Below are 57,671 nucleotides of genomic sequence, written 5' to 3'. Positions count from 1 at the left end.
TCGCATTATAAAAATCACGAATAGGTTCAAATGGCGTAATACGTATTTTTTTTCCTTTCAGGTCTGATGCGTTATCGATAGGGTCGCGGCTTAAAACTTGACGCAAGCCTGCCATCCCATAACCAATACCAACCACACCTAAAGATCCTGGCAGTTGATCAAGCATCTTTGTCGCAGTTTCTGACTGAAGTAGTGCTGCTGCTTGATCGATATTATCTACCAAATATGGCGCATACAGCGCTCCAAAGTCTGGGACTCGATTGGAGACTTCTGCAATGGACAAAAAAGCCATATCCAAAGCGCCAGTCTGTAATTGTTGGACCATTTGAGCTTCATTACCTAGCTGACTTGATGGAAAAACAGTCACACTATGCTCACCATTCGTCTCCTGTTTAAGAGCGTCGCCAAATGCTTGGGCAGATTGTGTCCATATATGGTTTGCAGGGGTAATTAGTCCTAACCGAAAATCTCGAGCCTCAGCCATCAATGGCTGAATTGACAAAGTTATTGCGCCTGCGGATATTAAAGCAGCGTGTATTATATTTTTCATGTATGACTCCTAGGTATCTATTTTCACCAAAGTTAAATCAATAGTATTGAGATGTGTAACGAGACCTTTCAATGTAAAAAACATCCACTAATTAGTGCTATTTTCATCATTTATTTAACCATTGCTTTATATATAACAGCCAATTAGATAAAGAAAATATCCAAATAGTAGAGAGCACCTATCCACAAAGTAGAAATAATGGATATAAATGATAGGAAGCAAGATGAAACTGGGAAATGAAAGCCATCAAAAAAGAGGGCTCCGCGAATTCAACTCCGATGACACCTTTATTTCAAGGGTTTTAAAGGCATAGCCAATGCTCCACAGACACAGCACTTCTTATTACTAGATTCTTTTTTATTCAATGATAAAAATCTAAAAATCAATTTTAAAATAAGCCAATCTTTATCCTTATGATAAACAAAACTAATTTTCCGGATAGCATTCATCAACAAACTGGATATTTCCAATATAAAACTAAGCCTATAACTAATAAACAATTAAATAACGTACTAGTGAGGCTTATTATGAGTACTACCACCTCTTCCCCACAGTGGCGAGATTATATTTCCCAGTGTTTGGATTTTCGCCCTGAAGAGTCTACATACCGTATTGCACGTGATATTTTTACAACACCAGAGTTATTCGATTTAGAAATGGAGCACATTTTTGAAAAAGTGTGGATCTATGCTTGCCATGAGAGTGAAATCCCAAATCCGCACGACTATGTAACGATGCAAGCTGGCCGTCAGCCGATGATCATAACACGCGACGGTAAAGGAAATTTGAATGCTCTAATCAACGCTTGCCAACATCGCGGCACAACGTTGACTCGGCTATCTAAGGGCAATCAATCTACTTTTACCTGCTCATTTCATGCTTGGTGCTATAAAAGTGATGGCCGTTTAGTAAAAGTTAAAGCACCTGGAGGATATCCAGAAGGATTTGACTTAGCGACTCGTAACTTGAAAAAAGCACGCATTGAATCCTATAAAGGCTTTGTATTTATCTCTTTAGATACTGAGTCCACTGATAGCCTAGAAGACTATCTCGGCGATACAAAAATATTCCTTGATATGATGGTGGCACAATCACCTACAGGCGAGTTAGAGGTTTTGCCAGGCAAATCTTCTTATAGCTATGAAGGTAATTGGAAGCTGCAAAACGAAAATGGTCTAGATGGATATCATGTCAGCACCGTTCATTATAACTATGTGGCTACTGTACAACATCGCAATCAACTAGACGCAGAAAAAGGCGCTGTTGAGACCTTAGATTACAGTAAATTAGGTGCCGGGGATGCCGAGACAGATGACGGCTGGTTCGCTTTCAAAAATGGTCACAGCCTATTATTTAGCGACATGATCAATCCAACGGTTCGTCCAGGTTACTCGGAAGTCATGCCTCGCTTAAAGGAAGAATATGGACAAGAAAGAGCCGAGTGGATGATGCATCGCTTGCGCAATTTAAACCTATACCCTTCTTTGTTTTTCATGGATCAAATTAGCTCTCAACTTCGCATTATCCGTCCTGTTGCCTGGAATAAAACCGAAATTATTAGCCAGTGCATTGGCGTTAAAGGTGAATCTGCTGAAGCCAGAGAAAGTCGCATCCGTCAATTTGAAGACTTTTTCAATGTGTCAGGTATGGGAACTCCAGATGATTTGGTGGAATTTCGCGAAGCACAACGAGGCTTTCAAGCTCGTCTCGAGCGTTGGAATGACATCAGTCGTGGTTGCCATGCTTGGCAATATGGACCAACTAAAAACTCTGAATCGTTAGGTATTCATCCAGCTATCACAGGCACAGAATTCACTCACGAAGGGCTATATGTCAATCAACATGGCAATTGGCAGAAGCTTATTCTTAAAGGCTTAGAAAAAACTGAACTAAGCCTAAAGGAGGTATAAAAATGACTACACTTCAACATGAGATTGAACAGTTCCTATATGAACAAGCGGCTCTATGTGACCGTCGTGATTGGGATGCTTACCTAGATACCTTCACGGAAAGCAGTGAGTTTTGGATACCCCAATGGGAATCTGAATACAAGTATGTGTCTGATCCTAAAATAGGTATGTCTTTGGTCTATTATGCCAACCGCTCAGGGTTAGAAGACCGCATCTATCGTCTTCGCACAGGTAAATCTGCAGCATCTAACCCCCTGCCTAGAACTCAACATCAAGTTAGTAATGTTCGTATTCAAGAGAAAACAGACAATACATTAGACGTTTTATTGGGATGGCAAACAAATTACACCCGCTTAGGGCAAACTGAAATGCTATACGGTGAAGCGACACTCACCTTAGTTAAGGTAGAAGATAGTTGGAAAATTCAGCGTAAATTCGTTGTTGTGTTCAATGACATCATTAATTCAGTCATGGATTTTTACCACGTTTAATTTTCTTGCACGACCAACGAAAACCACAAGCTTCACCGACTACCACAACCGCGGTCGGTGAAGCCGATGTTCTGGAGATCTCATTATGAATCATCGAGTCGCAGTCAGTTTTTCCGATGGACAGACTGTATTTTTTGAAGCAAAACATAACGAAATATTGCTAGATGCAGCATTTCGTAACGGATTAACACTACCTGTAGATTGCCGCGAAGGGGTATGTGGCACGTGTAAAGGCTTGTGCGAATCTGGTAAATACGAACAAGATTATGTTGATGAAGATGCATTAAGTGAATCAGACCTGAACGCTCGACATATCTTATCTTGTCAGACACACATACTTTCGCCTTCTTCATTCTACTACGACATTGATTCGACCCTTTGTTCGAAGAACCAACTCCGCCAATTCCAAGCCCAGATAACGGATATAGAACAAGTCGCTGACTCATCAGCCAACTTACATTTAGAAGTAATGAATCAGGATATCAATCTTGATTATTTAGCAGGTCAGTATGCTCGTATAAAAGTACCGAACGATGACGTTTGGCGCTCGTACTCTTTTGCAACATCAAGCAGTGGTGAAACAAACCATTTACAATTTCTTATTCGCCTACTACCTCAAGGTGCAATGAGCGACTATGTCCGTGATCGTTGCAAGATTGGGGACACATTGACGCTTGAAGCACCAATGGGCTCCTTTTATTTACGAGAAATACAACGCCGACAAATTTTTATTGCAGGTGGAACAGGCTTATCTGCATTTTTAGCAATGCTGGACGAAATAGTAGCGTTAAAAGCCAGTAGCCCTACTCTTGAAACAACGCCTATTGAACTGTATTACTGTGTCAATAACGAACGTGATCTGTGTGAAATAGAGCGAATTGATCACTATAAAACTCAACTTTCAAACTTCCATTATCAACTTGTAATTAGCAACCCTAGTGACAGTTATGAAGGTAAAAAAGGCTTAATCACTGAAGCATTAGACTCTGACAATCTTAAAGAAAATGCATTCGACATGTACATTTGTGGGCCACCTCCTATGATAGAGGCGATCAAGTCTTGGCTGCAAACTAACAACATTGAAAATGGTAAATTATATTTCGAAAAATTCGTTGCTAGCAACAATTCATAATTGCCCTAAAAACATCCCCATTGCTTTATCCTCCCTATTTTTGCACCAAAGCTGTTCGCTACATAGTTGCTAGATCTAGGGGGGACTATTGCAAGAACAACAGTCGACTCGAAAACATCCGTTAAGAAGTCATGTCAAGGTGTGAACACAAGGTATAGAGATCAAAAAAACACTTTGATTTTTCTTATTTCTATCGTCATCGCCCCTTATTTCTTGAAAACTCTACCTTTCGCTAATCTTCACTTTTTTAATGCTATATGCCGAAAATGGCATAGAATTTGTACGGTAGAAAGCATTATATAAAGAGACTAAGTTCACAGGTTTGAGCTTAGTCATCAAAAATAAAAATCACCGTCCAGAAGTAAGAGTTATCTTCGGGGAACGTTATGCTTAAAGAAACTAATAAACTTGAATCACACTGCTCTACAGCAAAAGATGCCAAATTATGGATGGACAGTATATGTGGTCCACATGACTTAGATGTATATGGACATTCAGACTTAAACTTTCATCACAAAGGTAATCGATTTCCAGAATTAGGAATTGTAACTGGTTTTCTTTCTTATGGATGTGATGTGGCTATTAATATCAATCCTGAAAACAATCTAAAAGGCTATAGCATTAGCCTTCCGGTAGCAGGACATCAAACACTTCGTCACGATGGTTTAGAATTATATTCTGATGAAAATCAGGGCCTTATTGTCTCCCCAGCTTCACAACAAGAGCTAAACATAAGTTCTAACTGCCAAAAGTTTCAGCTTTTAATTCCTTCTAAATCAGTGGCCTATGTCGCCGAAAAAATCATCGGTAAAACTATTCAACAGCCAATCCAGTTTGATGCGAAAATGGAACTCATACGCCCTGAAATGAAAGCCTGGTGGTGTATTGTTCAGCAAACAGCAAAACACTGGCAGACGATGCAGGCACTCTATACGCAACCACAGATGATGAAAGATCTCGAGTTCTCGCTCATAAAGGGACTATTACTTTCACAACCTAATAATATCAGCAAGCAATTTCGAGACAGCTTATCAGCACCCTCCAATGATTCTATTCCGGCTTACTTAATACATGCCTGTGAATGGATGAAAAAAAATGCCTCAGAGCGAATATATATTGAAGAAATTGCCAAACATACTGGCGTAAGCAAATTTATTCTTTTTGCAGGCTTTCGCGATTATTTTAACGACACACCATTGGGTTGGTTAAAAAAATATCGGATGAATAAAGTGAGACTCGCTTTATTTGATTCAAATAATCGAGAAAAAATATCTAATATCGCAATGGAGTGGGGATTTACTCATTTTGGCCGATTTTCACAGCAGTACCAAGAATATTTTAACGAGTTACCTTCTGAAACCATTAATAATGCACGGAAAAATAAATGAAATTTAAATTTCCAGTGAGCATCTTGATAAACTATCCTCAACCGTTTTTAGGATAACTCATCGTACTTTTTAAGGTGGCCTTATTGCAGAGAAAACGCATAAACACATTTGATCAGTTAATACAACATTTGCATTTAATACATGTTTTATCGATGATCAAAGAAGATATTCATCTGCTCATTTATCGATTAAAAAATAAGGCTGTAGAAGTGTTAGAGCCGATTAGCGAAAACTAAGAATAGTAAAAAAAGACTCCCGATCTTAATAAGACAGGGAGTCTTTACGTTTATTTAATGAAATACGATCCTAAGCAACTTCATCCCACTCAGGAAATGGATCAGGTAATGTTGCCCATGCCGCTTTACCGGCGAGAAGCTCTTGCTCACTTAATAAGCAACCATCTAATGCCTCAATGACAGCCTCTTTATTCAGATTCTGACCAATAAACACCAGCTCCTGACGCATGTCACCGAAAGGCTCGACCCATTGATTGGCTATCGATTCAAGGTATTCTGGATCTTGTGGCCATTTGTCTTTGGGAACCGCCTTCCAAAACATGCCTGCAAAACCATAATGTGCAATACCACCCGCCTGACTCCATTGCCCAGCAAACTCGGGGCGAGTTGCTAACCAAAAGAATCCTTTCGAACGCAACAGCTTTCCATAAGCTTCTGTTCCATGAAGAAAGTCAAAAAATCGCTGGGGATGAAAAGGTCGTCGAGCCAAATAGGAAAAACTGCCAATGCCATACTCTTCTGTTTCGGGTACATGCTCACCACGCATTTCTTTTAGCCAGCCAGCTGCTTGCTGTGCCTTTTCAAAGCTAAATTTACCTGTGCCTAGCAAGCGCTTAGGCTCTATTTTGCCTTGATGAATGGGGATAATTTCCGCTTCTGTATTGAAACTACGCAGGATGGATTCTAATTGCCGCAATTCTGCTTCGCTCACTAAGTCGGTTTTACTGATCAAAATAATGTCGGCAAACTCGACTTGATCAATCAACAAATCCGCCACGCTACGTTCATCTTCCTCACCAAGTGACTCACCCGTTTCCTGCAACGAGGTAGCCGCTTCATAATCCTTCATGAAATTTACCGCATCAACAACCGTAACCATGGTATCAAGACGCGAAATATCCGATAAACTCACGCCATCCTCATCCGCAAATGTAAAGGTTTCTGCAACAGGTAAAGGTTCAGAAATACCGGTTGATTCAATCACTAAGTAATCAAAGCTATTCGCCTCGGCAAGCTTTCGAACCTCTATTAATAAGTCTTCTCTTAGCGTGCAGCAGATGCAGCCGTTGCTCATTTCTACTAATTTTTCTTCACTGCGGTTTAACGATACTTCTTGTTTAATTGTCGCTGCATCGATATTGATTTCACTCATATCATTCACAATCACCGCGACTCTCAAACCATCGCGATTATTTAATATGTGACTTAATACCGTCGTCTTTCCTGCACCTAAAAAACCAGATAACACAGTCACCGGCAATTTGCTTTGTATAGCTGTCATGAATCTCTCCCACAAGAATCTATTAAAATGTTATGATATAACATCTCAATAGATTGAGATAGATGCCTTTTTAATGGAACATTCACAATAAAATAATGAACTAAGAAATAGACTTAAAACAGTCCTCTATTAGAGGGCTTACATAGAGGGTCAGAGCGATACACAGGAATAGATAATAAGCCGTTCAATCAGCGGTATTTGAAAGTAAATCAGGGTTGGTTATTAAATTTCTCACACCGTGTGCGTGATCTTCTTGGTAGATATTTTGACTATCGCACCAGTCTCCTACAGATTGAATATCAACCTTCGCGATTTTAGGACGAACATTCCATGTAACTTGAAAGGGTGAGGCTTTTGTATTGTAACTAGGTCCTGTCGTGGAACCTGCGTAAGTGACAGGGTCACCAGTGTGATTAGGAATTCCCGTTGCTTGATACAAACTATTTCGAACATCATGGGCTGTCAGAGCATTAAATTTCAGTGCCTGATCATCATTGACCAGAACATACACTTGAGCTTCTACTCGCAACTGAGGCATAGCTTCACCCTTGACGACACAAGCTGCTAAAGTCGGCCCTGGTTCAACCTCAGCACTGGAATACACATAGTGCACCTCAATAGTATCACCAGGGTAAAGCTCACTATGTTTGCCCTTGCAGATAGCACCATCCTTAACTGGCTTCAGCTCTTCCAGAGTAAGCTGACCAGAATAAACATAACCCGTTTGAAATCCTTGGCCGTCCCCATTCCCTGCATACTGAATAAAGTCTCCGCCCTTGTGTTCAGCATTTTTGTGAAAATGGATATTACATAGGTTCATCTTGTTCGATGCTGATGCTTGCGCGAAGGTTTGAGGGTTGCGTCCGAAGAGCTTATCTATATCCCTTGGAGATTGTGGCCCAACATCTCGTCCTATTGCGCTTTCTTGTAATGCTTGGCGCTGCTTCAAAATAACGTCATCTGACACAGCACCTTGATTCGCAGCAAATGCAGCGCCTGAAACTAAAGTTAAACCGACACCGCGAACAACATTAATCGCTTTCATAAATATCCTTAAATAGAAAACCCCTAATACATTTTTAACGCAGCGTTGGGACTACAAAGCCCAAAGAACATTCAATCCAAGCCTTTCATTGCTAATTTTTTGCACTTAACACCGCCTTAATTTACTTTCTCCTTAAATAATTCGAATTAATACGATATTTTTTCGCACCAAATAAAAAATGAGATTCCGCTATCTAGCATGGCGAAAGGATGAGATTGCAGATGACAAGAAAAAACACGACAATAAGAAATATATTTCTAAAAACTAAACAAAAAAGAGAACAAAATGCACTTAGATGATATAGATTTGCAACTGCTTGCCTTAATTCAAAGTGATGATAGTATTTCCACAGAGTCTATGGCTCAGCAAGTTGGCTTATCCAAAACCCCTTGCTGGCGACGCATTCAAAAACTAGAAAACGCAGGTTTTATCAAACGCCGTGTCGCGCTGTTAGACGCAGACAAACTTGGCCTTGGCGTATCCGTTTTTGTACAAGTGAAAACCAACCAACACGATGCAAGTTGGGCAGAAGAATTTGCCCGCGTCGTGGCAGAATTTCCTGAGGTGGTTGAGTTTTACCGCATGGCGGGAGAGTACGATTACTTATTACGAGTGCTGGTCAAAGACATTCCAGCGTATGACAAATTTTATAAACGATTAATTAGTGCCACCGCATTAACCGACGTCACCTCAAACTTTGCCATGGAGCAGATCAAGTGGACAACTCAGTTGCCCTTGCCTAACCCAAAAGAGTAAGCGGTGAACGAACAAGTGTATTGATGCGACCAGCCAAATGAGGAAAGAGTTATGTCCATTGCTGCCGCGGAAAAAAGCGCAATACCAAAGACTAAAGAACAAACTGATGCAGAGGCCCTACTTGCCCATATTCGCGACGGCATCATAGGTAAAGACACGCAAATAGACACGCCATTTGGCAAAAGAACACTCACTTACGCCGACTACACGGCATCGGGTCGCAGTCTCGATTTTATCGAAGACGCCATTCGCAATCATGTGTTGCCGCTTTACGCCAACACACATACCGAAGCCAACGCCACCGGCCAGCAGACCACCACTTTTCGTGAACAAGCTCGTCAGCAAATTCGAGAGGCAGTTAACGCATCGGTAGACGACTTGGTAATATTCTGCGGCAGCGGTGCCACCAGTGCGATTAACACCTTAATTAGCCAATTAGGCTTACGCCAACTTAATACCGAAGAAAAAGCCCAAACGACGGTCTTCATTGGGCCTTACGAACATCACTCCAACGAACTGCCTTGGCGCGAATTAGGTATTGAAGTGATTAGAATTCCTGAATCAAAAGACGGCGGCGTATGCTTAGTCACCCTAGAAAATCAGTTACAGGCGAATCAAGGTAAACGTCTGATTGGTAGCTTCAGTGCTGCTTCTAACGTCACTGGTATTTTATGCGATCAAGATGCCATCACAACCTTGTTGCATCGTTATAGCGCGCTGGCTTTTTGGGATTTTGCGGCCGCTGCGCCTTATGTCAAATTGGATATGAACCCAAATTCAGACCCAGCACGAGCCAAAGATGCGATATTTTTCTCTACTCATAAGTTCATCGGTGGCCCTAGCACACCAGGAATTCTAGTCGTCAAAAAAGCCATCATCGACAATCAAATACCAAGCCACGTGGGCGGTGGAACCGTGTCTTTTGTGACACCGGAAGACCATACATTTTTGCCCGTTGGCGAGCGCAGAGAAGAAGGCGGTACGCCAAGTATCATTGAATCGATTCGCGCTGGATTAGTTTTCCAACTCAAACAAGCGGTTGGCGAAAAAACCATCGAAGCACGTGAGCACGAACTAGTGCAACTGATAGATGAACATTGGCACCAGCATCCAAGTATAGAACGTCTTGGTCACGCTGAAGCAGAACGCTTATCGATCACTGCGTTTCGTATCAAAACCGAATTGGGTTATTTACATCATGGCTTTGTCACAGCCCTATTAAATGATGTATTTGGCATTCAAGTTCGCGGCGGTTGCTCCTGTGCTGGCCCATATGGCCACCAGCTTTTAGGCATAGACAAAACCGAATCTGAGCGCATTCAATTAGCATTGAAACAAGGTGAAAAACTCGTAAAACCGGGTTGGGTTCGCTTCAATTTGAATTATTTCTTAGACGATGCTGAAGCGACATTCATTCTAGACGCTATCGATTTTGTCGCCAAACACGGCACCACACTGTTGCCTTACTACGCTTATGATCAAACTACGGATTTATGGCGCTTCCAAGGACAATCCAACACGCCTAAGTCGCTTAACGAGCTATTGTTCTCGCAAACAAAAGTGCAACAACCAACAGCAGAACACAGCACAAGTTCAACTGAAGATAGAGATACTTATTTAACGAAAGCAAAAGAGATAGTCAAAGACTGCATGGCTGGAAAATACACCAAGCAACCACAGCCTTTTAACAAAGAGTTCAACGACATCAAACGCTTCGTGTTGGCTGAGGATTTTATTTAGTTAATACAAAATAAAAACGGCTACCATAAGGTTAGCCGCTTTTATAATTAAGTTTTCTTAGTCTACCTTATCTGATAGAACTTACACGCCACAAAGATGCACTTCTATACCAAGCTCTTTTGCAAGAGCCCCTTTCGCGCACATCGCACGCTCAGCATCCGCCTCGGAATGCGCATAAACAACTTGGATGTGGTTAGCTTTGTGTCGTGCCATCATTTGATCACGGCTCACACCTTTAAGTACGGCATTCATAATTGGCCATTCTGGGGTGGTAGATTGAGAGCGGCGAGCAACCTCTTCTTTGGGTAGATCAATCGCTTTACCACGACCAAGGTCCATATGAAGAGCACCTTGTTGGACATATATTCTTGACCAGATAATATTTCCTGCTTTCGCAATACCTCGTAAAGAACCGCCGCCAAATGGGAAATACATCAACGGTTGACGTAAACTCTCTGAACCTGCCCAACCACCTTCATGATGGGCTGGCGGTACAGCACCCGAAATTTCAAAAACCCAAACATAATCATCACTGCTACCAGTAGGATCAAATGATCCCCAGCGAATATCATGCAGAGTATTTTCAACAGGCTGCCCAAGCGCTCGATGCAAACGATTAATTAAAACACCATCTAACGCTGCGCACTCATCCACTTCATTAAAATGCACTATAGCTTGTCCTTGGCGAATAACACTTCCATCTGAACGCTTTACATCAGGGCGATCTTCATTATTTAGCATGCCTTCAGCTAAATCAGAAGCAGGCAGCAAATCCTTCAATCCTTGCTGATATTGAATACCTATGGCTTCACAGCCAAACTGATCAGCTAAACGAACAGATGCAATGTACATTTTGCATTGTCCAAGAACTTGCTCTTCCGTTAAATCTGTCTCAGGGTTTGGACCATAATGGAAAGTCATGCCTTTATCTAGCATCCATTGATACGCTTCGGCAGCTTCTTCATCAGGCACTTGCAATGTTGCATGATACAAAGTTGATTGTGACAACCTTTCTTTAAAAATGCCCATAGGCATGAGTAATTCATCAGGAATGATAGCGTTATACATTCCCATACAACCTTCATCAAAAACCCCTAAAATCACTTTATTGCAACGAATATCGGCAGCTATGTCTGCAACCAACTTATGATCTGCTTCATTTATAGTATTTTCGAATGCTCTGACGTGTGATGAATCATGAGTAATTTTTTTAGTACTCAACCATTCTTTGATGCCTTTTAAGAAAAAATCATCGTCAAAATTTTCCGACCAAATAGTAGAATAGTCCACCTTAGCTTTGGTCATAGAGGCATTAATATTCAGTAAGCCCACCAAACCTGGATACTGACCGGACCAATTAGCAACAGTCAAAATTGGTCCTCGATGAGTCGTTAAACCCGCTAATACATGATGCGAATACTGCCAAACCGCTTCTGCAACAATTAAGGGAGCATCAGGATCAATCGTTGCAAATATATCCATACCTTCACGCTGGCTTGCTATAAAGCCATGTCCAGCCGCTTTTTCTGGGTGCGCACGAACTAACTCATGCCCAAGATCTGCCAATACTTTGGTTAGCTTTGCTTCCATGGCCTTTTGTGTCGGCCAACATACAATATTGGCACCCTCTCTTAAATCACCACTAGCAACTAATATAATTTGGCTCATTGACTATTTCTCCTTTGTCATCATCATGGCGTTATACTCGGAATAATCGTCTTGCATCTTCCGAAACACCTTGTATTTATTATTGTGATAATTATTGATAGAACCTTGTCTTGGTTCGACCATATGACCTTGACCAGACATAACCTTCATTGCTTGCCTTAGATCAGTAAACTCACCCGCAGCAACAGCTCCCAACATGGCACAGCCTAATAACACTGGTTCTTGTTGATCTGGCACCAACACCTGACAACCTGTAGCATCAGCATGCTCACGAACATAAAGTACATTTCTAGCTAAACCACCACTCATAACAAGCGTATTTATAACCGCTCCCTGAGCGCGCATTTCTTCAATAATATGCCGTGTGCCATAAGCCAAAGCTTGTATCGTGGCTAAGTAGTCGAGTGCCAAATCATCAAGGTCTGCACTCATACCTAGCCCAACTACGGCACCTTTTCTCCAAGGGTCAGCCAAAGGAGAGCGGTTTCCATGAAAGTCAGGTTGCACATGACGAGTCGACGCTAAAAACGCCGTTTCCTCAGCCATACTAGCGAGTCTGTCTTCGATCAAATCGGAAATTCTTTTGCCTTGTTTTTTTAGCTTCAATAGCAAGTGGGACAGAGGCGCTATGACGAGCGACAACAGCGTCCATAAGTGCACCAGCTGCAGACTGACCGCCTTCTAAAGCCCACATATCAGGTAGGGTTACGCCGAAATATGGCCCCCAAACACCGGGAACAAAAATCGGCTTAGTATTAAAAGCAATATGACAAGTCGACGTACCTGCAATAACTGCAAGACGAGAGTCTATAGGCGATTCACCAATATCAAGCCCCAATGTCCCTAATGCACCAGCATAGGCATCAATTAAACTAGCGGATACCGCAATACCGGCAACCAAACCAAGTTCCGCTGCCGATTGTTCGCTCAGCACACCACAACGTTCACCCGGAACAGCGAGCGTTGAGCCAATAGAGGCATGTCCATCCGCAACTAAATCTTCCAGCCCTATGGAAGACAAAAAGTCATCGTCCCAACCTTCTCCAGCAAAGCCTTTGTGACCTAAATAGGTCCATTTACATACGGTTGAGCACAGCGAGCGCGTGAAACTATTGGTGGCCCGGTGAACTAACCAATCTGGCAAGTCCCAAAATTGAGCAGCACTTTTCCAGCTCTGTGGTAGTTCACGCTTCATCCAACGTAATTTTGGCAGCTCCATTTCAGGAGAAATACGACCACCAACATGCTTTAAAACCGAACCGCCAATTGCATTTATTTCATTGGCATCTTCTATGGCACGGTGATCCATCCATAACATCACGTTTTGGTGAGCCAAACCTGCTGGATCCACACTAACAGGCCCATCACTGGCATCAGTAACGACAAGAGAGCAAGTGGCATCAAACCCCACTCCCACTATTTCTGACGACGATATGTTGGCATCAGCTATCGCAGTTTTCGTCGCCGTACAAACTGCCTCCCATATGTCAGCACTACTTTGCTGTGCAAAGTCTTCTAGTGGACGATATGTTTCGATGGCTTGAGCTGACGTACTTTTTAAATTCCCCTCAGAGTCAAAAACTCCTGCCCTTGCACTGCCAGTACCGACATCAATACCAATAAAAAAGGTCATATTATTATTTTTCCTTATATATTTTTATATTCATCGAATGGGTTCCTGAAGCAAGCACAAAGTCCTTTTCTTCTTGAAAGCGCCACGGATCAGACAGTGTTATCGATGCGCTAACACTTGGCGGTAGCTCTACAACCCAACTCACTTCTTCTGGGTTGTCTTTATTCATTTCCCAATGACTTTTTATTAGGCCAGTGCATGCCTCATATTTCGCTTCGACGAACCCAATTCTTTTATCGAAGATAGGGCTCATTTTTACATTGGTATAACCAGGGGACGCCTCATCCCAGTCAATTCCAGCAAGTCGAGCCCAGACCCATTCACCAATAGCACCGTAGGCATAATGATTGAAAGAGTTCATAGCTTTACTTTGGAAGCCCTTCTCTGGCGTCCAGCCATCCCAGCGCTCCCATATCGTGGTTGCACCTTGCTTTATTGAGAATCCCCAAGACGGATATGTGTCTTTTAGCAGTAAATCGATCGCTTGAGTGGGAGAAAGGTAGTCGCTAATAACGGGGGCTAAATGACGTACACCAAGGAAACCCGTTTGCAAATGTCCATTGGAGCTCTTAAACAAACGAGCGAGATGCTCTGCAGCAGTAGGAACATGGCTTTGAGGTAATATTTTAAAATCTAAGGCTAATAAATACGCTGTTTGCGTATCACCAGATAATGAACCGTCCTCTAAAACAAACTGCTCTAGAAATACGTTTCTTAGCTTTTTCGACAGTGCAGACCAAGACGAGCTATCTTTATTTAAAGCTTTAGCCATGCTTGTCATGATATCTGCAAGATAGATCCAATAAGCGGTATTAATAAGCCCTCTATCTGTTTCATCGCCAACGGCTAACCAATCACCATAGTTGTTATGAACATCATTGACTCGAATACCATTAGGGTTTGTCGACTCAATGACTTTCATCCATTTAATAAATGGCTGCCAACATCGCTCTAACATATCTAGATCGGCGTAACGTAAATAATGATGCCAAGCTAAAATAATCGGTGCATCACCCCAAGCAGGCGCACCTGGCTGTGGCGTTAATCGATATGGGTTTAATGGTTTAGTAGGCGCAACATCGGGGAAAATGCCCTCTTCAGACTGACCATCAATAAGATCTTCCATCCATTTTTTAAGGAAAGCAGAGGTATCCATAAAATAGCCAGCGGTGCGCCAAAACACTTGAGCGTCAGCAGACCAACCATATCGTTCGTCGCGCTGAGGACAGTCTGTTGGCACGCTTAAAAAGTTCCCTCTCTGGCTCCAGAAAATATTGGATAAAAGCTGATTCAGCATAGTATTACCAGTGTTAATCTTCCCACTTACTGGTAAGTCGCTCTGAATAGCTATGGCTGTGACGCTGAGGTCTGAAACAGCTTCAGACAAACTAACGCCTGCATATTGAAAGCCATGAAAAGTAAAGTGAGGTTTAAAGTACTCAACACCACCGCCCTTACAAATATAAATATCTTCAGAAACGGCATACCGTAAATTTTCAGTGTATAAATCGCCTTTCTCGTCAAGTCTCTCAGCGTGTCTAATTCGTATTTCAGTTCCTCTTGGCGCTGACACTTTTAACTCAACATAACCCGCTAAGTTTTGACCAAAATTATAAATAAGTTCGCCTGAGGAAGCCTTTTCAACAGATGCTGCTTCAAGTCGGGCGACTTCTTTAACACCGTCCGCTCGACTCGCGTCTAATAATGGGGCATTTGGCTCAGGCAAATATACTTCAACAGGTTGCCAGTTATCCTCAGCATATTCCGATGTGAGCCAATCCACTAGCTCCAAACGTGCGTCATACATTTCCCCAGCCAAAAAGTCTGAGTAACAAATAGGGCCTTGCTTAGTGCTCCATTGATCATCACTAACGATTTTCTTAACGCTTCCATCGGCGTATTCAATGTGCAATTGGAACATTAGCCCTGGACGACCACCATAATGATTGCCTGCACGTCTTTGATTGTGCCCAACACGTCCAGAATACCAACCCTCTCCCAATACGGCGCCAATGACATTCCTTGAAGGTGCAATCAAGTCAGTAACATCGTAGCTTTGATACTCAACACGACGATGATAGTCGGTCCAGCCTGGCGCCATAACGTCATCACCAACTCGTATGCCATTTAGGTATAACTCATACAAGCCAAGAGCGCTGACATAAACAAACGCTCTAACTGGCACAGCGCTTAAGGTAAATTGTCGGCGCAAATAATCGGCTGGCCGAGCTTGGAAGCGGTTATCATAATGATTATCTTGTGGTATCTCTCGGCCTGCGGGCAAAACGAAATAGCGAGCTACCCATTGGGCTTGCCAGTCGTCTTCACCCAACCCAGTAAAGAAATGCGCTGGCTCAGAACGCCCTGCACTTTGCCCCTCTTCATCCCAGACTTGAACCGCCCACCAAATTCGCTGATCACGTAATAGTGGATTACCACCCCAAGTAACAAAACAGCAAACGTCTTTGATAACACCGCTATCCCAGACAGTTCCATTACCTTGGTAGACATTGTCTTTTGATTCACTAGCAATAATCTGCCAAGAACACATCCTCCCCTTACCTTTTAACCCCCAAGACAACACAGGGGACAATTGATTCAGGCCACGAGGTAATCTTAAACTCTCGCATTTTAAATTTTGAGCTTGAAGATAGATGCATTCCCTAGACATATTACAACTCCAAAGCTCGCTCTCTAGCATTACCAATATGATGATCCATTGCTTCCATTGCCGCATTTCGATCACGTGCTAACAGTGCATCGATAATTTTAATATGATCACCAAAGGCCGCAGGTAAAGTCAGAGAGTTCAATCGTATTCGATCTAACTTGATCAGGCGTATACGTATATTATTAATATCATAAGCGCCCATGAGTAACTCATTACGCGTTGATTGCATTAGCAATGAATGGAAGCCACTGTCTATTTCCTGCCCTCTGCGAAGTAACTCTTCTGATGAGCCCGCTTTTACGGCTTCAATAATTTCAAGGTGAAGTGCTTTTTGCTCTAGCAATACCTCTTCAGGCATTTTTTTCAAAGCATACAGAACAGCCTCTCTTTCTAACGCTGCACGCATTTGGAAAGCATCACGAATCATCTGTAAATCAATAGCAGGAATCATGATGCCTTTTTGAGGTAGCACCGTAATCAAATTTTCAGACTGTAACCTCGGCAAAAGCTCTCTTAATGCACCAATGGATAAATGCAGCATTTCAACTAATTCTCGCTGACTAACCATTTGTCCAGGTCGAAGTCGCCCGTCTAATAGAGCTTCTTGAAATTGTTCATAAGCCACCTGACGTATACGACCGTCATTGTATTTAATTGGAGCTGTCACTACTTTTGCATTCATTTTTTGCCTCGATCAATCAGTTTGATAACAGGTACTAAAGGTCTAATTCTAACTTCAGCGCGGTCCTAATATCATCAGAAAGAGGTAATAAAGGGGGTAAAGGCTTATAAAAAGAAGGTTGATTGTATTTATCTGATAGCAATGCTTTTAAGGAGATCAAACCACCATTACCGTCTATAGCTTCAATACGTTTTGCAGCGCGCGATTCAAAAGCATCATCAACACCACCTTTATACAAAGTCACGCTATCTTCTGGGAAAAGATTAGGTAAACCGCCTATCATGCCAGCACCACCAGCACTAACCATACGACTCAGAATTCGATCATCTCCGGTAAATATTGATAAATCAGGGAAACTAGCAATCAACTCCAATCCATCTTTAAGATTGCCTGTAGAGTCTTTGATACCAACAATTCGCGCCCCCAACCTTGCAACAACATCTTTAACTAAAGAAGGCGTAAATGGCACACCACTAAAGAATGGAAAGTTATACAAAACGATATCGAGATCAGGAGTCCCAGCTGAAGCAACTACCGCTTCATAAAAATTCACAACACCCTCATTACCTGAAGGCTGATAATAATAAGGAGGCAATATCAGCGCTGCACGACAGCCTAGATCCGCTGCGGCTTTATAAAGTAACGCAGCATCATCAATGGATGAGGCAATGACCCCTGGGATATGGCGTGACATATCCACCCCAAGGGCCGATAACTCTTCTAACGCTTGTATTTTTTGTTGAGCAGAAAAGGAAGCGCCTTCACCTGTTGTTCCAAATACGGATACAAATCCACACCCTTTAGACAACATATGATCACAATGGCCTTTAAGTGCTAACACATCAATCCTTTGATGCGAATCAATAGGCGTTAATGAAGCTCCAATTACTCCCTTTAAGTCCGTATATTCATGCATTGAGATAGTCTCCAATAACTTATTGTTGTTTTGATTAAACCTATAATCATACAACTGATACAATAAGTCTATACTTTGATAAAATTTCCCTGTAAAGTTTTATCAAGCTAAGGGAAGCTGGTAGATTAGAAACCAGCGCCTAAGCCGCAATCTCTACAAAAATAAAAATTGATGAAAATGGAGAAAAGCATGAAATTAAAAACAATAATTGCCGCGATTAGTTGCTGCACAACTCTTGCCATTCCAGCGTTTGCGAATGAAACTATTGAGCTTAAGTTCACCACTGCGTCTGTTCCTTCAGACCTACACACTAAAGCAATGTCGGTGTTTAAAGACTCTTTGAATACCTCCGTTCCAAATCGATTTGATATACAGTTATACGATTCAGGTGCTCTATTTAAAGCTGGCGCGGATTTAGATGCTATGCAGCGTGGCAATGTAGAAATGACCTACCTATCCTATCAATTAATTGCTGACGCTATTCCAAAGTATGGCGCACTTACATCTGGCTATTTATTTAAAAGCCCTGCGCACTATCGTGCGTTTCTAAATTCAAAAGTGGGTCAAACCTTTAAGAAAGATGTATCAGAAGAGATGGACGTTCAAATTCTAGATGCCTGTTATTTAGGTACTCGTGAGCTGAACCTTAGAACCACTCGCGACATCAAAACGCCAAAAGATTTAAAGGGTGTTAAATTAAGAATGCCTGGTTCTGACGCTTGGCTCTTCCTTGGTGATGCGTTAGGTGCATCGGCAACCCCTATGCCTTTTGGTGAAGTGTATTTAGGGCTACAAACAGGCGCCATCGATGCACAAGACAATCCGCTTCCTACTATTGAAGCCGCAAAATTCTATGAAGTGACCAAACAAATTGTCATGACCGATCATTTAGTTGATGCCATCAATATCGTTGTTAACAATGAGACGTGGGATAAGCTGAACAGTGGTGAGAAAAAAGCCATGCAAAAAGCAGCCGTTACGGCTTGTGATTGGAATAATGAAAAGCGTCAATCTGAAGAAGCACGACTAATCTCTGTCTTTAAAGATGCAGGTCTAACCATTACCACTCCTAACGTTGAAGCCTTTCGCAAACACGTTCAAAGCTATTACTTAAACTCTGATCGTTCAAAAGACTGGCCTAAAGGTTTAATAGAAGAAATAAACAAACTAGCTCAGGAGTAATACTCTATGACAACTCCTATTCGTAGGAGAGGTCTGACAAGAATCGGCAAGCTACTTTCCAAACTTGCCGATTCCATCGGAGCACTCTTCTTTCTAGCAGCGTTCAGCGGATTTATCATACAAGTATTCTATCGATACGTGCTCAACGATCCCATTCGATGGAGCGAAGAACTCATTATGATAGCCTTTATTTGGGTTGTCTTTTGGGCGGCCGCCTTTATGGTACCAATTAAAAGGCACGTAACGTTGGAAGTGGTTTATGACATCGTTCCAGCTAAAACAAAACGTATCTTTGCCATCGTCTCTATGCTTGTCATTATCGTATCTTTCGTTATTTTAATGCCTGCGACTCTAGACTATTTAGACTTTCTTACTCGCAAAAAAAGCCCCGTTTTAAGAGTACCAATGCACTTAATTTACAGCTGCTACATGCTCTTTTTAGTTGGCTTTACCGTTAAATCTGGTATTCGCTTATGTAAGTTATTTGGCTCTGACTGGCGTAGCCACATTTAATAGGAATCATGATCATGGATTTTTTCTCTGAATACGCACTCTTAATCATGTTCGTTATTTTAATTGCCATTACCATAACAGGCGTGCCACTTGGCATTGCCATGATTGTTTCGAGTATTTTCTACCTACTTATGTCTGGAAATGATGTCGGATTAGCCGCAGAAAATGTATTGAATGGTGCTTTTGGAAACTTTGTTGCCCTTGCAGTTCCTTTATTCATTTTTGCAGCGAACATTATGAATGCAGGTAAAGTAACCGACCGTTTATTAACTTTCTCTCTCGCCCTAGTCGGACGAATTCCGGGCGGTCTAGCTCAAGTAAACATAATTACCTCTCTTATTTTTTCAGGTATGTCTGGTTCCGCTATCTCCGATGCGGCTGGAGTTGGTAAAATAATCACAGATATGATGACGAAAGGCGGCCGTTATCCAAGAGGTTTTGCTGGCGCCCTAACCGCAACATCGGCAGTTGTCGGACCAATATTTCCACCGTCAATTCCTATGGTGTTTTATGCTCTTATTTCTTCAACATCAGTGGGTGCACTATTTTTAGCCGGTGTTGTGCCTGCTCTGATGGTGTGTTTGGTTTTAGGAATTGCAGTGTTCATTATGGCTAAAGTAAGAGGCTTTCCTGTCGAAGACGCCATTCCATGGAGAGCTTTACCAATTGCTTTTATCAGAGCTTTCCCCGCTCTTTTGATGCCTGTTATTTTACTGGGCGGCATCTACTCTGGTGTATTTACCCCCACTGAAGCGGCTGCTGTTTCCGCTTTTTATGCTTTATTGTTAGCCGTCTTTGCTTATCGAGTAATGGGGTTAAAAGACTTCTGGAATGTTGTCATTGATACGGTAAAAACAACGGCTGTTGTTACATTAGTACTGTGTGGCGCCTTTATTTTTAATTACGTCATTACTGTTGAACAGCTACCTCAGAATGTCTTTGAGCTTTTTAGTTCTTGGAACTTAAGCCAGACCGAATTTTTAATTTTGCTCAACATTCTCTATTTGGTAATGGGATGTTTCTTAGATGTATCAACCATTATGCTGGTAGTAACGCCATTATTTATACCTACAGCGATGCTGCTTGGCATAGACTTAAACCATCTTGGAATAGTGCTAGTTTTCAACATGATGATAGGTTTATTAACACCGCCTTACGGTATATTGCTGTATATAATTAAAGCGCTGAATGGCATTCCTGTTGGAGAAATGATTCGGGAAATATGGGTATTTTTAGGAATACTTATAACTTTACTCGTCATATTCACCTTTTCGCCAGATTTAGTACTTTGGTTACCAAGGCTAGCAGGAATGCTATAAATCAAAATATAAAAGTGACAACAAAAAGTTCAGGTGGTCTTAAAAATTTAAAATTGGCCGCCTGAACGAAGCTAACAACGTAACTATGACTACTTATTAATCAAATTAAACTGCATGCCCGTTCTTAATATGCCAGTACTTAAAACATTAGCTCTTAAACCACCACGATGTAGCCAAGCTCTAACCACTTGCGGTGATGATATAGAATCGTTGGCAAGAGACTTTCCTAACGAGCCACAAGGTTCACACAGTTCGACACCATAAAAGCGAACATCGCCAATAGAGAATTCTTGCCCAACTAACTGGTTCAGTCGCACACCTTGGGTCACTATGTTTCTTCTGGTCGCTGAAAGGCCAATATTTTGTGCGAAGTTAGCATTAAAGGCGGCTATCTCTTCACTTTCGACAAAAGTAATATTTGGACCATCTGTGCCTTTCTTACCGTAGTATCGGTCACCTACTATGCCTTTACCGGCATCCACTTTGACGGCATCAATCCCTATCTGTGATTGTTTGGACTTTTTCGATACGAAAATTGCTTGAATCACCCATTGTCTCCTAAGACATGTCTGTCACTGGTCGATTATGACATACACAATGATTAAAAACCTTCCCCAAAAGATCGGTTATTAAGAAGGTTACTCTTCTTGAATGAGGCTATGTGCTATAGATTTAATTGAGCCACTCCAATCCATCATAAGGTTTGACTTTTAATGAATCCAGACGCGAAGCAAGAGAACCAGAATGCAATTCTAATTTATGGCCGTCTGGGTCTTCAATATACAAGGAATCCCCTTCGCTACTGTTTGATTGCCACTGTCTCGCAGCCTTAAAAGCCGTTTTTTGTTGAATCTGAGTCATAGCGTCTAAATCATAAGTAAACGCGAAATGCGTGTAATCCTGACTGGGTTTTGCTTTACCTAAAGATAAACAAAGCCAGCAGTTTCCGTATGACAAATAGGCGCCAGTATTCCACCGCACTTCGCCTTTAAAGCCCAGCAGGCCACCATAGAATTCAAGTGATGCGTCAAGATTAGACACACTCAAGGTCAGATGGTTAAAGCCATTATGCTGTGCTGCTGTCGAATTCGAGTAAGCTGAAGTATCGTCTAATGAAGCCACCATAGCGTAAATCTTGGTGGCTTTTTCAAAGTGATTCAATTGCTGTTCTTCGATCCACCAGCGTGCAACGGTCATCAAGGTAACGGGATCATCGTTTTTATTCGCAAAAAACGCATAAAAAGACACCTGAACACCATCGCCTTTTTGTTTGATTTTCTCAGCACAAACCAAAAGAATCTTTTGTTTAATCTTAGTATTCACGTCTCTTAATCCCTTTTAGAAAGAAATCTTGCAAGTATCACGCATCAACATATATCGATTGAAAAATACACTATGCGACTAAAGTCTGACTTCTTATCTATCGACTGCCTGCTAAATTAACAGTGCGTATAAAAATAATTATAAGGAGATCTACCATGTCAGATCATAATATTAATGCAGAAAAATACTGGCAAGCAAACCTAAGGCTGATACTAGGCAGCTTGGTGGTTTGGGCGCTAGCCTCTTATGGCTGCGCTATCCTACTTCGTCCCATGCTCTCAGGCATTATGATCGGAGGTGCTGATTTAGGCTTCTGGTTCGCTCAGCAAGGTTCCATTCTTGTATTCATCGCTTTGACCTTCCACTACGCGTGGAAAATGAACAAGCTTGATGAAGAATTTGGCCTTCAGGAGTAAGTCGCATGGATCAGTTTACTATCAATTTACTTTTCGTCGGTGGTTCCTTTGCGCTTTACTTCGGTATTGCCTTCTGGGCTCGCGCTGGTTCAACAAAAGAATTCTACGTAGCCGGTGGTGGTGTTCATCCTGTACTAAACGGTATGGCAACAGCAGCAGACTGGATGTCAGCAGCGTCCTTCATTTCTATGGCGGGCTTGATCGCGGCTGGTGGTTACGCTAACTCAACCTATTTAATGGGTTGGACTGGTGGTTACGTATTGCTTGCTATGCTTCTAGCACCTTACTTACGTAAGTTCGGTAAATTTACCGTGCCAGATTTCATTGGTGATCGTTTCTACAGCAGCACCGCTCGTTTGGTTGCCGTGGCTTGTTTGATCATTGCTTCTGTTACTTACGTTATCGGTCAAATGACTGGTGCGGGTGTCGCTTTCTCTCGCTTCTTAGAAGTCGATAACAACACTGGCCTTATCATCGCTGCGATTGTTGTATTCTTCTATGCGGTATTAGGTGGTATGAAAGGTATCACTTACACTCAAGTTGCACAGTATGTTGTATTGATCATAGCCTACACAATCCCAGCTGTTTTCATCTCCTTGCAGCTGACTGATACGTTTATTCCTGCTATCGGCCTTTTCTCTAACCATACAGAATCTGGTATACCATTGTTGCAAAAACTGGATGAAGTAGTGCGAGAACTGGGCTTCCAAGATTACACTGCGGACGTAGATAACAAACTAAACATGGTTCTGTTCACACTGTCATTGATGATAGGTACCGCAGGTCTACCACACGTTATCATTCGTTTCTTCACCGTTCCTAAAGTAGCTGACGCTCGTTGGTCTGCTGGTTGGGCACTAGTATTCATTGCTTTGTTATACCTAACAGCACCAGCTGTTGCGTCTATGGCTCGCTTGAATCTATTGACCACTATCTATCCTTCTGGCCCAACAGAAGCCCCTATCGAGTACGCAGAGCGTCCTGATTGGGTACAAACTTGGGAAACAACAGGTTTAATTAAGTTTGAAGATAAAAACGGTGACGGTCGAGTTCAATTCTACAACGATGTGCCTGCATTCCAAGAAGAAGCGACAGCACGTGGTTGGGAAGGCAATGAGCTTGTGGTTAACCGAGACATTCTTGTATTGGCAAACCCAGAAATTGCGAACCTTCCAGGTTGGGTAATTGGTTTGATCGCTGCAGGTGGTCTAGCAGCAGCCCTTTCAACGGCAGCTGGTTTGCTCTTAGCTATTTCGTCCGCGGTGAGTCATGACTTAATAAAAGGCTCCATAAATCCAGACATAAGCGATAAGGGGGAACTACTGGTTGCTAGGATATCGATGTTTGTCGCCATCATAGTCGCCACCTATCTCGGTATGAATCCACCCGGATTCGCCGCGCAGGTAGTAGCATTGGCATTCGGTATTGCCGCAGCCTCTATCTTCCCTGCTTTGATGATGGGTATATTCTCTAAACGAGTAAACAGCACTGGTGCGGTTGCAGGTATGCTAGCTGGCTTGATTGCTACCTTGGTTTATATCTTCCTATTCCTTGGCTGGTTCTTCATTCCAGGTACGGCGTCTTTTGCCAACACGCCAGATAATTGGTTGTTCGGTATTTCACCATTGTCATTTGGTGCTATTGGTGCGGTCATTAACTTTGTGGTTGCATTCACTGTGTCTTCAATGACACCTCCGCCACCAAAAGAAATTCAAGACCTTGTTGAAAGCGTTCGTTACCCTCAAGGTGCTGGCGGTGCAGTTGACCACTAAGGTTTAACAAAAGCACTCCCTATCAAGTGGGCCTCACTTCTTTGTGAGGCCCACTTTCCCTATAATAAGAATCCATACAAAATCAAAAAAGAGAGCACTTATGTTTTGGGAACTCATAGCTACTGTTTTTGCCGGTATTGGCGGCGCAGGTATTGCCCTTTTGTTAAGGAAGATAACCAAACAAACCGCTCCGAAATGGTTGGTTCCTGTGTTTGCAGGTGTTGCCATGCTTGGTTTTCAAATCCAAGGCGAATACGACTGGTACGATCACCAAACTAGCCTGTTACCAGAGGGTGTTGTCGTTGTAAAAACCGTTCAAGAAGAAGCCCCATGGCGTCCTTGGAGCTACGTATTTCCACAAACTCTTCGTTTTATTGCTGCTGACGTAGAGAACTCTGCAAAAAATAAAATTGATCCGAATCTTGTTCTCGTCGACCTATACTTTTTTGAACGTCGCCACATGGCGAAACGCGTTCCACAAATAGTCGATTGTGTTCAAGGTGCCAGAACCGACTTTACTCAATCATTTAGTGCGTCATCAAGCTCAAAAAGCCAATCCACTTCAACGTGGTATCCACTTGAAAGCGATGATTTATTACTAAAAGCGGTTTGCAGTGATCAAGCCTAAAAAAGTCTCTTTAACCTAAGTTTTCCTCATTAGCATAAAACACGATAACGTCTCATAATATCGATTTACCCAATAGCGAAAGTCGATATTATGAACATCACTCCAGCAGAACGCGACGCGGTTTACAAAACCATTTTTTCCCGCCGAGATGTGCGACGAGAATTCAAACCCGATCCTATTCCAAATGATGTTTTAGAACGCGTTTTACTGGCTGCGCACCATGCACCGAGTGTCGGTTTTATGCAGCCTTGGGACTTCATTCTTGTCTCTAAGCCAGAATCCAAAACACAAATTAAAAAGGGGTTTCTAAAAGCACACGCAGAAGCCGCCGAGCTATTTGAAGGCGAACGCAAAGAGCAATACAAGAGTTTCAAACTAGAAGGCATTGAAGAAGCACCATTGGGTATTTGCGTGACTTGTGATCGCAGCAGAACAGGGTCTGTCGTACTAGGACGCACAGCCAAGCCAGAAATGGATTTATTCAGCTCTGTGTGCGCGGTACAAAACCTATGGCTAGCCGCGAGAGCAGAAAACCTAGGTGTTGGCTGGGTCAGTATTGTTCATGACAAGGCGATACGCGACACGCTCAACATTCCTGAATCCATCGATATCATTGCCTATTTATGCGTGGGCTATGTCGAAGAATTTCATGATACACCCGATCTTGAAAGAGCAGGCTGGCTGCCAAGGCGAGACGTCAGCTCGGCCGTTCATTACGACTCTTGGCCAGATCCAAAGAGCGAATAAGACAAATTAAAAAATAGAGACAAGACAGATGGTTCGTCTGCCTTGTCGCTACAAAAATACGACTAAAAGAGCGCCCTATCTAAAGCCTCAATCAACTGATCCATTTCTTCGTCATTGGTATAATGCACAAATGACAAACGAACCACGCCCGTATTTGCATCCACTCCCATAGCCTCCAACAAACGCACTGCGTAAAAGTGCCCTGCGCCACAAATTATGCCCTGATCCACCAACTTCTGCGCCAGCTCTTGAGGCGTTTGTCCTTTAGGAATAATAGATACTGTTGCCGCTTTATTGGCAGGATCGGCCGTTCCAAGTAAGGTCAATTTGGGATGTTGGTCAACAAAATTAAGCAACCTAGCCAATAAGACTTGCTCGGCATCATGCAACAAATTTCGCACACGTTGGGCTTTTTCGGTAACAGAATCCGTCGCATCAAAGTGATGATCGTGCAAGGCATCAAAATAATCCAATACTCCACGGCTCGCTGCCACTTGAGCATGATCAGGCCCAGCTGGCACAAACCATTTTTGACGATAAGCTTTGTTAAAATAATGCGCTTGATTGCCCAATTCATCCGCCATAGCATCGCGAATAACCATGACACCAAGATGTGTTCCGTAGGCTTTATAAAGCGAGAACAAGTAAATGTCAGCGCCAAGAGAACCCACATCTGGCAAGCCATGGCCCGCAAAGGACACACCATCCACCACAGTTGCCACACCCGCTGCTTTCGCTCGTGCGCAAATATCCGCTACTGGATTAATTTCTGCCACAATATTTGAGCAATGAGTAAAGGCTAAAAGCTTGGTTCGCTCAGTTAAGAGTGCTTCTAAATCCTTTATATCTAACGACCCTGTCTTTGCATTCACTTGCCATTCTTTAATCACGACCCCACGCGATTCCAGCGCACGCCAAACACCAATATTTGCTTCATGGTCTTGATTAGTGACTATGATCTCATCGCCAGCTTCTAAGATCTTGCCGAAGGCTTGTGCCAAAACATAAGTATTCTGAGACGTCGAAGGACCAAGGTGCACTTCACTAGTATCTACATTCAAATAAGAAGCTAAGCGTTCATACGTTAGGTCCATCTGAGCTCCCGCTTTTTGTGCCGCAGGATGAAGATGATAAGGTTGTAGTTTCGTCTCTCGATAATATTGATCTAAATGATCAATCACCGCCTGACAAGCATAAGACCCACCAGCATTATCAAAAAAGGCCTGACCCGCTAAAGAAGGTTCGTTAAAAGCTGGGAATTGGGAGCGAGCAAACGCTAAATCTAATCTAGGTGCCATCACTTTATCTCCATATTAAAAGCTATTCACTGTCTTTATTAATCACACATTATCTTAGTCAAAGGTATAGCTAACCAACATAGCAGCCCTAACTTCCTCTGTGAATAGGCTGACAGAAAGCACAACACTCATTGATTAGTTTTTTTCACCTATGGCTGTATTTTTTATCGTTTGTCTTATTTACACAGAGTTTCTACTATATAAGCATCAAAACGAAGTTTGTTTTGGCCCTAATTTAAACAACGAACTGATAAGGATTACATCATGAAAAACACTCAAACTATTGCAGACCTTCTACAAAACGTTAACACTTCTTATTTAACTGACGCTGAAAAATACGAAGCTATTGCTCGTGCTGAACGCGCTGAATACATCGTTGCTGGTTTTTCATCTGCAGTTCAAGCGGTTAAAAAAGCAGTACTAAAATTGAAAACGACATTCGTTTCATCTTCTGCTCAGCACGCTTAATAAAACAAAGAGTCGAACTATTTTGGAGAAGCATCCACTTTCATAAGTAGATACTTTGGCTTACTCCAACAGACTTTTTGAACAGGAAATGGCGCTAGAATAAAAACATTAAGCGCTTCCCCTGCTCACACCTCTCTTTATATCTCCTTTTCTTCTTGAATAAACACTTCCCTTTTGCTTCCACACACTAGTATGCCGAAATGCTATTTGATTAAGACAATTTGCTTCTCATTCGACTATCGCTTAAACATTATGCACTTTAGCGTTAGAATATTGCGATTTTCAACAGGGCAAGAAGCAGCATGAAACTATTTATCAAACTTATCCGTAATTTACTGGGCCTTATCATTGCAACACTGGATGTTTTAACACGAGGAAAAAAGCTCAAGCGATCACTAGAAGAACAGCAGCAAGTAAATGCTCAGGCTGCTAATTTAGCGCTTTATCAGTTTTTTGCTTGTCCATTCTGCATTAAAACACGTCGAGCTATCTACAAGCTGAACCTTCCTATTGAAAAACGCAATGCCCAAGAAGGATCACCGCATCGTGAAGCCTTATTGCAAGGTGGAGGAAAGGTAAAAGTTCCCTGCCTACGCATAGAAGAAGAAGGCAAAGTCGAATGGCTGTACGAATCAGCTGAGATCATTCGATACCTTGAAAAGCGCTTTGCTTAGTACATAAGCCAATTGAATTTTTCCATTAATAAAACATAGGAAACAATATGATCTGGCATTGCCAAGCGTTTAATGAGCTAACCACTCACACCTTATACGCTATTCTCAAGCTTCGTAGTGACGTCTTTGTTGTCGAACAAAATTGTGTTTTTCCGGATTTGGATGATGTCGATACCCTGCCAGATACCCGACATATTTACGCCCTAAAAGACAATCAAATCGTCGCATATGCTCGACTGCTAGCAAAAGACGTTTCTTACTCAGGCTACACCAGCATAGGACGAGTCGTTGTCGCACAAGAAAGCCGTAAAGATAAAATTGGCCACGTACTAATGACAAATGCGATTAAAGCCACTCTGAAACTTTGGCCAGACAGCCCGATTAAAATTGGGGCGCAGTCTCACCTTGAGCGCTTCTACCAATCCCACGGTTTTATTACTGTGTCCGATCCCTATATGGAAGATGGCATAGAACATTACCTCATGACGAGGATGACTGACGTAAACAGTTAACCCGCGATTTTAGCTCAGGCATAACTTCTGCTTCAAACCAAGGGTTTTGCTTGAGCCAGCGGTTATTCCTTGGGCTTGGGTGAGGTAATACTAATTTACCTTGCTCCATCCAATACTGCCACTGCCTCACCTGCTCCGTCACGTTTCCTGACTTACCTAAATGATACGTTTGCGCATAAGCTCCCAGCACAATAGTTAATTCAATATGCTTCAGCTGACTAAGTACAGCCTCTCGCCATTTAATAGCGCATTCAGGGAGTGGTGGTAAATCACCGGACTTTCTCCCAGCTGATGGCCCATTTTTATGAAAGCTATTCCCAGGAAAGCAAAAACCCATGGGAACAATAGCCACTTGCTGTTCATCGTAAAACTCATCTACTGACAATCCAAGCCAATCACGCAAGCGGTCTCCACTTAAATCATCAAAGGGACGACCAATATCATGGGTCTTTTGACCTGGCGCTTGCCCGGCAATTAATAGCTTAGCGTTTGGGTGAATTTGCAGAATAGGCTTCGGGGGATAAGGCAAAACATCGGCACAGTACTGACAGCCAAGAATGTCCTGCTTCAATTTGATAAAGGCATCTGCCATTGTTATTTATCCGTTATATAATTAATCTGAAATCAAATCCTCAGTTAAATTAATCCACTCTTCAAGCTTAGCATCGAGCTTTAATTTTTGTTTTTGGGTAAAAGTGCGGTTGAGCTCTGCCAACATGTGAGCATACAAACGTACGTTATGATCTAACTTTTCTTGATATGAAGTGGTTTTGAACTGGTCTGGGTTGCGAATAACTTGGGTAAGTTGCTGCTTAAACTCTAGACTATCTGGATTCGCAAAAATGTCTCTTACCACATCTTGTAAGCGAGTTTGATAGGCCATTTGCTCACTAGATATTGAGATAAATGTCGGTGCATACTGCTTGATAACATTATTCTGTTGCTGGCTTAGCTTACCTACATTATCTTCAACGAACTCAGTTAAACGCTTCTCTCGACGAGTTAACCGCTCCTTCTCTGTTCGCTTTTCAAATTCAGACTGGCGTTCTTGTATTTTCTTATGCCATGAAGTTAGTAAGCCTTCTACCTGCTCGGTAGATAATTTTTGCGCAATAGCTGCCAGCTCTGGCGCAATTTTCGTTCGAAAGCGATTCAGGTGTTGCTGTGCTTCATCGAATTCACTCAGCCATTGCTCCCCAGTGAGAATCCCAGAATTTAACTTAGCTCTCAGGCTTTTGAGCTGAATTTGATACCTTTCAAGTTCTGTAGAACGATGCCAGCTTTGCCATGAAGCAATACGCTCGTCCAACGCAGACTCTTGATCCGCCGATAAATCTATATAGTCGTCGACATACCAATAAAGCAGCCAATCAATATTGTTGTACACAAAAGATGATGAACAGGCGCTCAAAAGAAAACTAAACAATACTACTATAGGAAACTTAGCCTTCTTCATTTGCGATCCCACTCCTTAAGTCACGTAATATAAATTAATTTTATATTTATCCTGTACGAGCACATCAATCAAACGGATTACTTTAATAGGGGTAAGGAAGAATTTATATGATGATAAAGCCTTCCCTACCATTTCTAACACATAAAAAAACGGCTTCTGCTTGTCATTATAACAGTCAGAAGCCGCTTACTTTATATTCTGCTATTTCTAAGAAATAGGCTTAGTGCTGATGACCGCCTTCACCGTGGACATGTCCGTGCTCTAGCTCTTCTTCAGAAGCAGCACGTACATCGATGATCTCTACATCAAAGCTCAATGTTTTGCCTGCTAAAGGATGGTTACCATCTAGCATAACGCCATCTTCTTCAACTGCGATAACAGTTACTGGCTGTTGACCACCAGGAGTCTGAGCCATGAATTGCATACCAACTTGGATTTCATCAACGCCTTGGAAATTTTCAGTTGGTACTTTTTGGATCAACTCTTGATGAACTGCACCGTAACCACCTTCAGGTGCAACAGACACAGCAAGTTTATCACCAGCTGCTTTACCTTGAAGGGCTTTGTCTAGACCATCAATGATATTTTGCGCGCCACTTAGAAATACTAAAGGGTCTTGACCTACAGAAGAATCAAGCTCTTGGCCTTGTTCATCAGTTAGTGTGTAGTGCATGCTAACAACGGCGTTTTCTGTGATTTGCATTGTATTCTCCTAATGAGTAAATAATTAATAATGAGGGAACGAGAGCTTGATACAAGCAAACCTTACATTTCAACAATAAGCGTTACACCGCCACAACACGAACCCAAACAATAGTTGCTGACATTATGATAACGTCCCATAAACGCAATAACTACCGTATAAGCGTAGAAGTTTGGTACGTTCGACGATTTTTAAAGGGATGTTTACCCAATAATTAGAAAAAAAATCAAAAAAAAATCATATTGATCAATTTTAAAACAATATTTGAGCTCTTTTTCAGGTATGCAAAGCTAGTTGAGTGATTATACAAAGTGCTCGATTTGAAAAACTGATTGCGTTTTTGCGCTAGAGAAACCTAATGCAGAATAAAAAGTTTTTGCACCTTCACGGATATCATTAGTGCGAACTCGTAAACAAACCTGCTCATCTGTCGCCCACTCTTTCGCCATTTCTACCAAAGAGCGCCCTACACCTTTTCGCCGTGCTTGATCAGATACAGACAAACCAAGAATTTCAATAAAATCTGTCGAAGCCACTCGAAAAGCGTGCTGGGCATGGAGCCAGCCAATTAACTGGCCATTCAACTCCGCCACCCAAACTTGGTCATTACAGGAGTTTATCAATCGATTAAGACGTTTTACGGCTAAGGTTTCTGAACTGCTACTTTGATAACCCAAAGCCGAAGCGATATCGGCTATCGCCTTAGCATCTTGTAACTGAGCCTTTCGAATTTTCATACTTTCCAGCCCCTACCCACTCATTAACTATTTTAAAAACACTACTGTCTAGAGGAAGTAAATTGAGAGATATCAAGCTCATAAGCGTTTCCTAGCCAGCTAATACCCTGCGTATGATCCACATACTCATCCCCAGTAATAGGGTGCACAAAAACATCCAGTGATTGGCGATTAAGCATTAACCATGGAATTATCTTACCAAAAGTCTCAGCTGTGAATGAAAGCTGACAACTCCATACAGGATGTGGGCCGACCGGTTTCAGATGAAAACGTCCAATACGAATTTCAAATAATTCGTCTGCTTGCTCTGCTACCTGTTTAGCGATTTCAACGCCCGCTTCATCATTGTAATAAAGGTGAGCATGAAACGCCTTGATGTTCTTATATGAAGGAAGTGTGCTCATTTTTACTCCAAACCTTGTAGGTATATATCGTTAATTTCTTGATATTGATTCTAGCATTAGTCAGCATTTCAAAAGAGCTTGTTGTAGTAAAAGCAGTATTTCTAGATCGGAAACAATGCTCCCATACATTACGCTACCTTAGTCGTAGAGGATTCTTTAAGAAGCTGTGTTACATTTAATTCATACAACAATAATCTCTCAGCCTATATTCAGGTATCGAATTAAATGACTGTTTTCTGGGTTCTGTTAGCTATCCTTTATGTTTTAGGTCTGTTCTGGATCGCTATTTGGGGCGATAAAGAAAGTCCAACGGCCAAAAAGCTGACTCGCCACCCCTTGGTCTACAGCCTTTCTCTAGCTATTTATTGTACGGCATGGACATTCTATGGATCGATTGGTGAGGCCTCTCGCTCTGGCTGGAGTTACCTGCCCATTTTGCTAGGACCAATTCTCTTATATTTGCTTGCTTTCCCGATGCTGCGAAAAATGATCACTGTAAGCCGCAAGCAAAACATTACTTCAATCGCAGATTTTATCTCTTCTCGATATGGCAAACGCCCAATGACGGCCCCTTTAGTCATATTAATCAGTATGCTTGCTGTAATTCCTTATATTGCCTTGCAACTAAAAGCCATCGGTTCAAATTTTGCTCTATTTGTTAACCAAGACGAATCCTCTACGGGATTTGTCGTTTTGTTCGCGACGATATTAATTGGTATCTTTGCGATGTTATTTGGTACACGTAAAGTTGAAGTGACGGAATATCGTTCAGGTATGATGCTCGCCATAGGAACAGAATCATTATTCAAGCTCATTGCCATTGTTGCGGTTGGTTTAGTCGCCATATTAATGACACAAGAACTTTCACTCGATGAAATGAGTCAGAATGTCGACTTTACTGTGTGGCACCCAGAGCAATTTTTGTCGTTTCCGTTTCTAATGCAAACCTTCATGTCTGCTGCTGCCGTTATCTGTTTACCGCGTCAATTCCATGTCACCGTGGTTGATCATCAAAATGATAAACAATCCAATACAGCACGCTGGCTCTTTCCTCTTTATCTATTAATTTTTGCCGCTATTATTCCCCCCATCGCCATTGCCGGACAAAGCCTTTTTTCTGCCGACATTAATCCAGACACTTACGTTATTCAGTTTGCACTAGTCTCAGACAACTTACCGCTGCAGATGTTGATTTTTCTGGGCGGAATGTCAGCCACCACCGCGATGATCATTATTGCCACCTTCGCTCTAAGTATAATGATCAGTAATGATGTAATTTTGCCTCTAATGCTGGCGCGTGCCAGCGCTCAGCAACAAGCGCTACCACTTTATCGGCGCCGTATATTAATGATCCGTCGCTTGGCGATGATAGGAATTTTAGCGCTATCTTTTTTGTATTATCAGAACATGGCCAATGCAGAGTCATTAGCGAGCACTGGTATACTGGCCTTTTCGCTAGTTTTACAACTTATGCCCGCGGTGCTTGGCGGTCTATATTGGAAACGCGCTCACGCCCATGGCGTTTATGCGGGCCTAACATTGGGGTTTCTATCCTGGATGTTACTAATGATGCTGCCACTAACAGGCAACATGGATTGGACTCTCTACAGTGCGCAATCACGCTCTGAACTTATCAGCTACGGAGCTTTTATCAGCCTACTCGCTAATATTTTTGGCTATATCACCGGTTCTTTATTATCCACAGAGCGCCTAATTGACCGCATTCAAGCAACAGCTTTTGTCAGCCCAACAACCGAACTAGAAAAAGGCTTCTTTAAACCTAAAAGCAAAGCGACTAACAGTGATTTTTTTGTTTTGTTAGAAACTTTTTTAGGAAAGCAAAAATGCCAACAAGTCCTATCCAGTTTTGAACAAGATTACAGCCAAACACTGCAAAATAATGCATCACCAAATCGACTTTTTGTTGATTACTGTGAACGTATTTTAGGTGGTGTCTTAGGAGGCTCTTCGGCACGCACCATTATCAATTCCATCCTAGTTGATAAACAAATCAAAGTAGAAGAAATGGTAACCTACCTGGATGAAACAACCCAAGCCATTCAGTTCAGCCAAAACCTCTTATTTGTTTCCATGGACAATTTAGACCAAGGCATCAGCGTCGTCGATAAAGAACTACGAATAGTCGCTTGGAACAAGACTTATCTATCGCTCTACCCATACCCAGAAGGCATGCTGACCGTCGGATTGCCTGTTGAAGAATTGATTCGCTTTAATGCCGAACGTGGAGAGTGTGGCGTTGGCGAAATAGAAGAGCTCGTTAATAAGCGATTAGAACATCTAAGGAAAGGCACAACGCACCGCTTTTTACGTCGTCGTGGCAGTGGTCGCGTTATCGAAATGGTGGGCAATCCACTCCCTGACGGTGGCTTTGTCACCAGTTTTACCGACGTCACCGAGCATATTGAAAGTCAGCAAGCGCTCAAAGAAGCCAACATAGATTTAGAAAAACGCGTTGAAGCTCGTACAGAAGAAGTTCAAGGCGTCAACAATGAGTTAATGCAAGAAATTGAGCGCCGTAATCAAGCTGAAAAAGCACTAATTAGTGCCAAAGCCGAAGCCGAAAAAGCCAACGCCTCAAAAACCGAGTTTCTTGCACTTGCTAGCCACGATATCCTACAGCCATTAAACGCGGCTAAGCTTTACATGGGGATTTTACAGTCCACCCAGCTACCAAATGATACCAACCAAGTCATTGGTAAATTATCCGACTCCTTAGAGTCCACAGAAGCCTTGATTTCAACTCTATTGGAAATCGCTCGACTGGACCAAGGCGCAATTCAACCCAAGTTAATCGACTGTTGTTTACAGGATATTTTAGCGCCTATCATAGCCGAATTCGGTGTAATTGCCGAAAGTAAAAACCTAAAACTAACCACACATTTGCGCCCATTCAGAGTTCATACAGACCCAATCTATTTACGTCGTATTATCCAAAACTTTGTCTCTAACGCCGTAAAATACACACAACACGGCCGAGTACTCTTAAGTGTTCGCCCCAAAGGCAGTGCAGTATATCTACAAGTCTGGGACACTGGCGTCGGCATTCCCGCTTCCGAGCAAAAGAAGATATTTGATGATTTCTACCGTTGGGAAAACACCCAAGAACCGGGTATGGGATTAGGGCTTGGACTGGTACGTCGTATGCAAAAGCAATTGGGCTTGGCGACGAAAATACATTCCACTCCGGGACGCGGAAGCTGCTTCAGCATTGGTATTCCTTTAGCTAAAAGTAATGATATTGTCGGCCTCGCAACACCACAAACTGCAAGTACGGAGCCAGAAAAGCTGGCACATTGTTATGTTTGGTGTATCGACGATGAAAAGAACAATCTAACGGCAATGAACACCCTCCTCACCCATTGGCAGTGTGATTGTAGGACCTTTAATCGTTTCCAAGATGCGCTAGAAGCTGAAGGTGAAGGTGAAGCAGAATTGCTGTTAGTAGATTATCACCTTGATGATAATAAAGATGGTTTGTCCCTAATCAAAGAACTCAGAAACCGAGCAGGAAAACCCATACCTGCGGTTTTGATTACCGCTCTGCGCGATCCGGAACTGGTTGAACAATGTAAACAACACAATATTACCTACATGGCAAAACCAGCAAAGCCCGCAAAATTACGGGCTTTGGTACAACACATTCATCAACTAAGAGAAGATGAGAAGTAATAGCGCTTAGCTTGCAGCCGGTAAAGTAAGACCACAACCAGCTAGAATAATACCGCTAACGGTATCACCAATGCGGTGTAGATCTTCATCTCCCAATGATTCTATGCCACTCAGCGCCAAAACCTGCGCCTCAAAGTCGGCATAATGCTGCGTCGTTGACCAAATCATGTAGATAACACTAGCAGGATCACATTGGCGCATCTTGCCCGCATCCATCCAACCTTGTAGCAGTTCAGCACGCGATTTAAACCAAGGTCTAAGCTCTTCTTTAAGATAGTCACCGATATGCAATGCACCACCAATAACTTCCATCGCAAATAGTCGCGACGTGCCAGGGTTATCAAAGCTTTGTTTTAGTTTTACTCGTATAAAACTGTCTAGTACCACAGCAGGATCATCGTCCAAAGTGGCACGATCAAATAGGTCGTTCCACCCCATCAATGTTTGATCAAGTACTTGCTTATACAAATTGGCTTTAGACTGAAAATAATAAATGATATTGGGTTTAGGCAAGCCTGCCCGCTCAGCAATGTGCTGCAAGCTAGCGCCGCTGTAACCTTTAAGCCCGAACTCCATTTCAGCGGCTTCTAAGATTTTGACAAAGACTTCTTCACGGTGATTTTGACGTTTGCTCATGGGGGAGTTGAGTCCTTATTTGTATTTTTTGCGAACAGCACTGAAGCAAGACATAAACTCTCCCAACCTCCCCCTTGGGAGGGAGAGAAGCAAGCTAATTTCCTTACCTCACCTTGTGTCTTTGAAGGGGAGGATTAGGGAGGGGTTATTTTTTTATATTAAGCCAGTAAATCCGTTAACTCTTGCGCTGTCGATAACTTACCTTCGTCTTCAATGTTTGGAAAAACGGCAACGGTAATATTGTCTAATGCAAGGCTTGGTAACCACTCACCCTTAAACGTCTCTAGGGAAACTGAAACAGGTTCACAGTCATCCCAATCTTCAATCGCCCACTGGCTGGCAAATTCCGCATCAGGCCAAACCATTACGCAATCACCATCGTCAGTTTCAACCATGACGAAGCCTTCTTCGTTGCTTAGGCTCCAAACCAATTCCGTCGCTTTTGCTTGTTCAATAAAATACGCCAAACGCTCGCTATCTGGGGCGATTAACAACTGAACGCGTTCTTCCATCGATAATTCTTTCATTCTTCAATCTCTTATTAAAAGTAAGCTACTTCTGCATCAGTCAATTGACGGAATTCACCTGCCTCTAGGTCGGCATCCAACGAAAGTGGGCCTATTTGATCGCGGTGAAGTTCTTCTACTTTATTGCCAACTGCCGCTAACATTCTTTTTACTTGGTGATATTTACCTTCTTGAATCGTTAAATAAATATCACACTCGCTAATTCGCTCAGCAGTAGCGGGTAAGGTTGGTTGTGCCTCGCCATTCAACATAACCCCTTCCTCCAACTGCTTCAAATCACTATCGTTAATAGGGTCTGCCAACATTATACGGTAGCGTTTATTACAAGCATTACGTGGTGACGTAATACGATGCAGCCATTGTCCATCAGTGGTTAATAGCAATAAACCTGTGGTGTCTTTATCCAAGCGGCCCACAATTTTTAGCTCTTGCCCTAAATGTGAAGGCAGTAAATCCAATACGGTAGGATGATCAGGGTCTTGAGTTGCGCAGACGTAGCCTGCAGGTTTATACATCAAATAATACCCTTCAGATGGCCACGCTAAAAGGGTGTCATCTAGGCAAACCTTATCCCCTTCTTGCACGGTGTAGTTGGCTTTCTTAACCACCTCTCCATTAACCGTAACACGGCCTTTAGATGCCGCTATTTTTGCTGCTTTACGTGCCAATTCAGTCACATGGGATATATAAAAATCAAGTCTCAAGGGAGTCGCCTATGGCTTTGTTTAAATTAAGAGAATACTTCGTGAGTGGTTTCAATTTCTTTGTAGAAAAATGTGGCATTGTGCAGCATACCGCTTGCACTGCGCGTGTAACCAGGAACTTCGCCAAACGGAATATAGCCCATATTGACATACATGTCGTGAGCAATATCATCGCTTCTCACTTCCAGTATCAACAGTTGCCTTTGCATCGCTGCGGCGACACGCTCTACCCCTTGCATAAGGGTACTTCCTAAACCGTGCTCTCGTGCTTGCGTATGAACCATCAGCTTTTCGACATCACAACGATGCAACGCGTTCGCTTTTGGAGACATAGCGATCTGCACACTTCCAACAACTTTGTCGTCTTCACGAACCAACAAAACTTGTCGAGCATTGGCCTGTAGATCATCGTTTACGATCTGCCAATACGCTTTTGCTTCGGATTCGCTCATTGGTGGTAAAAAACCAATTGGCGCACCTGAATCCACCGCATCACACAAGAGCTCAATTAGATCATCCAGATAGGGATTAAGGTTGTCTACTTTAAGTAATTCCAAACGCTTTTCCTCGCACTTTTGGTTGAGGTAATAATACCTGAGCGTAGCTCTGTTAGGAAACGCCTACCTACGAGTTCAACATCAAGACAGAAAAAAAGACGACCTAAGTCGCCTTTTTAATATTTTTTCTCGCGTGCGGTTAGCTATAACTACACATTACCCATGTAGCGGCCAGGCTTATGGTTTACTGCAATAATCATATTTAATGCAACAGCACCAACAACCGAGATAAGAATTAACGTGTAATCAACAACAAACACAGACAGTAGTACAATCATACAATCAACTGCCATCTGGAATTTCCCCATGGAGATTCCATATTTTTCAGCCAAATAGCGTGCCAGAATATTAAGTCCGCCCAGACTAGCGTTATGACGAAATAACATTAAAAAACCCACGCCCATCAAAAAACCACCAGCAATACTGGCATACAACGGATTAACTTCATTGAAGTTGACTAACATCGGAGTCACATCAGCAAAGACCGACAAGCAAAATACAGAAAGAAAAGTCTTAATAGTGAATTCCCAACCAAAATGTATAATCGCTAAAACATAAAATGGCAGGTTGATTAAGAAAAATGCCTGACCAAAAGTCAAAGGCGTCGCATACTTCATTAGAAAAGCCAACCCAGCAGACCCTCCGGTTAACAGGCCAGCATGAGTATAAAGGTTCACACCTAACGCAATAATTAAGGTACCAAGAATCACAGCTTGGACATCTTCAAGGCGTGTGTGTTTTTTCACTGTTGGTAGCTCGGCAGTTGACATGGTTTTCTCACTGAATAAATGATTAAGGTTGATATGCGTGGATTCTAGAGAAAAAAATGCTCTAGACCAACATCAGACTCGTAAACCGTTTTATCAGCTTTTAGGAAACCGTCTAGATTTCTGTACACCTTTTATGATGCACATATCTGACTGATAACTTTTCCAATGACGCGCCTAGGTGATACCCAACCAATGCGTTCGGATTGCAGGCTTTTGTTTGCTTCACCACCAAGCCAGAGCTGACCATCGGGTGCAATATGCAGGATTTTTTTAATAATCAAACCATAGAAAGCATGGTCCACAACCACAATATGACCAGCACTCAACTTGCGATACCATCGGCTGATGCAAACAAAATCGCCATCGTGTAAATGCGGGGCCATACTTTCCCCCTGCACTTTTATTAAGTGGAACATAATCACACCTATATAATGCTATTCGCTATTTAATTGTTCACAAGACGCTTTTGCGACTTTAAAAGATATCACTTTATCCAAGATCTTCATCAGATTATGCATCATGATGTTCGCCCTCCTCTTGCTGTCGTGTTTTTCGATGACGAATCCACTGCTTATAAACAAGGCTTCCAACAATAGCAAAAAGACCAGAACCAACCGCAAGAAGGTGAAGTAGCCCGTTAACTCCCCATGCAGAATCGACTTGACCTGAACTTGCCTGCAAATAGGAACTCAGCATCATGCTCGCTAATAATTGCAGTTTAATAGCTAATGGCATACGTAAGCATTTGGCGCTGTAATCGCGCTGGATAAAGCCTGCACCAACGTCTTGCTTTGCGCCGACACATCTTTTTGATAAGACTGCGTAAAAAGATCCCATTCAAAGCGAATATGAGTAGCAGTGCGCATGATCAAGCTGCGTTGCTCATTGTTCATATCTGGACGAGATATAACAGTTTGTAAAAAATGGACAGCGCGTTCAAATTGCGTATTTGCCGAAATAAAATCACCCAGCGCAGTGTATGACTCGGCAATATTAAGAAAGCTAACAGCCGCCGCAGCCACGGCAGACTCAGCATCCCGAAAAAAGTCTTCATCAAACGAACGCTCTGCTTCGCACAAAGCTTGCCGATTCAGATCGACAGCATCAGTAAAAGCATTGTTTGAATACGCTCGATTTGCCTGTCTAGTTAAACGCTCCCAATCCTGCATTGTCTTCTCCACGATTTGTTATGATACACATTAAAACCTAATGAGAATCATTATCGTAAAAGAAGTAAAATAAATCCAACTATATTGAGAATTAATCTCATTTATTTTTTAAAACTAATACCTGAGAATAAAATAAAGCACTGAAGGAAACGGAAGGAAGATGGAAAAAGAAAAAAGCAGCTCGCAATGCGAGCTACCATTCGATACCTATTTGAGCTTTAACACCATTCGCAAAAGCATGCCGCTCGTTGCCAATTTTACTGTGTGTATCAACGCTATCTAACAATACTCGTGGCGCAGTTCGGCCTGTCATCATCACATTTTGGTGAGCAGGACGAGCAGCCAAAGCAGCGATCAAATCGTCTTCGTTTAAATAGCCATACTTATACATATAAGTAATTTCATCTAGCAAAACAAAATGCACGCTAGAATCAGCCAACACACTTTTAGCCAGTTCCCATGCTTGCTCTGCGGCTTCTTTTTCCAACTCAGGGTTACGTGTTTCCCATGTAAAACCATGACCCATTACATGAAAATCAACCAAAGGATGGGAGCCAAAGAACAGCTGCTCACCCGTTGCTTTACGGCCTTTTATAAACTGAATAACCGCACTTTTTTGGCCATGCCCTAAAGCACGCGCCATGGTACCAAACGCACTAGAACTTTTGCCTTTACCATTACCCGTTAGCAAAATGGTCACACCACGCTCTTCCGTTGCCGCTGCGATGCGCTGATCGACCACTGCCTTTTTCTTCAATAAGCGAGCTTCATTCTTCTCGGCCAGTTCGTCTTTTTGTTCTAGGCTTTTTTTACCTAGGGAAAGATCCGTCATAATTTATCTCTTTTTTTATACTATTTTTTTCACGCTATTTTGTTCCGTACTACCTTTTTTTGTACAACAGCCAACTTGGGTAATACAAATCTTTATGTATCGCGAACACCCTTAGTATAAAGACTAAAGACACCGCGTAAATCGAGTTAAACTCATGGGTCGGCACGTTTTTTTCAAGTAGCACCAATAACAAAGCGCCCAAAAACGCAGGTGTCGCATAAAACTCTCGCCCCAACACTAAGGGAGGGCGATGACTTAATACATCACGAATAATGCCACCAGCTACACCCGTAATAATCCCCATAGTAATCGCGATGGTGGGCGAGAAACCTAAATCTAAAACTTTTTCTGTTGCCACAACAGTAAACAAGGCCAGACCAAAAGAATCAGCATAATGAAACACTGTCTGCCTATCTTCAATAAACCTAACCGTAAAAAAAGCCAATGCCGATGACAAAAATGCCACCCATAAATAAGATGTATCCTCGACCCAGTAAACCGTTTCAACAGATAAAACGGTATCTCTAATCGTGCCACCACCTAAGGAAGTCACCATACCAAGAAACACGACACTAAACAGATCCATGTCTTTTTTACCGGATGAAATAACCCCTGTTACTGCAAACGCAGCAATACCAAACATCCCCAAAAAATATAGCAACATTATTTATTTACTCGATTAGCCTAAACAGAAACCCAATCACCCGCACCCAACCGCTTCAACATGACAAAATCTCCCTGTACAGAGAGCTCTGTCACACTGCTAAAGCCGACATCAATTCGGTGGCATTGATCCAAAGGCCATTGGCAAAGCATGCTGACAAACACCTTGATAACACCAGAATGAGCAACCAACACACAATTTTCCATCGGCGCATCTTTCACAGAAAGCCACCATTGCCACACACGATCTGCGACAACCTGCAATGACTCACCACGATAAGGTGAGGCATGGACAATATCCTCAGCCCACAAGTCTATTTCTTGCTTTGGAATATCCTGCCAGCGGCGTCCTTCCCAATCACCAAAATCCAGCTCCTTCAAAGCAGAAGCAACATGAGAGCGCCCATCAGAAATATGCTCAGCCAATTGGGCAGCGCGAGTTAATGGGCTGTGAAAACATACGTTGGCTTCACCATCGAAATCAATTGATAAAGCATTTTTCAGCGCCTTTGCCCCCTTTTCCCATCCATCGGCAAGCGGCACATCCATATCACCATAGCAAAGGCCTTTCTCAACCTCAGGCCTTGGATGACGAATCAAATACAGCTTCACGAATAAGAAACCAGCAGACAAAAAATAACCAAAATCTCACCCAGTTGCTCGCTTGCTCCTAACGTATCACCATTAAAACCATCAATTTTTTTGCGTAAATAATGGCGAATCAAAAAGACCAAAATAACCGACAAAACAAGGGTAAAAACCAAATACAATAAGTTGAAAGCCAATACGCCAATCAATAAACAAGGTACCAACGCAATACACCATTCAATTGGGCCCAGCTTAGCAATCATATTAGAAGCCTTACTTTGCCCAAGGCTCACATACTTGAGCGTATGCATTAATAGCAAAGGGATAAAGCGTGCAATCACATGCACTACACACCAAGCACTTAGCGTATAAATAAAGCCTAAAAACGAATCGGGAATAGCTTGTAGAAGTTCATTCAGCAGTAGCCATTTTAGCGACATAGAAAACCAAATAGACAAGGCAGCATAACTACCAATACGCGAGTCCTTCATAATAGTTAGACGTTGCTCTTTATCCCAACCTCCCACTAAGCCATCACAACTGTCCATCAAACCATCTTCATGAAAACCACCCGTAATTAATACTGCAGTTAACAACATCAACAAGGCTTGCAAGGAAGACGACCAGTCAAACCATAAAGGCCAAGCACTCAACAAACCAACCACTAGACCAATCCATGGTAAAAAGCACACCGCTGGGGTGTGCTTTACGTCATCGCTCCAATCCACTTTTAATGGGATCCGAGTGTAGGTCACCAAGCTGCGTTTAAAGCCTTGCCAATAAGGAGCAATCACCACGCCTTTCATATTCATTATTACCTAATAAAGAGTTTAGAGAAGACTACTTAGAATCGCTTACACCAGCGCTTTCAAAACTCGCCATTTTTTTCAAAAATACACAGGCACTTTGAATCAAAGGGTAAGCCAATATCGCACCGGACCCCTCACCCAAACGCAGATCCAAAGACAAAATGGGCTCGGCATTCAAATGATCGAGTAATATTTTATGGGCCTTTTCATTCGACTGATGGGCAAAAATGGCATATTCACGCACATCAAGCGCGACTTTCTGGGCAAATAACAAAGCCACAGAACAGATAAAACCATCCACTACAAACGCCGTTTGCCGCTGAGCCGATTGCAGCATAGCGCCCGCCATGGCGAGAATTTCAAAACCGCCAATTTGCTCTGCAAGTGTTTGAGCACTCCAGTCAGAAATTATCTGGCCAGTTTCTTGTTCAGCACGCTTTAAAGATAGCTCAATAATTTTTGCTTTGTGGGATACACCAGCAACATCCAACCCCGTACCACGTCCAGCACTGTCGTTAGCATTCACACCCATTAACGCTGTCATCATGCAAGAGGACACACAAGTATTGCCAATACCCATTTCGCCAAACATCAACAGGTTCACGCCATCATCAATGGCAAGGTTAGCCTCATCGACACCCGCTTGAATCGCTTTATCTAACTGCTCAGCTGTCATTGCTGCTTGCTGGCTGAAGTCCTTAGAAGCAAACGCCACTTTACGATCACCTAATAGCGGATGCGCTTCTAACTTTGCGTTGACGCCCACATCCACAATTCGCAATGGCACCTTATGCTGATCACAGAAAACACTGACCGCTGCGCCGCCCATCAAGAAATTCATCACCATTTGTGGCGTCACTTCTTGTGGGAACAAACTAATACCTTGTGCCACCACACCATGGTCGGCGGCAAAGATAATCATTTTGGGTTTGGACACATCTGGCGACAACGACTGCTGAATTTTGCCAAGTTGAAAAGCAATATTTTCCAACTCACCTAACGCGCCTAACGGTTTCGTTTTCGTGTCGATTTTCTGTTGTAATTCGGCTGAGATTTCAGCCGATGGAGCCTGAATACTAAATTGCTTAAACAAGGCTTTTTTGCCCCTTTAACCTTTGGCCTTCACCGCGCGTTGACGCACCGCTTCGTAGAGACAAACACCTGTCGCTACAGACACATTCAAACTAGAAACCACACCAGCCATAGGCAGTTTCACTAGGTAATCACACTGTTCACGAGTCAAACGGCGCATGCCATCGCCTTCTGCCCCCATTACAATCGCCGTTGGAATAGATAAATCTTGCTCGTAAATGGTTTGCGTTGCTTCACCCGCTGTACCAAAAATCCACACACCTTGGTCTTGCAGCTTTTTCATGGTGCGAGCTAGGTTAGTCACCGCGTAAACAGGAATGCTTTCCGCTGCGCCGCACGCCACTTTGCTAACCGTTGCATTTAAGGGGGCTGAATTGTCTTTCGGCATAACAACAGCATGAGCACCAGCGGCATCGGCACTACGCAAGCACGCGCCTAAATTATGCGGATCAGTCACACCGTCTAAAATAATAATCAATGGAGTTTCATCTAAACCCGCTACCAAAGTATGCAAGTCAGCTTCACTGCCTGCTTTGTTCATTGTGGTATAAGCCACAACGCCTTGGTGAACTGCACGCTCTTTGTTCTTGGTAAAAAGCTGATCCAACTCTTTACGTGGTACCACGCTGTAGCGCACTTTGTTGGCTTTACAAAGCTGTACTAGTCGCTGGTTTTTCTTGTCGTCACGGCCTTCTTGAAAGCGCACTTCTTTGACGCGTTCTGGCTGTTGAGTCAATGCGTTTTCCACGGCATGAATGCCGTATATCCATTCTAAATCTGACATTATCTACTCTATTAATTTGGGGGCCTAGGCCCCCATTTTCATTCATCTAGAAAGTAATTTATCTAGAAAGTTATTCATCTAAAAAGCTCGAATCAGAGCTTCAGATCAATCTTTTGCTTTTGGCTTAGCATTGCTCTTTTTCGGCTTCTTAGGCTTTTTCGGTTTTTTAGCTGCAACCGTAGACTTACCATTTGCCGACACCGTACCCAACTTTTTCTGTCTGATACGTTTGCCTTTAGAGGCTGGCGAACGACGTTTTTTCTTCGCCTTACCATCCGACTCTTTGCCCTCTTTCGATGACTTAGCGTCTTTCGATTTATCGCCTTCTTCTTTTGCAGCAGACTTGGGGTTAGAGCGACCACCCAATTCAATCGGTGACAACTGAGCCAATTGCATTTCAAGCTCGGTTTTATCACTACGTTCGACTTTTTTGCGTGCTGGACGACTACTTCCCTCATCCAAGCTCAAATCAATCTTACGTTGCTCCAAGTTCACATTAGACACGCGAACTTTTAACGTATCACCAAGGCGGAACACTCGACCTGTGCGCTCGCCAACAATCGCTTGATGTTCCATATCATGAACAAAGTAATCCTGCCCAAGACCAGAAATGTGTACCAAGCCATCAACGAATAAACCTTGTAGCTCAACGAACAAACCAAACGAGGTCACAGCGGTCACAACACCGTCAAAGGGTTCGCCCAAATGCTGCTCAACGTATTGGCATTTCAACCAAGCTTCAACATCACGCGTAGCTTCGTCTGCACGACGTTCGGTCACGGAACAAGAATCCCCTAAACCATCCATATCGGCGTGGTTGTAACCGTAGATTTTGCGTTCTTTCAGCTCTGGGCTACCTGCCACACGATGCGCCTGACGCACAGTCGGACGACCTTCGCCACGAATCAAATAACGAATCGCACGATGAACTAACAAATCTGGGTAACGACGAATTGGCGACGTGAAGTGCGTATAAGCGTCATAATTCAAACCGAAATGGCCCATATTATCCGCTTGATATACCGCCTGAGACATAGAACGCAGCATCATAGTCTGAATACTACGAGCATCCGCTCGGTCTTTAATCGCTTCAGAAAGTGCCGCGTAATCCGTCGGCGTTGGTTTAGTGCCGCCCGTCAGTTCTAAACCTAACAAACCAAGATAGGTACGCAAGGTTAACAAACGGTCGTCTTTTGGCCCTTCGTGAACACGGAACAAAGCCGGCAAATCGGCTTTAATCAACAACTCTGCTGCAGCCACATTGGCACACAACATACATTCTTCGATTAGTTTATGGGCATCATTACGCTCAACAGGAACAATGTGCTCAATCTTAGAGTTTTCGTCGAACACCATACGAGTTTCGATGGTATCGAACTCCATCGCACCGCGCTCATCACGAGCACCTTTAAGGACGTGATACAAACCGTTTAAATCATCAATGTGTGACACGATAGACGCGTAACGCTCACGCAACTCAATACCTTGCTCTTCCGGCTCATCCGCGATCATTTTCGCGACTTTGCTGTAAGTTAAGCGCGCATGAGAGCGGATAATGCCTTCATAAAACTTAAAGCCACGCATCTTGCCTTTGGATGTCAAAGAGATCTCAGCAACCATCGCCAAACGGTCAACATCTGGGTTCAATGAACACAAGCCGTTCGACAGTACTTCTGGCAACATAGGAATAACGCGACCTGGGAAATAAACCGAGTTACCACGAACAATGGCTTCTTCATCTAACGCCGTGTCTTTTTTCACATAATGAGAAACATCGGCAATGGCAACAAACAGTTTCCAGCCACCCGGTGTTTTTTCACAATATACGGCGTCATCAAAATCACGCGCATCTTCGCCATCAATAGTGACAAACGGAGTATCACGCAAATCAACACGATGCGCTTTGTCTTCTTCTGCCACTTCTGTGCTGAAGTTTTTAACTTGTTTTTCAACCGCTGCAGGCCACTCGTTAGGAATTTCATAACGGTGCATCGCCACTTCAATTTCAACGCCCGGCGCCATAAAGTCGCCAAGAATTTTCTTCACTAAACCCTGAGCTGGTTTACCGCGCTCAGCGTAGCTAACAATTTCCGTCAACACATATTGACCATGAGCCGGCGTTAAACCAGATTCTGTAGTGATCAAGATATCTTGTGCGATACGCGGGTTTTCTGGTGTCACGAAAGCCGTGCGACTTTCTTCATAATATCGGCCTACAAGTTGCGTGTGCTTACGCTCTAGCACTTCAACCACAACGCCATCTAAGCGACCTTTAACACTTCGACCAGAAAGACGGGCTTTTACCTTGTCGCCATCCATCACGTTCTGCATTTGACGGGCAGATAGGAAAATATCGTCATCGCTTTGACGCAACAAGAAACCATGACCTTCTTTATTGCCTTGGACATAACCTTCAATCAGGTCACTCTCTAAAATCGGCGAGTATTCGTCATTTTGGTTGCTGGTCATTTGATTGTCTCGGCACATAGCGATGAGACGACGACGGAGGGCTTCAATTTCGTCTTCGCCAGTCAGCGAAAACTCTTTGCATAACTCTAGATGACCCATGCTTTTATTCTGGGTGGCAAGAAACTCTAAAATGAATTCACGGCTTGGTACGGGGTTATCGTATTTAGACGCTTCTCGCTGCTTGTGGGGATCGTTAACTTTTTTATTACTCAATGTATTTTTATCCTTGGTTTTTTTAATAAGATATCCCTTTTATAAGATAGAAATATGAACATCTCAGTATTCAGAGCGCTCGGAGCTCGTTTGTCACACAGTTTAAATCACGAATGCGCTAAATTAATCGTCATTATAGAGCATATTCACTAAATACTCTCCCAGTTAGCGACGCTCTTAACATTATCTTCACAGTCTATTGCAGTGTTTTTTGTAATAACACAACAAACAAACGAAAATGCAGGGTATTTCAGATCAATTATTCAACATTTGTAATGCCATTTTGGCCTAAGGGAAATATTTTTATGCTTTTTTTGTCTGTTTTTCGTGCAAAAACAGTGAACCCATCGAATTATTCGATCACTTAATGGGTCGTTTTTACTGTCGGTGACGCACCAAATTCATTTCCGCCATCACTTTGGTGGAAATTTCTTCCACCGACAGTTTTGTCGAATTCAAATACGGAATGCGTTCTTGGCGATATAAGGACTCGACTTCCTCCAATTCGTAGCGGCATTGGCGAGCAGAAGCATACTTACTTGCGGCCATTCTGCCAGTACGAATTTCGTGCAACCGCATGGCATCTATAGTTAATCCAAAGAGCTTTTTCTTGTGGTCTTTTAATACTTTAGGCAAGCCCGGAGAGGAAAAATCATCTTCGGTAATTGGGTAGTTTGCTGCCTTGATACCGTACTGCATGGCTAAATATAAACTGGTTGGCGTTTTACCGGAGCGAGACACACCCAACAAGATAATATCCGCCTCAGCAAAATTCTTCACCGATGCCCCGTCATCGTTCGCCAACGCATAGTTTATGGCGTCTATCCGTCCATCATAAACACCCTCTTTCATGCCGTGGGCTTTCTGTGCCGTTGGCTGCGCTTTCACGCCTAAAGCTTGCTCAATGGGTGACAATAAATCACCGAACAAGTTGTAACAATGGCAATCGCATGACTCAATAATGTCACGAATAGACGCATCAGAAATCGTATAAAAAACCAGCAAAGCAACACCGCTGTTCAGCTCCAAATTAATCTGCTGCTTCAACCCTTCTGCCTGATCTTTGGTAGTCAAAAAAGGCACACTTTTTGTCTCTACCGCCACATCAAAAAACGACAACATGGCCGATCCAAACACCTCAGCGGTAATCGCTGTTCCATCAGAGACAAAATACACTTTCATTCAATATTTACCTATTTTGTTGTTATCTAACGACATTCGTTTTTTCGATTGAAATAAAACTACATCGAATAATCGATTTTATTCAAAGCGACTCACCTACATACAATGAACCCAGATCAAGTGCTTTGACAAGTGCCTGACATACTAGGAAAAACTGGCTAAGAACTATTCCTACCATTAATTTATATAAAAACTGGAGTCTCTTGTGAGCAAGTTTATTAAGTGGTTTAAAGATCTTCATATGGAAGATGTCGGCGAAGTTGGCGGTAAAAACGCCTCTTTAGGTGAAATGATTTCTAACCTGACAGACCTTGGCATTCAAGTGCCAAACGGTTTCGCAACCACTTCCTATGCTTATCAAAGCTTCATTACTGAAAGCGGCCTAGACGAAAAAATCCATCAAGCACTAGACGCATTGGATGTAGACGATGTTCACGCCCTTGCTGAAACAGGCGTTAAAATTCGCCAATGGATTGAAGACGCTTCTTTCTCAGCAGAATTCGACCAAGAAATTAAAGACGCTTTCGCAACACTTTGCGACGACAACGCAGAGGAAACCTCTTTTGCCGTACGCTCTTCTGCCACGGCAGAAGATTTACCAGATGCCTCTTTCGCGGGCCAGCAAGAAACTTTCCTAAACGTGAAAGGCTTGGCAGACATCAAGGCGTCAATTAAACGCGTGTTTGCGTCTCTCTTTAACGACCGTGCGATTTCTTACCGCGTTCACCAAGGTTTTGAACACCAAGGCGTGTCTTTATCCGCAGGCATTCAAAAAATGGTACGCAGTGACATTGGCGCTTCTGGCGTCTTATTCACCCTAGACACGGAATCAGGCTTTGACGAAGTAGTTTTCATCACCGCCGCTTACGGGCTTGGTGAAATGGTCGTACAAGGTACAGTTAACCCAGACGAATACTATGTTCACAAGCCAACACTAGCTGCCAATCGCCCAGCGGTGGTTCGCAAGAGTCTAGGAAGCAAAGCCCAAAAAATGGAATACGCCGAAACAGGAAGCGATGACGAATTCGTCAAAATCGTCCCAGTGGCTTTGGATGACCAAAACCGTTTCGCACTGACAAACGACGAGGTTCAAGACCTTGCTCGCCAAGCCTGCATCATCGAAAAACACTACAAGCGACCAATGGACATTGAGTGGGCGAAAGACGGCATCGACGGCAAAATCTACATTGTTCAAGCGCGTCCAGAAACCGTTCGTAGCCAAGCCAATGCCCAAAGCATGGAACGTTACAACCTGAAGAAAACCTCTCAGGTGATGATCACTGGCCGCGCCATTGGTCACAAAATCGGCACAGGCGCTGTAAAAGTCTTGTCTTCTATTACCGAGATGGATCGCATCCAACCGGGCGACGTTCTAGTGACCGACATTACCGATCCGGATTGGGAACCTATCATGAAGCGTGCTTCTGCGATTGTCACCAACCGTGGCGGTCGTACTTGTCACGCGGCGATTATTGCTCGTGAGCTAGGCATTCCAGCGGTCGTGGGTTGTGGCGACGCAACAGACGTATTGCAAGATGGTCAAATCGTCACCGTATCTTGCGCACAAGGCGACATGGGCTTTGTTTACCAAGGCGAATTGCCATTCGACATCATCACCTCTGAAGTCGGCAACATGCCTGAACTGCCAGTAAAAATCATGATGAACGTGGGCAACCCAAACCGCGCTTTCGACTTTGCCATGCTACCAAACGCCGGCATTGGCTTGGCTCGCTTAGAATTCATCATCAACCGCATGATCGGCATCCACCCGAAAGCCTTGCTGAACTACGCAGACATGACGCCCGCGTTGCAAGAAGAGATCAACCACCGCATCGCCGGCTACTCAAGCCCAGTGGAATTCTACGTCGACAAACTGGTCGAAGGCGTCGCAACATTGGCGTGCTCTTTCTCTCAAAAACCAGTCATCGTGCGATTATCTGACTTCAAATCAAACGAATACCACAACCTTGTTGGTGGTCCATTGTTTGAACCAGATGAAGAAAACCCAATGCTTGGCTTCCGTGGCGCAGCGCGCTACATCGACGACTCGTTCCGCGATTGCTTCGCCCTAGAATGTGAAGCCATCCGCCGCGTTCGTAACGACATGGGCTTAACCAACGTACAAATTATGATCCCATTTGTTCGTACCTTGGAAGAAGCACAACAAGTCACCGAACTGCTAGCAGAACAAGGCTTGGCCCGTGGCGAAAACGGCCTGAAAGTCATCATGATGTGCGAACTTCCATCTAACGCCCTACTGGCTGACGAGTTCCTAGAATTCTTCGACGGCTTCTCAATCGGTTCAAACGACTTGACCCAGCTAACACTCGGGCTTGACCGCGACTCAGGATTGATCGCAGACAAATTCGACGAACGTAACCCAGCAGTCAAAAAACTGCTAAAAATGGCAATCACCGCTTGTCGCGAAAAAGGCAAATACGTCGGCATCTGTGGCCAAGGCCCATCCGACCACGCTGACTTCGCCGACTGGCTCGTCGCCCAAGGCATCGAAAGCATGTCTCTTAACCCAGACACCGTGATCGAAACTTGGCTACACCTTGATGAAGTATTGAAAAATACCGAATTGAACAACAAAGCCATTTAAAGAATCTTCCCGTTACCTCGCAGTAATACCAGACATGGCGTAACGGGAAAACAGTCTGCGTTTGGTGATGTATTTTTTAATGCAGCGCCAAATCAGAATGCTGTGTCAAAGCAGCGCGTGACCTTATCGTAGTCACTCCCTAGTTTTATAGCCCCGCTCAGCGGGGCTTTTTTTTGAGTTCCTTCCCCTTTCTTCAAGGGGAAGGTTAGGATGGGGTTGCTCTTTGGTTTCCATTCAAACACTTTGCATTCCCAACCTTTATTCCGCTCCTTAATTCAGGAAAAAGCTGAGCAGGTAACTTTTGCCAATCGATGCAACACTTTCATTTAATAGGAAAGCAAAAAGTCTTTTGTCGGGCTATCGCCCAAACGTCTCATTCACTTTGTTTATTATCAGTTTGGCAAGACGATTTTTATCGTAAGGCATAGATTGTTTTTGCAGGCTTGAGAAAGGGTATTTTTAATTGACCCTGAAACTCCATAAAGTCGCGCAACTTCGTCGCGTCGAACGGACTTCATCATAGAGGCTAGATTTTCGTAGGACATCATGAGCGCAGCGTAATGTGCCGATGAAAGCGAAGCTTTCATTGTTTCCACTAAAAGTCCCTACGTAGACACGTCATTCCCGCGAAGGGCGGGAATCAAGCTCTTATGGTCTAGGATCTCGGCTTCAGCCCGACATGGAATTCATGCTCCATTCAAACGCAAAAGGTTACGTTTACTCAGCACCAAGTCCCTTCCCCTTTTGTCTTCAAGGGGAAGAAACTAAGACCTAGCGCCGCAACGCCCTCTCCACACATATAGCAGAATGCGCGTCATTCGCCGCATAAAGAATCTGGTTTTCTTTAAGAGGATAAGCGCCCCAGTTGGATTTTTGGGCGCCTTTACCAAGGCGTTTTCCCAGTACCATGGCGACAGCGGCGCGGGCGCCGATGCTGTTTTTCTCTCCGGCGAGTTGCTTTAAGGTGACAGACAAGTCTTGCGTGTTGGTGATGTCGATGTTGAGTTTGTTACGCAGTTCTTTGTTGTCGTCTTTGATGCCGAAGCCGATTTTTTTGATCTTTGGATTGGTTAGTATTTCCTTGGCTGCAGCGACAGCCGAAGGAAATCGAGTTGGGAATAGGAACGCTTTTGACTCTATCGCCAGTTGGATGAGCGATGGCCCCGGACTGACTTGGCCTTTCTGGAAAATCGGTTTGCTCTCGGTGTCGAATCCTAAGCTGGTTTCGTTCTCTAGTGCTGTTATGGCTTGCGCGGCATCAAGTTCGTTTTCAACGATGACAATGTCACGAAGGCCAAGGCCAATATACAAGGGTAATTGGCTAATCTGTTCCTTGGTAGGACGTTCCATTCTGTTTCTCTTGTTTCTTTAAGCTTTTTTCAAATCAAACAATACGTCGTGAATTTCCGCTTTTAGCTCTTTGTCGATAATTTTATTGCTGTGGATTTTGGCTTGTTCTAGGTATTCAATAGCACCGTTTTTGTCGCCAAGTTCTAGTTTCAGTTGAGCGGCCGCGAAGCCGATGGAGGAAAGGTAATCTTTGGAATTTATAGCGGCGGCTTTTTCTAGCGCCTTGTCATAGATAACAATCGCCTGTTCTAAGTCGTCGGTAAAGTCGCCTAGGGTTTCCCACTGTACTGGGTGGTCTTTGTCTGTGCCGTCGTTGTCATCACAAATGGCTTTCAATTCCGAATAATAGGCATCAAAACCCGCTTGGTCTTTTTTGTTGGCGCAGGTCATGAGTTCTTTGGCTATATAAAGTACTTCTTTGTATATTTTGGTGTTCATATTTTACTCTGTTTGAGGCATTCGATTATGCAATAACGAGTATGGTAATTTTAATGGGCCATTTATGACAGCTTTTCGCTGGGTTCTTCACAAATAATAGGAGTTATCTAAATGCAAGTTCACGAATGTGTCTCTTTTATATTGCTAAAGGACAATCAGGTATTGTTAGAAAAACGCGCCAAGGACAAAGAATATGATCCAAGTCTGATTGCGATTCCTGGCGGTCACATAGAGCTAGGAGAAACACAAGAACAGGCTTTGTTACGAGAGCTAAAAGAAGAGCTAGATATCGTCCCGACGTCTTATGTCCACTTGTGCTCTCTTTATCATCCAACAGGTGAACTTCAACTCATTCACTATTACGTCGTCAATCGTTGGGAAGGTAAAATATTGTCTCTAGAGGCAGACGAAGTGACTTGGTATTTTCTTGATTCTAATCCTCTAGAAGTTGAGGCTGATAAAGTGGCATTGGCAGAATACCGTAGACTTAGCTCGTCATTAGATATGACATAAATCCGCTACAACAACTTAATAATAACCAAACATATGATATTTTTATGAAGCCAATTATACCTGTTCTCCTTATCGCTCTTTCAGGCTATGTCAGTGCTGCGAACTTACAACCATGCGCATTCACGCCAAAGCAAACAGAACAAAACCCCTACCCTGAAATTGAGTTATTTCATCACTGTGCCTCTTATCAAAACAAACACCTAGAAATATCGGATAAACACTGGAGCAAGTTAAACTTCAACGAAAACCAACTAACGACTCTATTTACTCAAGGCCAGTATTTTTATCTTAAACCCGATAGAAGCTACCTGTCTGTTATCACTTACGACAATGGAGCGGATTACTTTCAAGAGGGTCTAACTAGGTCTTTATTAAACGGCAAAATAGCCTTCTACAATCATGATTTTGAGTTAGTTTTGGCAACTGATTTTGATTGGGCTTGGCCATTCCAAGATGGAGTAGCCAGAGTGTGTCGCGGTTGTGTCGTTACTCAAGTTAATGAAGAGCATACTGGATTAACTTGCGGTGTCTGGGGCTATATTGATAAACAAGGGAATATGATAGAGCCGCTAAATTAAAAGCTAATTCAGATACACTTTATCGGTTTATGAATAGCGACTCTGTGTAGCTTGCTTGTTATGGCTTCGAATCAAGCTCACTTCAGCCAATACAACTATTCCCAATACTAACCACGATCCTATGATGACTCCTGTCCAGCCATCCGCTTGCCAGAATGGGTCAAGGTAAAACCCGCCTAGACTAGCACCAAGATAATAAAACACTAGGTATAAGGAAGAGGCACTGGCTTTAGCGTGCTTAGCATTTCGGCTGACAAAACCGCTGGCTGTTGAATGACATAAGAAAAAGCCAAAACTGTTTATTAATAATCCCACAATGATAGCCAATAAAGAGTCGCCGAGGGTGACTAACGAGCCAAACATAAAAATACAAGTGCCGAGCACCATAATATTGGGCTGGCTCCAACGTTTGGCAAGCTTACCAGAAATCGCCGAACCCAAGGTACCAGACAGATAAGTTAGGAAGAGTAAACCCACGTACTTAGCGGTGAGATTATATGGCTCAGCTTCTAACACGAAGGTCACGTAGCTGTATTGGTTAATAAAAATGAAGAAGCTAAAGCCACCAATGAAGTAACTGGTTAATAAACGACGGTTCTGCAAATGACTTTTCATGTTCTTCAGAATGTGGCCAACACGCAATGGTTTTGCTTCAAAATGCTGTGATTTTGGTAGTAAAAAGAAAAAAGCCAATAAACAAATCAGGCTAATCGCACTCATCACACCAAAGGTCGCTGATCGACCCAGCCACTCCCCCACAAATCCACCGATAAGACGGCCGCCGATGCCTCCTAGAGTATTGCCGCTAATGTATAAGCCAACCGCCACCATCAAGGCTTCAGGCGTGTATTCATCCCCCAAATACGCAACAGCAATCGCCGGCAACCCCGCCAAGAAAAACCCTTGTAGGCCGCGCAGCACTAACAAGGCTTCATAACTTTGTACTAATGATAAGCAAAAAGTGGTTAAGGTAATGCCGACCATGGTCATCACCATAATCCCTTTACGACCTAATGCGTCTGAAATTGGACCGTAAAAAAGTAAAGAGATGCCCAATGTCAAAGTTGTAATAGTAAAACTACCGCTGGCTTGCAGTGGCGTAATGGAAAATTCGTTGGCAATCATTGGCAGCAGCGGCTGAGTCACATAAACGTTGGCAAAAATCATAAAAGAGCCAATGATGAGTGCCACTGTGCCTCGCCAAAAAACAGAACTACCCACTTCTATCACAAACATTCTCCTACTATCGCAGCAGCATCAAACGGGAATGACGCCCGAATAAAACAATAAATTATCGTGACACTATACGCTTAGGAAAATAATCAATAAAATATATCCATCTTATTCAATCCATAAGGATTATTGATGGACATTAAACCGTTGCGCTACTTCATTGCCATTGCAAAAAACGAGAGTTTCACCAAAGCTGCGCAACAGCTTGGCGTTGCACAACCTGCGGTGAGCATGGCAATAAAAAAGCTAGAGACGGATTTGGGTTTGACCTTAATCCATCGAGCAGATCGCAATATCGGACTCACAGACGAAGGCAAAAAGCTGCTGACCCATGCTGAAAAAATTATCCAAGCCACCGATGATGCCCTATTGGAAATGAGTGAGCTAAAAGGATTGAGCCAAGGCGAAGTGCGTGTAGGTATTCCAAGCATGCTCGGCTCCTATTACTTCCCGCCTATTCTGATGGCATTTCGCCATAAGTACCCCAGCATTGCCTTAAAAGTCATTGAGGGAGGAACTTGGCAGTTGCAAAAGATGCTCGAAAATGGCGAATTAGATCTTAGTGTCATCGTCGCGGAAACGCTTCCAGATAGCTTAGAAACGCAAGCGCTGATTCGAGAAGAAATGCTGGTAACCATTGCGACGGATCATCCTTTTAGCCAATTAGAGCGCATCTCACCAGAAGCGTTTTTCGATGAAGAGTTAGTCATGTTCAAAGAAGGCTACTTTCACCGCCGTATTGTCGACAAGCTAGCGAAACAATGCAAAAAGACGCCTAAAATTGGTTTTGAAACCAACCTGATTCCACTAATCAAATCCATTACCCAGCAAGGCTTTGGTATATCCACCCTACTTGCCATGGTGATTGAAGAAGACGACGACTTAATTACTCGCTCTTTTGATCCGCCAATCTGGCTAGATCTCGGTATTGCGTGGCGCAAAGACAGTTACCTTTCAAAAGCCAATCGCGCTTTTTTAGAGTTTGTCAGTGAGCACGGGCAATATAAACGCTGAGCAAATAAAAATGCCTGCCCCACTCGAAGGCAGAGGCAGGCATTTACAATATTCAAAGCGGTTTAGTGAAATAAACGTGCTTCAAGCAAAGATGAGCTCTTAAAGCGATGCAAGCTTTTCGCACCAGCCAGAACGGCAAGATCAAGTACTGGTTCTAACAATACAACGCTCATATACGCCATACCAAACGTCGCCACAGAGGCTAAGTTTTCAGCGCCGAAGCCTTGCCCATAAAACGCCCAAAAAGCCACCCAAGCGACAATGCCACCTTGGTAAGTTAAGGACAGTTTCAGCGCTTGCTTGTAGCTAATATCAACGTAAGCCGTATTCTCAGTAATCGTACGACGAGCCACTGCCGACATAGCAAACAGAGGCAATAATAAAGTCGTTACATTCATGCCATATTGGGGCAGGTCAAACTGGGCAAAGAATATCCCTTGCGCTAATAGACCTAATATCAAGCCAATAGAAGCAGCGGCAGGGCCAAAGATAAGGAACAGCGTAGAGCCTAATATGAGATGCACTTCGGACACACCAACAGCGTGATGAGGCAAGAGTTCAAAAAAGGCAAAGACAAACAGTGTGGTTAACACACTACGACTGATTAAAGACATTAGACCGTCTTTTTTGATCATATCGATAGACGCTTTCGCAGAAAAGCCAAAGGCGGCCAACGCGGTAGCGTAACTCAAAACGATTTTTGCGCCGTCAACGACGCCAGGTTCAATATGCACTATGTGCCTCCAAAATATGCTTCATACTCACCCGTATGATTCAAATTAGCGGACTTTTACATGGCACAATTTGCCCATAGAAAAAGCCCTGATCAATGAAGGCCGGTCTCCGGACTGATAAGTGTTTGGTCGATCTGTATTTCTAAGGCTCTTATTCCTTCCCGTCTAAAAGACAGTGGAAGTAAGAAGAAATACACCACTTATTTACCGTTGCGGGGGCAGTACAGGCTTTGCTTTTTGAAAAACTCACCTGTTTCCCGTTTCACCCA

General features: G+C 43.1%; 58 protein-coding genes, 1 pseudogene and 1 riboswitch (2 of these 60 cut by a window edge). Of the genes and pseudogenes, 21 read left to right on the top strand and 38 right to left on the bottom strand.

What is annotated here, in order from left to right; translation table 11 throughout:
• On the bottom strand, nt 1–550 hold the 5' portion of the coding sequence (locus DFP77_RS07615) for a TRAP transporter substrate-binding protein (protein ID WP_114411684.1). Its footprint begins 440 nt before the window's first position; only the first 550 of its 990 coding nucleotides appear in the window; it begins with the start codon at nt 548–550; its stop codon lies off the left edge, out of view.
• 527 nt (nt 551–1,077) lie between these two features.
• Here DFP77_RS07615 and antA point away from each other — a divergent pair.
• The 4 genes from antA (at nt 1,078) to DFP77_RS07595 (ending at nt 5,471) form a co-directional block, all read left to right on the top strand.
• Nucleotides 1,078–2,460 (top strand): anthranilate 1,2-dioxygenase large subunit, encoded by a 1,383-nt coding sequence (gene antA / locus DFP77_RS07610; RefSeq protein ID WP_114411683.1) that lies wholly within the window; start codon nt 1,078–1,080, stop codon nt 2,458–2,460.
• Between the two features lie 2 nt (nt 2,461–2,462).
• Entirely contained in the window at nt 2,463–2,951 is a 489-nt protein-coding gene (gene antB / locus DFP77_RS07605) for an anthranilate 1,2-dioxygenase small subunit (protein ID WP_114411682.1), read from the top strand.
• 85 nt (nt 2,952–3,036) lie between these two features.
• Nucleotides 3,037–4,083, top strand: a complete 1,047-nt coding sequence (gene antC, locus DFP77_RS07600) for an anthranilate 1,2-dioxygenase electron transfer component AntC (protein WP_114411681.1) — start codon at nt 3,037–3,039, stop codon at nt 4,081–4,083.
• A 386-nt stretch (nt 4,084–4,469) separates the two neighbouring features.
• A complete protein-coding gene (locus DFP77_RS07595; RefSeq protein WP_114411680.1) occupies nt 4,470–5,471 on the top strand; it encodes an AraC family transcriptional regulator in 1,002 nt (333 codons plus the stop codon).
• A 306-nt stretch (nt 5,472–5,777) separates the two neighbouring features.
• On the opposite strand, the gene zigA is transcribed toward DFP77_RS07595, so the two are convergent.
• Together zigA and DFP77_RS07585 are read right to left on the bottom strand one after the other, a co-directional pair.
• The gene (zigA, locus tag DFP77_RS07590; RefSeq protein WP_114411679.1) at nt 5,778–6,989 is read right to left on the bottom strand and encodes a zinc metallochaperone GTPase ZigA; all 1,212 of its coding nucleotides are present in this window, start codon (nt 6,987–6,989) and stop codon (nt 5,778–5,780) included.
• Nucleotides 6,990–7,173: 184 nt separating this feature from the next.
• Entirely contained in the window at nt 7,174–8,034 is an 861-nt protein-coding gene (locus DFP77_RS07585) for a delta-class carbonic anhydrase (protein ID WP_114411678.1), read from the bottom strand.
• 285 nt (nt 8,035–8,319) lie between these two features.
• Here DFP77_RS07585 and DFP77_RS07580 point away from each other — a divergent pair, with 285 nt between their 5' ends.
• The gene (locus tag DFP77_RS07580) at nt 8,320–8,790 is read left to right on the top strand and encodes an Lrp/AsnC family transcriptional regulator (RefSeq protein WP_114411677.1); all 471 of its coding nucleotides are present in this window, start codon (nt 8,320–8,322) and stop codon (nt 8,788–8,790) included.
• A gap of 51 nt (nt 8,791–8,841) precedes the next feature.
• Nucleotides 8,842–10,530, top strand: coding sequence for an aminotransferase class V-fold PLP-dependent enzyme (locus tag DFP77_RS07575; RefSeq protein WP_114411676.1), 1,689 nt, complete (start codon nt 8,842–8,844; stop codon nt 10,528–10,530).
• Nucleotides 10,531–10,611: 81 nt separating this feature from the next.
• Here DFP77_RS07575 and DFP77_RS07570 read toward each other — a convergent pair whose 3' ends face one another.
• Genes DFP77_RS07570 through DFP77_RS07550 form a run of 6 tightly spaced genes read right to left on the bottom strand, consistent with a single transcriptional unit; the run spans nt 10,612 to nt 18,100 of the window.
• Nucleotides 10,612–12,198: a fucose isomerase gene (locus tag DFP77_RS07570; protein WP_114411675.1), complete on the bottom strand. Its 1,587-nt coding sequence runs from the start codon at nt 12,196–12,198 to the stop codon at nt 10,612–10,614.
• A 3-nt stretch (nt 12,199–12,201) separates the two neighbouring features.
• Nucleotides 12,202–12,858: an FGGY-family carbohydrate kinase gene (locus tag DFP77_RS19660; RefSeq protein WP_258861086.1), complete on the bottom strand. Its 657-nt coding sequence runs from the start codon at nt 12,856–12,858 to the stop codon at nt 12,202–12,204.
• The gene (locus tag DFP77_RS07565) at nt 12,746–13,831 is read right to left on the bottom strand and encodes an FGGY family pentulose kinase (protein WP_220235524.1); all 1,086 of its coding nucleotides are present in this window, start codon (nt 13,829–13,831) and stop codon (nt 12,746–12,748) included. The genes DFP77_RS19660 and DFP77_RS07565 overlap by 113 nt, the downstream gene beginning before the upstream one ends.
• Nucleotides 13,832–13,835: 4 nt before the next feature.
• The gene (locus DFP77_RS07560; protein WP_181858514.1) at nt 13,836–16,502 is read right to left on the bottom strand and encodes a family 78 glycoside hydrolase catalytic domain; all 2,667 of its coding nucleotides are present in this window, start codon (nt 16,500–16,502) and stop codon (nt 13,836–13,838) included.
• Nucleotide 16,503: 1 nt separating this feature from the next.
• The gene (locus DFP77_RS07555; RefSeq protein WP_114411673.1) at nt 16,504–17,184 is read right to left on the bottom strand and encodes a GntR family transcriptional regulator; all 681 of its coding nucleotides are present in this window, start codon (nt 17,182–17,184) and stop codon (nt 16,504–16,506) included.
• A 34-nt stretch (nt 17,185–17,218) separates the two neighbouring features.
• Nucleotides 17,219–18,100: a dihydrodipicolinate synthase family protein gene (locus DFP77_RS07550; RefSeq protein ID WP_114411672.1), complete on the bottom strand. Its 882-nt coding sequence runs from the start codon at nt 18,098–18,100 to the stop codon at nt 17,219–17,221.
• A 189-nt stretch (nt 18,101–18,289) separates the two neighbouring features.
• Between DFP77_RS07550 and DFP77_RS07545 the strand changes: the two genes are divergently transcribed.
• Genes DFP77_RS07545 through DFP77_RS07535 form a run of 3 tightly spaced genes read left to right on the top strand, consistent with a single transcriptional unit; the run spans nt 18,290 to nt 21,114 of the window.
• A complete protein-coding gene (locus tag DFP77_RS07545; protein ID WP_114411671.1) occupies nt 18,290–19,282 on the top strand; it encodes a sialic acid TRAP transporter substrate-binding protein SiaP in 993 nt (330 codons plus the stop codon).
• A 6-nt stretch (nt 19,283–19,288) separates the two neighbouring features.
• Complete coding sequence (locus tag DFP77_RS07540; protein ID WP_114411670.1) at nt 19,289–19,795, top strand: TRAP transporter small permease; 507 nt, start codon at nt 19,289–19,291, stop codon at nt 19,793–19,795.
• A gap of 14 nt (nt 19,796–19,809) precedes the next feature.
• Nucleotides 19,810–21,114, top strand: a complete 1,305-nt coding sequence (locus DFP77_RS07535) for a TRAP transporter large permease (protein ID WP_114411669.1) — start codon at nt 19,810–19,812, stop codon at nt 21,112–21,114.
• 89 nt (nt 21,115–21,203) lie between these two features.
• Here DFP77_RS07535 and DFP77_RS07530 read toward each other — a convergent pair whose 3' ends face one another.
• The 3 genes and pseudogenes from DFP77_RS07530 to DFP77_RS19780 all read right to left on the bottom strand — a co-directional run.
• Nucleotides 21,204–21,662 carry an MOSC domain-containing protein gene (locus DFP77_RS07530; RefSeq protein WP_114411668.1) on the bottom strand — a complete coding sequence of 153 codons (459 nt, stop codon included), beginning with the start codon at nt 21,660–21,662 and terminating at the stop codon, nt 21,204–21,206.
• Between the two features lie 124 nt (nt 21,663–21,786).
• Nucleotides 21,787–22,239 (bottom strand): VOC family protein, encoded by a 453-nt coding sequence (locus tag DFP77_RS07525; RefSeq protein ID WP_114411692.1) that lies wholly within the window; start codon nt 22,237–22,239, stop codon nt 21,787–21,789.
• A 6-nt stretch (nt 22,240–22,245) separates the two neighbouring features.
• Nucleotides 22,246–22,437, bottom strand: a pseudogene (locus tag DFP77_RS19780) (DUF6500 family protein); the annotation flags it as partial.
• 155 nt (nt 22,438–22,592) lie between these two features.
• Here DFP77_RS19780 and DFP77_RS07520 point away from each other — a divergent pair.
• The 4 genes from DFP77_RS07520 to bluB all read left to right on the top strand — a co-directional run bounded on the left by DFP77_RS07520 (nt 22,593) and on the right by bluB (nt 26,000).
• Nucleotides 22,593–22,853, top strand: a complete 261-nt coding sequence (locus DFP77_RS07520) for a DUF4212 domain-containing protein (protein ID WP_114411667.1) — start codon at nt 22,593–22,595, stop codon at nt 22,851–22,853.
• A gap of 5 nt (nt 22,854–22,858) precedes the next feature.
• Nucleotides 22,859–24,625, top strand: a complete 1,767-nt coding sequence (locus DFP77_RS07515) for a sodium:solute symporter family protein (RefSeq protein WP_114411666.1) — start codon at nt 22,859–22,861, stop codon at nt 24,623–24,625.
• A 100-nt stretch (nt 24,626–24,725) separates the two neighbouring features.
• Nucleotides 24,726–25,253: a hypothetical protein gene (locus tag DFP77_RS07510; protein ID WP_114411665.1), complete on the top strand. Its 528-nt coding sequence runs from the start codon at nt 24,726–24,728 to the stop codon at nt 25,251–25,253.
• 90 nt (nt 25,254–25,343) lie between these two features.
• The gene (bluB, locus tag DFP77_RS07505) at nt 25,344–26,000 is read left to right on the top strand and encodes a 5,6-dimethylbenzimidazole synthase (RefSeq protein WP_114411664.1); all 657 of its coding nucleotides are present in this window, start codon (nt 25,344–25,346) and stop codon (nt 25,998–26,000) included.
• A 62-nt stretch (nt 26,001–26,062) separates the two neighbouring features.
• On the opposite strand, the gene DFP77_RS07500 is transcribed toward bluB, so the two are convergent.
• A complete protein-coding gene (locus DFP77_RS07500; protein ID WP_114411663.1) occupies nt 26,063–27,298 on the bottom strand; it encodes an aminotransferase class V-fold PLP-dependent enzyme in 1,236 nt (411 codons plus the stop codon).
• Nucleotides 27,299–27,562: 264 nt separating this feature from the next.
• Between DFP77_RS07500 and DFP77_RS07495 the strand changes: the two genes are divergently transcribed.
• The 3 genes from DFP77_RS07495 to DFP77_RS07485 all read left to right on the top strand — a co-directional run bounded on the left by DFP77_RS07495 (nt 27,563) and on the right by DFP77_RS07485 (nt 28,952).
• Nucleotides 27,563–27,766: an RSP_7527 family protein gene (locus DFP77_RS07495; RefSeq protein ID WP_114411662.1), complete on the top strand. Its 204-nt coding sequence runs from the start codon at nt 27,563–27,565 to the stop codon at nt 27,764–27,766.
• A 302-nt stretch (nt 27,767–28,068) separates the two neighbouring features.
• The gene (locus DFP77_RS07490) at nt 28,069–28,440 is read left to right on the top strand and encodes a glutathione S-transferase N-terminal domain-containing protein (protein ID WP_114411661.1); all 372 of its coding nucleotides are present in this window, start codon (nt 28,069–28,071) and stop codon (nt 28,438–28,440) included.
• Between the two features lie 47 nt (nt 28,441–28,487).
• A complete protein-coding gene (locus DFP77_RS07485; protein ID WP_114411660.1) occupies nt 28,488–28,952 on the top strand; it encodes a GNAT family N-acetyltransferase in 465 nt (154 codons plus the stop codon).
• On the opposite strand, the gene DFP77_RS07480 is transcribed toward DFP77_RS07485, so the two are convergent.
• From DFP77_RS07480 to DFP77_RS07460, 5 genes are all read right to left on the bottom strand, one after another.
• The gene (locus DFP77_RS07480; protein WP_114411659.1) at nt 28,921–29,544 is read right to left on the bottom strand and encodes a uracil-DNA glycosylase family protein; all 624 of its coding nucleotides are present in this window, start codon (nt 29,542–29,544) and stop codon (nt 28,921–28,923) included. The two genes, DFP77_RS07485 and DFP77_RS07480, sit on opposite strands and share 32 nt — an antisense overlap.
• A gap of 21 nt (nt 29,545–29,565) precedes the next feature.
• Nucleotides 29,566–30,408 carry a DUF6279 family lipoprotein gene (locus DFP77_RS07475; protein WP_114411658.1) on the bottom strand — a complete coding sequence of 281 codons (843 nt, stop codon included), beginning with the start codon at nt 30,406–30,408 and terminating at the stop codon, nt 29,566–29,568.
• 220 nt (nt 30,409–30,628) lie between these two features.
• Nucleotides 30,629–31,111, bottom strand: coding sequence for an FKBP-type peptidyl-prolyl cis-trans isomerase (locus DFP77_RS07470; protein WP_114411657.1), 483 nt, complete (start codon nt 31,109–31,111; stop codon nt 30,629–30,631).
• Between the two features lie 302 nt (nt 31,112–31,413).
• Entirely contained in the window at nt 31,414–31,848 is a 435-nt protein-coding gene (locus DFP77_RS07465) for a GNAT family N-acetyltransferase (RefSeq protein ID WP_114411656.1), read from the bottom strand.
• Nucleotides 31,849–31,889: 41 nt separating this feature from the next.
• The gene (locus DFP77_RS07460; protein ID WP_114411655.1) at nt 31,890–32,252 is read right to left on the bottom strand and encodes a DOPA 4,5-dioxygenase family protein; all 363 of its coding nucleotides are present in this window, start codon (nt 32,250–32,252) and stop codon (nt 31,890–31,892) included.
• A gap of 225 nt (nt 32,253–32,477) precedes the next feature.
• On the opposite strand from DFP77_RS07460, the gene DFP77_RS07455 reads away from it, so the two are divergent.
• On the top strand, nt 32,478–35,942 hold the full coding sequence (locus tag DFP77_RS07455; protein WP_114411654.1) for a PAS domain-containing hybrid sensor histidine kinase/response regulator: 3,465 nt from the start codon (nt 32,478–32,480) through the stop codon (nt 35,940–35,942).
• A gap of 6 nt (nt 35,943–35,948) precedes the next feature.
• Here DFP77_RS07455 and DFP77_RS07450 read toward each other — a convergent pair whose 3' ends face one another.
• The 16 genes from DFP77_RS07450 to DFP77_RS07375 form a co-directional block, all read right to left on the bottom strand.
• A complete protein-coding gene (locus tag DFP77_RS07450) occupies nt 35,949–36,578 on the bottom strand; it encodes a TetR family transcriptional regulator C-terminal domain-containing protein (protein WP_114411653.1) in 630 nt (209 codons plus the stop codon).
• A 158-nt stretch (nt 36,579–36,736) separates the two neighbouring features.
• Nucleotides 36,737–37,105, bottom strand: coding sequence for a DUF2750 domain-containing protein (locus DFP77_RS07445; protein WP_114411652.1), 369 nt, complete (start codon nt 37,103–37,105; stop codon nt 36,737–36,739).
• A 14-nt stretch (nt 37,106–37,119) separates the two neighbouring features.
• The gene (locus tag DFP77_RS07440; RefSeq protein WP_114411651.1) at nt 37,120–37,809 is read right to left on the bottom strand and encodes a pseudouridine synthase; all 690 of its coding nucleotides are present in this window, start codon (nt 37,807–37,809) and stop codon (nt 37,120–37,122) included.
• Nucleotides 37,810–37,835: 26 nt separating this feature from the next.
• On the bottom strand, nt 37,836–38,366 hold the full coding sequence (locus DFP77_RS07435) for a GNAT family N-acetyltransferase (RefSeq protein WP_114411650.1): 531 nt from the start codon (nt 38,364–38,366) through the stop codon (nt 37,836–37,838).
• A 149-nt stretch (nt 38,367–38,515) separates the two neighbouring features.
• On the bottom strand, nt 38,516–39,136 hold the full coding sequence (locus tag DFP77_RS07430; RefSeq protein ID WP_114411649.1) for a YitT family protein: 621 nt from the start codon (nt 39,134–39,136) through the stop codon (nt 38,516–38,518).
• A gap of 131 nt (nt 39,137–39,267) precedes the next feature.
• The gene (locus tag DFP77_RS07425; RefSeq protein WP_114411648.1) at nt 39,268–39,552 is read right to left on the bottom strand and encodes a S24/S26 family peptidase; all 285 of its coding nucleotides are present in this window, start codon (nt 39,550–39,552) and stop codon (nt 39,268–39,270) included.
• Between the two features lie 94 nt (nt 39,553–39,646).
• Complete coding sequence (locus tag DFP77_RS07420; protein ID WP_114411647.1) at nt 39,647–39,871, bottom strand: hypothetical protein; 225 nt, start codon at nt 39,869–39,871, stop codon at nt 39,647–39,649.
• Nucleotides 39,862–40,305 carry a DUF2753 family protein gene (locus DFP77_RS07415; RefSeq protein ID WP_114411646.1) on the bottom strand — a complete coding sequence of 148 codons (444 nt, stop codon included), beginning with the start codon at nt 40,303–40,305 and terminating at the stop codon, nt 39,862–39,864. The genes DFP77_RS07420 and DFP77_RS07415 overlap by 10 nt, the downstream gene beginning before the upstream one ends.
• Before the next feature lie 193 nt (nt 40,306–40,498).
• Entirely contained in the window at nt 40,499–41,137 is a 639-nt protein-coding gene (cobO, locus tag DFP77_RS07410) for a cob(I)yrinic acid a,c-diamide adenosyltransferase (RefSeq protein WP_181858513.1), read from the bottom strand.
• A 49-nt stretch (nt 41,138–41,186) separates the two neighbouring features.
• Entirely contained in the window at nt 41,187–41,801 is a 615-nt protein-coding gene (locus tag DFP77_RS07405; RefSeq protein WP_114411645.1) for a trimeric intracellular cation channel family protein, read from the bottom strand.
• A 20-nt stretch (nt 41,802–41,821) separates the two neighbouring features.
• The gene (locus DFP77_RS07400; protein ID WP_114411690.1) at nt 41,822–42,412 is read right to left on the bottom strand and encodes a histidine phosphatase family protein; all 591 of its coding nucleotides are present in this window, start codon (nt 42,410–42,412) and stop codon (nt 41,822–41,824) included.
• Nucleotides 42,409–43,200, bottom strand: coding sequence for an adenosylcobinamide-GDP ribazoletransferase (gene cobS, locus DFP77_RS07395; RefSeq protein WP_258861085.1), 792 nt, complete (start codon nt 43,198–43,200; stop codon nt 42,409–42,411). Before cobS ends, DFP77_RS07400 begins: the two co-directional genes overlap by 4 nt.
• Nucleotides 43,201–43,228: 28 nt before the next feature.
• Entirely contained in the window at nt 43,229–44,290 is a 1,062-nt protein-coding gene (gene cobT, locus DFP77_RS07390) for a nicotinate-nucleotide--dimethylbenzimidazole phosphoribosyltransferase (protein ID WP_114411643.1), read from the bottom strand.
• Between the two features lie 15 nt (nt 44,291–44,305).
• On the bottom strand, nt 44,306–45,073 hold the full coding sequence (gene rlmB / locus DFP77_RS07385) for a 23S rRNA (guanosine(2251)-2'-O)-methyltransferase RlmB (protein WP_114411642.1): 768 nt from the start codon (nt 45,071–45,073) through the stop codon (nt 44,306–44,308).
• A gap of 105 nt (nt 45,074–45,178) precedes the next feature.
• On the bottom strand, nt 45,179–47,755 hold the full coding sequence (gene rnr / locus DFP77_RS07380) for a ribonuclease R (protein ID WP_114411641.1): 2,577 nt from the start codon (nt 47,753–47,755) through the stop codon (nt 45,179–45,181).
• Nucleotides 47,756–48,133: 378 nt separating this feature from the next.
• Complete coding sequence (locus DFP77_RS07375; RefSeq protein WP_114411640.1) at nt 48,134–48,937, bottom strand: pyruvate, water dikinase regulatory protein; 804 nt, start codon at nt 48,935–48,937, stop codon at nt 48,134–48,136.
• 205 nt (nt 48,938–49,142) lie between these two features.
• Between DFP77_RS07375 and ppsA the strand changes: the two genes are divergently transcribed.
• Nucleotides 49,143–51,542: a phosphoenolpyruvate synthase gene (gene ppsA / locus DFP77_RS07370; protein WP_114411639.1), complete on the top strand. Its 2,400-nt coding sequence runs from the start codon at nt 49,143–49,145 to the stop codon at nt 51,540–51,542.
• Between the two features lie 771 nt (nt 51,543–52,313).
• On the opposite strand, the gene DFP77_RS07365 is transcribed toward ppsA, so the two are convergent.
• Nucleotides 52,314–52,892, bottom strand: a complete 579-nt coding sequence (locus DFP77_RS07365) for a 3'-5' exonuclease (RefSeq protein ID WP_114411638.1) — start codon at nt 52,890–52,892, stop codon at nt 52,314–52,316.
• An 18-nt stretch (nt 52,893–52,910) separates the two neighbouring features.
• Nucleotides 52,911–53,330 (bottom strand): tetratricopeptide repeat protein, encoded by a 420-nt coding sequence (locus DFP77_RS07360; RefSeq protein WP_114411637.1) that lies wholly within the window; start codon nt 53,328–53,330, stop codon nt 52,911–52,913.
• A gap of 111 nt (nt 53,331–53,441) precedes the next feature.
• Between DFP77_RS07360 and DFP77_RS07355 the strand changes: the two genes are divergently transcribed.
• Both DFP77_RS07355 and DFP77_RS07350 read left to right on the top strand, forming a co-directional pair.
• Nucleotides 53,442–53,843, top strand: a complete 402-nt coding sequence (locus tag DFP77_RS07355) for an NUDIX hydrolase (protein ID WP_114411636.1) — start codon at nt 53,442–53,444, stop codon at nt 53,841–53,843.
• A 44-nt stretch (nt 53,844–53,887) separates the two neighbouring features.
• Nucleotides 53,888–54,421, top strand: coding sequence for a WG repeat-containing protein (locus tag DFP77_RS07350; protein WP_114411689.1), 534 nt, complete (start codon nt 53,888–53,890; stop codon nt 54,419–54,421).
• 27 nt (nt 54,422–54,448) lie between these two features.
• Here DFP77_RS07350 and DFP77_RS07345 read toward each other — a convergent pair whose 3' ends face one another.
• Nucleotides 54,449–55,651, bottom strand: a complete 1,203-nt coding sequence (locus DFP77_RS07345; RefSeq protein WP_114411688.1) for an MFS transporter — start codon at nt 55,649–55,651, stop codon at nt 54,449–54,451.
• 135 nt (nt 55,652–55,786) lie between these two features.
• Here DFP77_RS07345 and DFP77_RS07340 point away from each other — a divergent pair, with 135 nt between their 5' ends.
• On the top strand, nt 55,787–56,668 hold the full coding sequence (locus DFP77_RS07340; RefSeq protein ID WP_114411635.1) for a LysR family transcriptional regulator: 882 nt from the start codon (nt 55,787–55,789) through the stop codon (nt 56,666–56,668).
• Nucleotides 56,669–56,730: 62 nt separating this feature from the next.
• Here DFP77_RS07340 and DFP77_RS07335 read toward each other — a convergent pair whose 3' ends face one another.
• Nucleotides 56,731–57,402 carry an energy-coupling factor ABC transporter permease gene (locus DFP77_RS07335; RefSeq protein ID WP_114411634.1) on the bottom strand — a complete coding sequence of 224 codons (672 nt, stop codon included), beginning with the start codon at nt 57,400–57,402 and terminating at the stop codon, nt 56,731–56,733.
• Nucleotides 57,403–57,485: 83 nt separating this feature from the next.
• A riboswitch (cobalamin riboswitch) is annotated at nt 57,486–57,671 on the bottom strand; it runs 28 nt beyond the window's last position.

The organism is Marinomonas foliarum (assembly GCF_003337275.1).
GTDB lineage: Bacteria > Pseudomonadota > Gammaproteobacteria > Pseudomonadales > Marinomonadaceae > Marinomonas > Marinomonas foliarum.
Note: the sequence above shows the minus strand (reverse complement) of the source record. Positions and strands in the feature narration are given on the sequence as shown.

Coding starts and splice junctions, on each gene's coding strand:
- DFP77_RS07480 (WP_114411659.1), bottom strand. CDS start 29,544: ATGGCAGATGCCTTTATCAAATTGAAGCAGGACATTCTTGGCTGTCAG.
- bluB (WP_114411664.1), top strand. CDS start 25,344: ATGAACATCACTCCAGCAGAACGCGACGCGGTTTACAAAACCATTTTT.
- DFP77_RS07490 (WP_114411661.1), top strand. CDS start 28,069: ATGAAACTATTTATCAAACTTATCCGTAATTTACTGGGCCTTATCATT.
- DFP77_RS07455 (WP_114411654.1), top strand. CDS start 32,478: ATGACTGTTTTCTGGGTTCTGTTAGCTATCCTTTATGTTTTAGGTCTG.
- antC (WP_114411681.1), top strand. CDS start 3,037: ATGAATCATCGAGTCGCAGTCAGTTTTTCCGATGGACAGACTGTATTT.
- DFP77_RS07495 (WP_114411662.1), top strand. CDS start 27,563: ATGAAAAACACTCAAACTATTGCAGACCTTCTACAAAACGTTAACACT.
- DFP77_RS07355 (WP_114411636.1), top strand. CDS start 53,442: ATGCAAGTTCACGAATGTGTCTCTTTTATATTGCTAAAGGACAATCAG.
- DFP77_RS07520 (WP_114411667.1), top strand. CDS start 22,593: ATGTCAGATCATAATATTAATGCAGAAAAATACTGGCAAGCAAACCTA.
- DFP77_RS07545 (WP_114411671.1), top strand. CDS start 18,290: ATGAAATTAAAAACAATAATTGCCGCGATTAGTTGCTGCACAACTCTT.
- DFP77_RS07360 (WP_114411637.1), bottom strand. CDS start 53,330: ATGAACACCAAAATATACAAAGAAGTACTTTATATAGCCAAAGAACTC.
- DFP77_RS07565 (WP_220235524.1), bottom strand. CDS start 13,831: ATGACCTTTTTTATTGGTATTGATGTCGGTACTGGCAGTGCAAGGGCA.
- cobO (WP_181858513.1), bottom strand. CDS start 41,137: ATGACGGATCTTTCCCTAGGTAAAAAAAGCCTAGAACAAAAAGACGAA.
- DFP77_RS07560 (WP_181858514.1), bottom strand. CDS start 16,502: ATGTCTAGGGAATGCATCTATCTTCAAGCTCAAAATTTAAAATGCGAG.
- DFP77_RS07465 (WP_114411656.1), bottom strand. CDS start 31,848: ATGAAAATTCGAAAGGCTCAGTTACAAGATGCTAAGGCGATAGCCGAT.
- DFP77_RS07515 (WP_114411666.1), top strand. CDS start 22,859: ATGGATCAGTTTACTATCAATTTACTTTTCGTCGGTGGTTCCTTTGCG.
- DFP77_RS07580 (WP_114411677.1), top strand. CDS start 8,320: ATGCACTTAGATGATATAGATTTGCAACTGCTTGCCTTAATTCAAAGT.
- DFP77_RS07350 (WP_114411689.1), top strand. CDS start 53,888: ATGAAGCCAATTATACCTGTTCTCCTTATCGCTCTTTCAGGCTATGTC.
- DFP77_RS07460 (WP_114411655.1), bottom strand. CDS start 32,252: ATGAGCACACTTCCTTCATATAAGAACATCAAGGCGTTTCATGCTCAC.
- DFP77_RS07550 (WP_114411672.1), bottom strand. CDS start 18,100: ATGCATGAATATACGGACTTAAAGGGAGTAATTGGAGCTTCATTAACG.
- DFP77_RS07555 (WP_114411673.1), bottom strand. CDS start 17,184: ATGAATGCAAAAGTAGTGACAGCTCCAATTAAATACAATGACGGTCGT.
- DFP77_RS07340 (WP_114411635.1), top strand. CDS start 55,787: ATGGACATTAAACCGTTGCGCTACTTCATTGCCATTGCAAAAAACGAG.
- DFP77_RS07585 (WP_114411678.1), bottom strand. CDS start 8,034: ATGAAAGCGATTAATGTTGTTCGCGGTGTCGGTTTAACTTTAGTTTCA.
- DFP77_RS07540 (WP_114411670.1), top strand. CDS start 19,289: ATGACAACTCCTATTCGTAGGAGAGGTCTGACAAGAATCGGCAAGCTA.
- zigA (WP_114411679.1), bottom strand. CDS start 6,989: ATGACAGCTATACAAAGCAAATTGCCGGTGACTGTGTTATCTGGTTTT.
- cobS (WP_258861085.1), bottom strand. CDS start 43,200: ATGAATATGAAAGGCGTGGTGATTGCTCCTTATTGGCAAGGCTTTAAA.
- antB (WP_114411682.1), top strand. CDS start 2,463: ATGACTACACTTCAACATGAGATTGAACAGTTCCTATATGAACAAGCG.
- DFP77_RS07425 (WP_114411648.1), bottom strand. CDS start 39,552: ATGTTCCACTTAATAAAAGTGCAGGGGGAAAGTATGGCCCCGCATTTA.
- DFP77_RS07470 (WP_114411657.1), bottom strand. CDS start 31,111: ATGCAAATCACAGAAAACGCCGTTGTTAGCATGCACTACACACTAACT.
- DFP77_RS07500 (WP_114411663.1), bottom strand. CDS start 27,298: ATGGCACCTAGATTAGATTTAGCGTTTGCTCGCTCCCAATTCCCAGCT.
- rlmB (WP_114411642.1), bottom strand. CDS start 45,073: ATGTCAGATTTAGAATGGATATACGGCATTCATGCCGTGGAAAACGCA.
- DFP77_RS07510 (WP_114411665.1), top strand. CDS start 24,726: ATGTTTTGGGAACTCATAGCTACTGTTTTTGCCGGTATTGGCGGCGCA.
- DFP77_RS07430 (WP_114411649.1), bottom strand. CDS start 39,136: ATGTCAACTGCCGAGCTACCAACAGTGAAAAAACACACACGCCTTGAA.
- DFP77_RS07595 (WP_114411680.1), top strand. CDS start 4,470: ATGCTTAAAGAAACTAATAAACTTGAATCACACTGCTCTACAGCAAAA.
- antA (WP_114411683.1), top strand. CDS start 1,078: ATGAGTACTACCACCTCTTCCCCACAGTGGCGAGATTATATTTCCCAG.
- DFP77_RS07475 (WP_114411658.1), bottom strand. CDS start 30,408: ATGAAGAAGGCTAAGTTTCCTATAGTAGTATTGTTTAGTTTTCTTTTG.
- DFP77_RS07485 (WP_114411660.1), top strand. CDS start 28,488: ATGATCTGGCATTGCCAAGCGTTTAATGAGCTAACCACTCACACCTTA.
- DFP77_RS07415 (WP_114411646.1), bottom strand. CDS start 40,305: ATGCAGGATTGGGAGCGTTTAACTAGACAGGCAAATCGAGCGTATTCA.
- DFP77_RS07445 (WP_114411652.1), bottom strand. CDS start 37,105: ATGAAAGAATTATCGATGGAAGAACGCGTTCAGTTGTTAATCGCCCCA.
- DFP77_RS07420 (WP_114411647.1), bottom strand. CDS start 39,871: ATGCCATTAGCTATTAAACTGCAATTATTAGCGAGCATGATGCTGAGT.
- DFP77_RS07570 (WP_114411675.1), bottom strand. CDS start 12,198: ATGAGCCAAATTATATTAGTTGCTAGTGGTGATTTAAGAGAGGGTGCC.
- DFP77_RS07375 (WP_114411640.1), bottom strand. CDS start 48,937: ATGAAAGTGTATTTTGTCTCTGATGGAACAGCGATTACCGCTGAGGTG.
- DFP77_RS07405 (WP_114411645.1), bottom strand. CDS start 41,801: ATGTTGCTATATTTTTTGGGGATGTTTGGTATTGCTGCGTTTGCAGTA.
- DFP77_RS07535 (WP_114411669.1), top strand. CDS start 19,810: ATGGATTTTTTCTCTGAATACGCACTCTTAATCATGTTCGTTATTTTA.
- DFP77_RS07575 (WP_114411676.1), top strand. CDS start 8,842: ATGTCCATTGCTGCCGCGGAAAAAAGCGCAATACCAAAGACTAAAGAA.
- DFP77_RS07365 (WP_114411638.1), bottom strand. CDS start 52,892: ATGGAACGTCCTACCAAGGAACAGATTAGCCAATTACCCTTGTATATT.
- DFP77_RS07525 (WP_114411692.1), bottom strand. CDS start 22,239: ATGGTGGCTTCATTAGACGATACTTCAGCTTACTCGAATTCGACAGCA.
- DFP77_RS07450 (WP_114411653.1), bottom strand. CDS start 36,578: ATGAGCAAACGTCAAAATCACCGTGAAGAAGTCTTTGTCAAAATCTTA.